Origin of the sequence: Streptomyces sp. NPDC101166 (assembly GCF_044768125.1) — a bacterium.
Lineage (GTDB): Bacteria > Actinomycetota > Actinomycetes > Streptomycetales > Streptomycetaceae > Streptomyces.
In genome coordinates, this window is record NZ_JBIWPF010000003.1 from 54484 (window position 1) to 110861 (window position 56378).

The following is a 56378-nucleotide window of genomic DNA, read 5'->3' on the forward strand; positions in this document are numbered from 1 at the left end:
GTGCACCTGGAAGGCGGCCCGGCGGACGGCCTTGGCCAGGGCCGGGTCGGGGTGCGCGGCGGCGAGCGCCACCAGCACCTGCACGGTGCGCGGGTGCCCGACGGCGCGGACCTCGGCGAGGAGCGCGGGGACCGTCGGCTGAAGCGCGGACTCCAGGTGTCTGACGAGCATCGGGGCCTCACCGTGGTCGGCGACGGCGGCGGCCGTGTCGACCCACAGCCAGGTGGCCTCCTCGCGGGTGAGCACCTCGTGCGCGTCCTCCGGGTCCACTCCGTCGTGCTCGGCGAGCCAGAGCAGGGCGTACGGCCTGAGGGCGGGCTCGTCCTCCACGGCGCGGACGTCGTGCTCGGCGGGGGCGCCGACCACGCGCAGCGCCTCGAAGGCGAGGCCGCGCAGCAGGGCGTCCTCGCCGCGGGCGGCGGCCAGCAGCTCGGTGACGGCGCTGCCGACGGGGCGGGCGGCGAGCCAGGCGCGGTACTCGGCGCGGGCGGCGTTGGGGCGGAGCTGGGCGCAGCCTCGGAGCATGTCCTCGGCGGACTGCTCGATGTGGCCGGCGGGGCTCTGCGCGGCGACGCAGATCTGCTCCAGCTTGACCCAGACCGCCCAGTTGCCGAGCGGCGTGAGGGTGGCGTGTCCGTCGCCGAAGGTGAGGGCGCCGACCGAGGCGAGGGCGCGCAGGGCCCAGTCGAGCAGGGGGGCGAGCTCGGCGTCCTGGGCGGGCTCCGCCTGGCCGGCGACGGCGGCGGGGCGCGGGGCCTTGGGGGACGCGGTGACGGCTTCGGGGCCGTAGGAGACCTCGCAGCGTTCGGTGCGCAGTTCCGTGACGCGCTGGCAGAGGAGGTCGAGGAGCTGGTCCACGGGGACGGGGCCGGCGGACAGCTGGAGGAAGGAGAGCACCTGGGGCATCGCCGAGACGACCTCGGCGACGGCGGCGGACCCCAGGTCCCGGGGTTCGGGCAGGGCGAGGGACCAGGCGTCGAAGAGGGCGACCCAGCCGCGCAGTACGGCGCTGTCGTCGCGGTCCCAGGCGCGCAGGCGCCAGCCGGGGCGGGCGCTGTCGCCGTGCACCTCGACGAGGCCGGCGAGGCGGGCGGTGTCCCAGTCGGCGCGGACCTGAGACAGGCTCAGGCCGAGGTCGCTCGCCGCCCGTTCGGCCGTGGCGTCGGAGAGGGTGGCCTTGCCGTCGGTCGCCGCGTCCCGGCCGGGGCCCAGGGCGTTGTCGGCCCAGCGGGCGACGCGGGCGGCGGCGGCCAGACCCGAGCGCGCCATTCTGGCCAGCTCCGCCGGGGCGGGGGTGCCCTCCGGCGGGCGGGGCGCGGGGCGGCGCGGGCGCCGCTGGTTCACTGCTGAGGGGGCGGCGGCCAGGGGTCGTGGGCGGACGAGTCGAAGCCTGGAGTCGCGCGGGATACGGGACGTCACGGGTGCAGTCTTCCGGTTGACGGTCCGAAAACCCAAACGGAATGCCACGAGGGGCTATGGGGCCGGTCAACGGGCGGGGGCGGGAGGGGCGCCGGGAGGGAGGGGGAGGGCGGCGGCGCGGCGGGCCGCGAGCCGGGGGGTCGGGGCGTGGGGGTCACATCAAGGGCGTGAGGAAGCGGCGGAGGGATTCTTCGTAGGGGGTGGGGTCCGTGTTCCACATGGCTGCGTGGGGGGCCTCGGGGACCGGGTGGAGGGTGACCAGGTCGGGGCGTCGGGCGGCCAGGGCTCGGGAGGGGGCCCAGGGGGCGACCCGGTCATCGGGGCCGTGGAAGACCAGGGTGGGGGCGGCGAGGAGGGTGGGGTCCGACGCGGGGTCGGCGTGCAGTCCGGTGCGGCCCTGGGCGGCGCGGACCGCCAGCGGCAGCAGCGGGCCGGGGGTGTGGCGGGCGGCGGCGAGGGCGCGCAGGGTCGCCTGCCAGTCGAGGACCGGGGAGTCGAGCACCAGCCCGGAGATCAGATGCCGCAGGCCCGAGCGGGTGGCGGCGCGCAGGGCCATGGTCGCGCCGGTGGACCAGCCGAGCAGGATGAGGCGTTCGGCGCCGTAGCGGACGGCGTATCGCATCGCCGCGTCCACGTCGCGCCACTCGGTCTCGCCGAAATGGTTCAGCCCGTCCCGGGGGCGGGGCGCTCCGAGGTCGCCGCGGTAGGCGAGGGCGAGGACCGGGAAGCGACGGCTGTGCAGGAAGCCGGTCAGGTTGAGGGCGTGCTCCCGGGTGGCGCCCAGGCCGTGCACGGCGATGACCCAGGTGCGGCGCGCCCCGGGGACGAACCAGGCGGGCAGCGCTCCGAGTTCGCCGGGCACGTCGACGTCGGCGTGGTCGAGGCCGAGTGCGCTGCCGGGGTTGCCGACGTACAGGTTCGGCGTGAGCCAGACGGCGTCTTTGGCGCTCAGGCTGCCGTGGGTGACGCGTTCGAGGCGGCGCACGACGCTGTCGGCGGAGTGCGGGGCGTCGGTCAGGACGGGGCCGACGACCGCGTGGGAGCTGTCGCCGGCCAGGCCGTACGTTCCGGGGCGCAGGCTGGCGAGGTCGCGGGTGAGGGTGATCCGGCCGGGGGCCGTGCCGTGCACGGTGAGCCGGGGTTCGGTGGGCAGGGGCCGGCCGGGCGGCGCCTTGAGCGCGGCGTCGCTGGCGAGTCTGCCGGCGGCGACACTGGCGGCGCCGGCGGCCAGGGCTGCGGTGACGGCGGCGGCCGTCGCGGTGACAGTGCGCACCCGTCCAGTGTCCCGGCGGATTCCCGTACCGGCCAGTGCTGGGACCCGGCGGACGCTCTCACGCCGGTGCCCGCGGCGCACTGACGCCGGTTCACGCGCCCCCGGAGCCCACCTCGCCCGAGCCGCCGCCCGCCCCTCGCCGGCCGTACCCCCGCAGCCGCTCCCCCGCCTCGGTCATCTGCTCGGCGGTGAGGAGGCTCGGGGTCAGGCCCGGGACGCTGGACGCGGTCAGCCACAGGCGGCACATCCACTCCAGTTGGGCCGTGCGGTCGTAGGCCTGGTCGAGGGTGGCGCCGTAGGTGAGGGCGCCGTGGTTGCGCAGGAGGCAGCCGGTGCGGTCGGCGAGGGCGTGCAGCGCGTTCGCGGCCAGCTCGTCGGTGCCGTACGCGGCGTAGGGGGCGACCCGTACGGGGCCGCCGAGGGCGGCGGCCATGTAGTGGACGGTCGGGAGCTCCGTCACGAGGGTCGAGACGGCCGTGGCGTGCACGGCGTGGGTGTGGACGACGGCGCGGGCGTCGGTGGCGCCGTACACGGCCAGGTGCATGGGCAGCTCGCTCGTCGGGACGAGCGTGCCGAGCACCTGCCGTCCGTCGAGGTCGACGCCGGTGACGTCGTGCGGCGTCAGCCGGTCGTAGGGCACGGCCGAGGGGGTGACCAGGACGGTGTCGCCGACGCGGACGGAGACGTTGCCGGAGGTGCCGACGACCAGGCCGTCGGCGACCGTGCGGCGGGCCGTCGCCACGAGCGCCTCCCAGGCGGCCGCCACCTGACCGTCGTCATGTCCGGTGCCGGGGGCGGCGCGCTGCTCGATCTCCCGTTCGTGGTGCATACCGTGATCCATGCCGTGATCCTCCCAGCCGCCGCGTCCCCCCGGGCCTGCGGACGCATAAGCGGAATGCGTTCCGCCGTGTGCTGACACCACGACGCCCGCCTCAGTTCACCTTCCGTTCACCCTGGTTACTTACGTTCTTCGAGCCAATGACGCTCGAACGATTGCCTGGGTAAATGGAAAGCTTCTCGCTGATCCTCGCGATTGTGGTCGTAACCGCGCTCGCGTTCGATTTCACGAACGGTTTCCACGACACCGCCAACGCGATGGCCACCACCATCTCGACCGGTGCGCTCAAGCCCAAGGTCGCGGTGGCCATGTCCGCCGTGCTCAACCTTGTGGGTGCTTTCCTCTCCGTGGAGGTCGCCAACACGATCTCCAAGGGGCTCGTCGACGAGACCGGTATCCGTCCTGAGGTCATCTTCGCGGCCCTGGTCGGCGCGATCCTGTGGAACCTGCTGACCTGGCTGGTCGGACTGCCCTCCAGCTCCTCACACGCCCTCATGGGCGGCCTGATCGGCGCCACCATCGCCTCCGCGGGCGTCGGCGCCGTCCACGGTGACGTGCTCGTCACCAAGGTGCTCCTGCCCGCCGTCGCGGCCCCGATCGTCGCCGGCATCGCCGCGATGTTCGCCACCCGCCTGTCGTACACGATGGGCAGGAAGGCCGACGGCAAGGCCGCCGAGAAGGGCTACCGGGTCGGCCAGATCGCCTCCGCGGGCCTGGTCTCCCTCGCCCACGGCACCAACGACGCCCAGAAGACGATGGGCATCATCACCCTCGCCCTGGTCGCCGGCGGCACCGTCGCGCCCGACTCCGACCCGCCCCTGTGGGTCATCCTGTCCGCCGGCCTCGCGATCGCGCTCGGCACCTACCTCGGCGGCTGGCGCATCATCCGCACCATGGGCAAGGGCCTGACCGACCTCCAGCCGCAGCAGGGCTTCGCCGCCCAGACCAGCGCGGCCACGGTCATCCTGGCCTCCTCCCACCTCGGCTTCTCCCTCTCCACCACCCACTCGGTCTCCGGCGCGGTGATGGGCGCGGGCCTGGGCCGCAAGGGCGGCGTCGTCCGCTGGTCGACCGCCACCCGCATGTTCGTCGCCTGGGGTCTGACGCTCCCGGCCGCGGCCCTGGTCGGCGCCCTCGCCGAGTACGTCACGGGCCTCGGCGACTGGGGCACGGCGGTCGTCGCGATCTTCCTGATCGGCTCCAGCGCCGCCATCTGGAAGATCTCCCGCCGCGAGGTCGTCGACCACACCAACGTCAACGAGCCCGAGGAGCCGGCCGGCGTCGTCACCCAGGCGATCGCCGCGGTGACCCCGCCCCCGACCGGCACGGTCGCCGAGGGTCTGACGGCCACCATCCCGGCCCCCGCCGCCGAGTCGGCCCCGCCGGCCGCGACCACCACCGTCTGAGCCCCGCCCACCCCGGTACGAAGGAAGAAACCGTATGAAGATCGACTGGGCGGCTCTCGGCTCCGTCTTCGGCGTCAGCCTGGTGGTCACCGTGGCTCTCGTCGGCCTGTTCACCCTCGGCATCATGGGCCTCTCCCGCCGCGAGCGGGCCGTGGCCCAGGGCGACTCGGCCGGCCTCGCGGTCACCGGCGCGTACGCGTGCTTCGCGGCGTGCGCGGCGGCGGTGGCGTACGGCATCTCGCTGATCGTCGCCTAGGACCCCGAGGGACGCGACGCACACGGCGTGTGGGGCGCGGGACGGACCTCCGTCCCGCGCCCCACGCGTGCGTACAGGCCGCGCACGCAGGGCGCGCGGAGGCGTGTGGGCTTCTGCACACGCCCCCGTCGCAGGTCAACAGCAAGTTGACGGCCCTTCCGCGCCCGTGGTGGACTGCCCACGCCATGTACGGCGGCAGGAGAGGAAGCCGGTGCGAATCCGGCGCGGTCCCGCCACTGTCACCGGGGGCGGCCATGATCCCCGGGAGCCAGGAACTCTCGCCGTCGGTCTCGTCGAACCAGGGCGCGGACACCCTGAGTGAGGACATAACGCCATGCCCGGCTGCCGTTCGAGGACCACCACCAGGCCGCTCCCCGCCCCCGCGGCCGGCTGAGCCCATGGGTGCCGATCGCGTCCACGCGTACGGCGCCGCCGCCGGCCTCCTGGGGGACCTGCTCCTCGGCGATCCGCGCCGCGGGCATCCGGTGGCCGTGTTCGGCCGGGCCGCCGCCGGTGTGGAGCGGGCGCTGTACCGGGACCACCGCGGCTGGGGCGCACTGCACACCGCCGTGTGCGCCGGGAGCGCCGTGGCGCTCGGAGCGCTCGCCTCCCGGGCCGCACGCCCCTCCCCCGCCGTCTCCGTCGCGCTGACCGGGGCCGCCACCTGGGCCGTCGTCGGGGGGACCTCCCTCGTGCGCGAGGCGCGGGCCATCGGGCGGGCCCTCGAGGCGGGCGACGTCGAAGCCGCGCGCGAGCGGCTGCCCCATCTGTGCGGGCGGGACCCGCAGTCGCTGGACGCCGACGGGATCGCCCGCGCGGTGGTGGAGTCGGTCGCCGAGAACACTTCCGACGCCGTCGTCGGGGCGCTGGTGTGGGGGGCCGTCGGCGGCGTGCCGGGACTGCTCGGCTTCCGGGCCGTCAACACGCTGGACGCCATGGTCGGGCACCGATCGCCCCGCTACCGGCGCTTCGGGTGGGCCTCGGCCCGCCTCGACGACGTCGCCGGCTGGCCGGGGGCGCGGCTGACCGCCGCCCTGGCGGCCCTCGCCGGGGACGACCGGCGGGGCGCGGTGAAGGCCTGGCGCGCCGACGCCGGCAAGCATCCGAGTCCCAACGCCGGGCCGGTGGAGGCCTCCTTCGCGGGCGCCCTCGGGGTGCGGCTGGGCGGGACGCTCTCCTACGGCGGCCGCATCGAGCACCGGCCCGTGCTCAACGGGGCGGCCGGACGGGCCGTCGTGCCCGGGGACATCGAACGTGCCGCGCGGCTGTCCCGCCGCGTCGGCCTGCTCGCGCTCGGCGTCACGGTCGCCGCGCGCGCCGTCGCGGCGAGGGCGAAAGCCACGAGCGCAAGCACAGCCACAGCCACAGCCACTGCGGGATCGAAAGGGCGTGCGTCATGAGCGGGGGGCTCCTCGTCGCCGGCACCACCTCCGACGCCGGCAAGAGCGTCGTGACCGCCGGGATCTGCCGGTGGCTGGTGCGGCAGGGCGTGAAGGTGGCGCCGTTCAAGGCGCAGAACATGTCGCTGAACTCGTTCGTGACACGTGAGGGAGCCGAGATCGGACGGGCCCAGGCCATGCAGGCCCAGGCCTGCCGCATCGAGCCGACCGCGCTGATGAACCCCGTGCTGCTCAAGCCGGGCGGCGAGCAGAGCAGCCAGGTCGTGCTGCTCGGCAAGCCCGTCGGCGAGATGAGCGCCCGCGGCTACCACGGCGGGCGGCGGCAGCGGCTGCTGGAGACGGTGCTGGACTGCCTGGCCGAGCTGCGGGGCACGTATGACGCCGTGATCTGCGAGGGGGCGGGCAGTCCCGCCGAGATCAATCTGCGGCGGACCGACATCGTGAACATGGGGCTCGCGCGCAACGCGCGGCTGCCGGTGCTCGTGGTGGGTGACATCGACCGAGGGGGCGTCTTCGCCTCCTTCTTCGGGACCGTGGCCCTGCTCTCCCCCGAGGACCAGGAACTCGTCGCCGGGTTCCTGGTGAACAAGTTCCGCGGTGACGTCTCGCTGCTGGAGCCGGGCCTGGACATGCTGCACGGGCTCACCGGACGGCCGTCGTACGGGGTGCTGCCGTTCCGGCACGGGCTCGGGATCGACGAGGAGGACGGGATGGGGGTGTCGTCGCGCGGGGCCGTCCGGGAGTCGGCGGTCGCCCCGCCCGTCGGCGAGGACGTGCTGCGCGTCGCCGTGTGCGCCGTCCCGCTGATGTCCAACTTCACCGACGTGGACGCGCTGGCCGCCGAACCCGGGGTCGTGGTGCGGTTCGTGGACCGGCCGGAGGAGCTCGCCGACGCCGACCTGGTGGTGATTCCCGGGACCAGGGGGACCGTGCGGGCGCTGGAGTGGCTGCGCGAGCGGGGGCTCGCGGACGCCGTGCGGCGCAGGGCCGCCGAGGGGCGGCCGGTGCTCGGCGTCTGCGGCGGTTTCCAGGTGCTCGGCGAGCACATCGACGACGAGGTCGAGAGCCGGCGCGGACAGGTGGACGGGCTCGGCCTGCTGCCGGTGCGGGTGCGGTTCGCCCGCGAGAAGACCCTCACCCGGCCGGTGGGCGAGGCCCTCGGCGAGCGGGTCGAGGGGTACGAGATCCATCACGGCGTGGCCGCCGTCGAGGGCGGTGAGCCGTTCCTGGACGGCTGCCGCGTCGGGCAGACCTGGGGCACCCACTGGCACGGCTCGCTGGAGGCGGACGGCTTCCGGCGGGCGTTCCTGCGCGAGGTGGCCGCCGCTGCCGGCCGCCGGTTCGTGCCGGCCACCGACACCTCGTTCGCCGCGCTGCGCGAGGAGCAGCTCGACCGGCTCGGCGACCTGATCGAGGAGCACGCGGACACCGACGCGCTGTGGCGGCTCATCGAGTCGGGCGCGCCGCCGGGACTGCCGTTCGTCCCGCCGGGGGCGCCCGTATGAGCCCGCAGCGCGTGTCCTTGTCTTTGCCGACCGCCGACGCCGCCCCGGCGTCCGAAGGAGTGATCGTCACGTGACCGCCCCCTTTCCGTTCACGGCCGTCGTCGGACAGGACGACCTCCGGCTCGCGCTGCTCCTGAACGCGGTGAGTCCGGCGGTCGGCGGGGTCCTGGTGCGCGGCGAGAAGGGCACCGCCAAGTCGACGGCGGTGCGGGCGCTTTCGGTGCTGCTGCCGGAGGTGTCGGTGGTGCCCGGGTGCCGTTTCTCCTGCGACCCGGCGGCGCCGGACCCGCGCTGTCCGGACGGGCCGCACGAGACGGCGGCGGGCGCGACGCGCCCCGCGCGCATGGTGGAGCTGCCCGTCGGCGCGTCCGAGGACCGGCTCGTGGGCGCGCTGGACATCGAGCGGGCGCTCGCGGAGGGCGTGAAGGCGTTCGAGCCGGGTCTCCTCGCGGACGCGCACCGCGGCATCCTCTACGTCGACGAGGTCAACCTCCTGCACGACCATCTCGTCGACCTGCTGCTGGACGCGGCGGCGATGGGCGCCTCGTACGTCGAGCGTGAGGGCGTGTCGGTGCGGCACGCCGCCCGCTTCCTGCTCGTCGGGACCATGAACCCCGAAGAGGGCGAGCTGCGGCCGCAGTTGCTGGACCGGTTCGGGCTGACCGTCGAGGTGGCCGCGTCGCGCGAGCCCGAGCAGCGGGTGGAGGTCGTGCGGCGGCGGCTCGCCTACGACGACGACCCGTCGGGATTCGCCGCGGGCTGGGCTCGGGAGGAGGCCGACGTGCGGGCGCGGGTCGTGGCGGCGCGGGAGCTGCTGCCGCGGGTGCGGCTCGGCGACGGTGCGCTGCTGCGGATCGCTGCGACCTGCGCCGCGTTCGAGGTGGACGGCATGCGCGCCGACATCGTGATGGCGCGGACGGCGACGGCGCTGGCGGCGTGGGCCGGGCGGACCGACGTGCTCGCGGAGGACGTACGGCAGGCGGCGCTGCTCGCGCTGCCGCACCGCCGTCGCCGCAACCCTTTCGACGCGCCGGGCCTGGACGAGGACAAGCTCGACGAGACGCTGGACCGGTTCCCCGACGACGACCTCGACGAGCGTTCCGGCCGGAACGACCGGGACGACCGGGACGACCGCGAAGAGGGCGACGACGAGGACCCCGACCCCGACGGACCGGGCGGTCCGGGCGGGGGCGGCGGGCTGCCGCCGCAGGACGGGCCCGAGGGCGTCGAGCCGCCGTCCGGTGAGGCGCCCGCGCCGGCGGACCCCGACGAGAGCAACGGCGAGGGCGGACGGCCGGCCGGCGCCGGTGAGCAGTCCGCCGTGCGGGCCGCCGAACCCTTCCGTACGAAGGTGCTGAGCGTGCCCGGCCTCGGGGAGGGCGCCGCCGGGCGGCGCTCGCGGGCCCGGACCGAGCACGGGCGTACGACGGGGGCCCGGCGTCCCCGGGGAGCGCTCACCAAGCTGCACCTGGCGGCGACCGTGCAGGCCGCCGCGCCTCATCAGCACGCGCGGTCGCGGTCGGGGCCGGGGCTGGTGGTGCGGCGGGACGATCTGCGGCAGGCGACCCGCGAGGGGCGTGAGGGGAACCTCGTGCTGTTCGTGGTCGACGCCTCCGGGTCGATGGCGGCGCGGCAGCGGATGAGCGCCGTGAAGGGCGCCGTGCTGTCGCTGCTGCTGGACGCCTACCAGCGGCGGGACAAGGTGGGGCTGGTGACCTTCCGGGGCACGGGCGCCGAGGTGGCGCTGCCGCCCACCTCGTCGGTGGACGCGGCGGCGGCCCGGCTGGAGGCGCTGCCGACCGGCGGGCGCACTCCGCTCGGCGCCGGGCTGCTCAAGGCGCACGACGTGCTGCGGGTGGAGCGGTTGCGGGATCCCGCGCGGCGGCCGCTGGTCGTGGTGGTCACCGACGGGCGGGCGACGAGTGGAGGGGCGGCGCGAAGCGCCTCCGGCCGGGGCGGTGGTCGGGCGACGGATGGGACCGAGCCGGTGGCGCTCGCGGGGCGGGCGGCCCGGCTGTTCGCCGCCGAGGGCGTCGCGTCGGTGGTCGTGGACTGCGAGACGGGACCGGTGCGGCTGGGGCTCGCCGGGCGGCTCGCGGGTGAGCTGGGAGGTACGGCGGTGACGCTCGACGAACTGCGGGCGGACTCGATCGCCGGGCTGGTCAGGGAAGTTCAAGGCGACAGGAGGGCCGCGTAAATGCCGCAGGGACAGCCGAGCGTCGTACCGGACGACGGACTGACGACCCGTCAGCGTCGTAACCGGGCGCTCGTGATGGTGCACACCGGTGTCGGGAAGGGCAAGTCGACCGCCGCTTTCGGGCTGGCGCTGCGGGCCTGGAACCAGGGCTGGCCGATCGGGGTGTTCCAGTTCGTCAAGTCGGCGAAGTGGAAGGTCGGCGAGGAGAACGCGCTGCGGGTGCTGGGCGCCAGCGGTGAGGGCGGCTCGGTCGACTGGCACAAGATGGGCGAGGGCTGGTCGTGGATCCAGCGCGACCCCGACGGCGACAACGCCAGCAACGAGGAGAAGGCCCGGGAGGGCTGGGAACAGGTCAAGCGCGACCTGGCCGCCGAGCGCTACAAGCTGTACGTGCTGGACGAGTTCGCCTACCCGCTGCACTGGGGGTGGATCGACACCGACGAGGTGATCTCCGTGCTGCGGGACCGGCCCGGGACCCAGCACGTGATCGTCACCGGGCGCAACGCGCCCGAGAAGCTGGTCGACTTCGCCGACCTCGTCACCGACATGTCCAAGGTCAAGCACCCGATGGACGCGGGGCAGAAGGGGCAGCGGGGTATCGAGTGGTGACGTCCGCCTCGTTGTCCTCCCTGGTGTCCTCCTCGGTGTCCGTGCCCCGGCTGGTCGTCGCCGCGCCGTCCTCCGGCAGCGGCAAGACCACCGTCGCGACGGGGCTGATGGCCGCGTTCGCCGCGCGGGGACTCGCCGTGTCCCCGCACAAGGTGGGCCCGGACTACATCGATCCCGGGTATCACGCGCTCGCCACCGGGCGGGTGGGGCGCAACCTCGACGCGTACATGTGCGGGCCGGCGTCGGTCGGGCCGCTGTTCGCGCATGGGGCGCGCGGCTGCGACCTGGCGGTCGTCGAGGGCGTGATGGGGATGTTCGACGGGGCTGCCGGCGAAGGGGAGCTGGCGTCCACGGCACATGTGGCGAAGCTGCTGCGGGCGCCGGTGGTCCTGGTGGTGGACGCCTCGTCGCAGTCGCGGTCGGTGGCGGCGCTGGTGCACGGGTTCGTGTCGTGGGACCCGGAGGTGCGGGTCGGGGGCGTGATCCTGAACAAGGTGGCCTCCGACCGGCACGAGGCGTTGCTGCGGGAGGCGATGGAGTCGGCGGGGGTGCCGGTGCTGGGGGTGCTGCGGCGGACGGCGCAGGTGGACACCCCGTCACGGCATCTGGGGCTGGTGCCGGCGGCGGAGCGGCGGGCCGCGGCGCTGGACGCCGTGGCGGCGATGGGGGCGCAGGTCGCCGACGGGTGTGATCTGGACGCGGTGATGGCACTGGCGCGCGGTGCGGGGGTGCTGTCCTGTGCGGCGTGGGACGCGGCCGGGGCTCTCGGTGAGCCGTCCGGGCCGGGTGCGCCGCGCCGGGATGACAGGCCGGTCGTCGCCCTCGCCGGGGGGCCCGCGTTCACCTTCTCCTACGCCGAGCACGCCGAACTGCTCGCCGCCGCCGGGGCCGAGGTCGTGACCTTCGATCCGCTGCGGGACGAGGGACTGCCCGACGGGAGTGCCGGGCTGGTCGTCGGGGGCGGGTTCCCCGAGATGTACGCCGCCGAGCTGTCCGCCAACGAGCCGTTGCGCAAAGCCGTCGCCGAACTGGCCCTCAGCGGCGCCCCGATCGCCGCGGAGTGCGCCGGACTGCTCTACCTGTGCCGGGAGTTGGACGGGCAACCCATGTGCGGGGTGCTCGACGCCTCGGCGCGGATGTCCGGGCGGCTCACCCTCGGCTACCGGGACGCGGTGGCCGTGAGCGACAGCGCGCTGGCCGCGGCCGGGACGCGGATGCGGGGCCACGAGTTCCACCGGACGGTCGTCGAACCGGGAGCGGGGGCGGCTCCGGCCTGGGGGATGCGGAGCCCGCAGCGACGGGTCGAGGGCTTCGTCCAGGGCGGCGTGCACGCGAGCTACCTGCACACGCACTGGGCGGCCGAGCCGGGAGTGGCCCGGCGCTTCGTGGAGAGGTGCCGTACGCCGTGAACGGCGGCGGCTCAGCCCGACAGGCCCACCACCAGCCAGATGAAGGCCGCGCCCGCGATCGTGCACAGCACGGTGGAGCGGGCGGGGTGATCGTGGTGGGCCTCGGGCAGGATCTCCGCCGCCGCCAGGTACAGCAGCGCGCCGCCGAAGAGAGCGAGATAGCCGCCGAGCAGGTGCTCGGGAATGGTGATGAACGTGGTCGAGGCCGCGCCGAGAACCGGCGCCGCCGCGTCGGCGAACAGCATGATCACGGCCTTGCGGCGGGCGTTCCCGTACAGGCTCGTGATCGTGTAGGTGTTGAAGCCGTCCGCGAAGTCGTGGGCCACCACCGCCAGCGCGACCGCCGTGCCCATGCCGCCCCCGACCTGGAAGGCCGCGCCGATCGCCACGCCGTCCATGGCGCTGTGGCCGACCATCGCCGCGGCCGCCGTCAGCCCCACCTCGGGCGTGCGGCCGGCGTGCTCCCCCGCGCCGTGGGCCGCCCGGCGCAGGGCCAGCAGCCGTTCCACCAGATGGGCCAGCAGGAAGCCGGCCACGAACAGCAGCAGCGCGGCCGGGACGCCGAACACCTCGGTGTCGGCCGCCTCCAGGGCCTCCGGCAGCAGATCCAGGCCGACCACGCCCAGCATCAGGCCGCCGGCCAGGCCCAGCACCAGGTGGCGGCGGTCGGTCACGCGTTGTGCCGTCCAGCCGCCGGCCAACGTCATCAGGAACGCGCCGAGCGCGACGAACACCGCCATGCCCCCTTCGTATCCGATCGGAGCCCGACCGCGCACCTCCGTACCCCGGGCAGCGGGGAGGAGGACCGGTGAGCCTCGTGGTGGGCGTCGGCGCGTCCCGGGGCGCGCCGGTCGAGGAGGTGCTCGGCGTGATCGAGGACGCGCTGCGGGAGGCGGGGCTGTCCGCGCGCGGTGTCGCCGAGCTCGCCACCGTGGACGCCAGGGGCGACGAACCCGGCGTCGTCGGGGCGGCCGAGCGGCTCGGGGTGCCCCTGGTGACGTACTCCGCCGCGGAGTTGGCCGCCGTGCCGGTGCCGAACCCGTCGGCCGCGCCGGCCGCCGCACTGGGCACGCCGTCCGTCGCGGAAGCCGCGGCGCTCGCGGGCGGGGGCGAACTACTCGTACCCAAACGGAAGTCGGCGCGAAGGGACGGGCGGCCGGGCAGGGCGACCTGTGCGGTGGTCCGACGCGACGGCTCCGGGAGCATCAGCACGAAGGGCATGTGGACTGCCATGCACACTGACGGACACGACCTGCGCCACCACGGGGACGCCGAGGTGCGGGACGACGGCGCCGCCCTGGTCGATCTCGCCGTGAACGTCCGCGCGCACACCCCGCCGGACTGGCTGCGCGAGCACATCGCCGCGTCCCTGACCGGTCTCGCCGCCTACCCCGACGGGCGGCAGGCGCGGGACGCGGTGGCGGCGCGGCACGGGCTGCCGCCGGAGCGGGTGCTGCTGACGGCGGGCGCGGCGGAGGCGTTCGTGCTGCTCGCCCGCGCCCTGAAGGTGCGCCGGCCGGTGGTGGTGCACCCGCAGTTCACGGAGCCGGAGGCGGCGCTGCGGGACGCCGGGCACAGCGTGGACCGGGTGCTGCTGCGGGAGGAGGACGGCTTCCGCCTCGATGCGGGGGCCGTTCCCGAGGACGCAGACCTCGTGGTGGTCGGCAACCCCACGAACCCGACGTCGGTGCTGCATCCCGCGCGGGACGTCACGCGCCTGGCCCGGACCGGGCGGACGCTCGTCGTCGACGAGGCGTTCATGGACGCGGTGCCGGGTGAACGGGAGTCGCTGGCCGGGCGGACGGACGTGCCCGGACTGGTCGTGCTGCGCAGTCTGACGAAGACGTGGGGTCTGGCCGGGTTGCGCATCGGATATGTGCTCGGCGCGCCGGAGACGATAGGTGAGTTGGAGCGGGCGCAGCCGCTGTGGCCGGTGTCCACGCCCGCGTTGGCGGCGGCGCGGGCGTGTGTGTCGGGGCGGGCGGTCGCGGAAGCGGCGCACGCGGCGCGGCGGGGGGCCGCGGACCGGGGGTATCTCGTGGCGGGGCTGGAGCGGTTCGCGGGGCACGGGGTGCGGGTGGCGGGGCCGGCTCAGGGTCCGTTCGTGCTGGTGCGGGTGCCTGCGGCGGGGGTGGTGCGCGGGCGGCTGCGGGAGCTGGGCTACGCGGTGCGGCGGGGGGACACGTTTCCCGGGCTCGGGGAGGAATGGGTGCGGGTGGCGGTGCGGGACCGCAGGACGGTGGACGGGTTCCTGGAGGCGCTGGGACGGGCGCTGGCCTCCGGCTGAGCCCGGCCCGGTCCGGGAAGCCCGAGGCCCGCCTACTGTCGCGGGGTCAGCCCACCACGCGCCCGTTCAGCACGACGCGTCGCGGGGCCGCGAGCACGCGTACGTCGGTGCGCGGGTCCTGTTCGTAGACCACGAGGTCGGCCGGGGCGCCCTCGTCCAGGCCCGGCCGGCCCAGCCACGCGCGCGCCGCCCATGTGGTCGCCGACAGGGCCCGCACCGGGGGGATGCCGGCCGTGACGAGTTCCGCGACCTCCCCCGCGACCAGCCCGTGGGGCAGGCTGCCGCCGGCGTCGGTGCCGACGTAGACCGGGATGCCGGCGTCGTAGGCGTTGCGGACGGTGTCGTAGCGGCGGGCGTGGAGGCGGCGCATATGGGCGGACCAGGCGGGGAACCTCGCCTCACCGCCGGCGGCCAGGTCGGGGAAGGTCGCGATGTTCACCAGGGTGGGGACGATGGCGACGCCGCGCGAGGCGAACAGGGGGATCAGCTCGTCGGTGAGGCCCGTCGCGTGTTCGACGCAGTCGATGCCGGATTCGACCAGGTCCTTCAGCGAGTCCTCGGCGAAGCAGTGGGCCGTGACCCGTGCGCCGAGGCGGTGGGCCTCCTTGATCGCCGCCTCGACGGCCTCCCTGGGCCAGCAGGCGGACAGGTCGCCGAGTTCGCGGTCGATCCAGTCGCCGACCAGCTTCACCCAGCCGTCGCCGCGCCGGGCCTCCTGGGCGACGTAGGCGACGAGGTCCTCCGGTTCGATCTCGTGGGCGTAGCCGCGGAGGTAGCGGCGGGTGCGGGCGATGTGCCGGCCCGCCCGGACGATCTTCGGCAGGTCCGGGCGGTCGTCGGTCCAGCGGGTGTCGGAGGGCGAGCCGGCGTCGCGGATCAGGAGGGTTCCGGCGTCCCGGTCGGTGAGCGCCTGCCGTTCCGCCGTGTCGCGGTCGACCGGGCCGTGCGCGCCCAGGCCCACGTGGCAGTGGGCGTCGACCAGGCCGGGCAGGGCCCAGCCGGTCACCGTGCGCACGTCACGGGCGCCGGCGGGGCGGTCGTAGGAGATCCGCCCGTCGACGACCCACACCTCGTCGTGGACCCGGTCGTCGTCCGGTCCGGCGAGGACCCTGCCCTTCACGTGCAGCACCGTGCGATCGCTCATGTACCGCACCCTAAGGGCTGTCCCGTAGTGCCGCGGCAGGCGACGTTTGCCCGGCGAGGAGCGGCGTCCGGTGCGTGTTCCCGGTGTGCCGGCCGGAAGTCCTCGTACTGGATGTACTCGGGCTTTCGGCCGGTGCGGCGAGAGGGCGTGCCGGGCGTCGCGACGGGGCGAACGTCGCCTGCCGGGGCATTGGCTACTCCGGCTTCGTCGCCCCGTCCGGTGTCCCCTCCTCCACCTCGGCCATCGCCGGGTCGAGGATGCGGGAGAGGAAGTGGCGGGTGCGTTCGTGGGCGGGGGCGCCGATGACCCGGTCGGGGGTGCCGTCCTCGACGATCACTCCGCCGTCCATGAAGACGACCCGGTCGGCGACCTCGCGGGCGAAGGTCATCTCATGGGTGACGACCATCATCGTCATGCCCTCCCGCGCGAGGCCGCGCATCACCGCGAGGACGTCGCCCACGAGTTCGGGGTCCAGGGCCGAGGTCGGCTCGTCGAACAGCATCACCTCGGGGCCCATGGCGAGGGCGCGGGCGATGGCCACCCGCTGCTGCTGTCCGCCGGAGAGGGAGGAGGGGTAGGCGTCCGCCTTGTCGGCGAGCCCCACCCGCTCCAGGTTGGCCGCGGCCACCTTCGCGGCCGCCGCCTTGTCACGCCGCAGCACCCGGCGCTGCGGCAGGGTGAGGTTCTCGGTCACCGTCAGGTGCGGGAAGAGGTTGAACTGCTGGAAGACCATGCCGATCCGGCGGCGCGCGGCGTCGATGTCGACGTCCGGGTCGGTGAGTTCGGCGCCGCCGACGAAGACCTGGCCCCCGGTCGGCTCCTCCAGCAGGTTCACGCAGCGCAGCAGCGTCGACTTGCCCGAGCCGGACGGGCCGATGACGCAGACGACCTCACCGCGCCGGATCTCCAGGTCGATGCCGCGCAGGACCTCGTTGTCGCCGAACGACTTGCGCAGGCCGCGTACTTCGATCTCCGGTCGGCTCATTTCACGGCCTCCTGGGCCTTGGCCTCCATACGGCGCACGACGAAGCCGAGCGGGATCGTGACCAGCAGGTAGCACAGGCCGGCGACGAGGATGGGCGTGGAGTTGGCGGTCGTACTGGCCAGGTCACGGCCGTACTTGGACAGTTCGCGTTCCTCCAGGGTGACGCCGAGGAACAGCACCAGCGAGGAGTCCTTGAAGAGCAGGACCAGTTCGTTGGTGAGCGGCGGGAGGATGACGCGGAACGCCTGCGGGATGATGATCGAGACCATCGCGCGGGCCGGGGAGAAGCCCAGCGAACGGGCCGCCTCCATCTGACCCTTGGGGACGGCCTGGATGCCGGCGCGGATCGTCTCCGCCATGTAGGCGGCGGCGACCAGGCCGAGGGCGAGGGCGACCTTGCCGTAGGTGCCGCCGATGATCTCCGTGCCGGGGAAGGCCAGCGGCACGGCCACCCCGATGAAGATGAAGATCAGCAGGGCGGGCAGGCCGCGGAAGATCTCGATGTAGATCCCGGCGAGCCAGCGGTAGGGACCGACGGACGACAGCCGCATCAGGGCGATGACCATGCCGAGGGCCAGCCCGACCAGGAACCCGGACACCGTGTAGAGCACGGTGTTCTTCAGCGCCAGCGTGATGACCTCGGGGAACATCTGCTCGGCGATGTCGGCCTGGGCGAACTGGTTCTGGAGCCGGCCCCAGTCCGCCGAGAGGGCGAAGGCGATCACGGCGGCGACGAAGACGACGTACTGGACGCCGCGAGAGACGCCGCGCTTCTGCCGCCGGGTCAGGCCCTTGCGGCGGGGTGTCGCGTCGGGTTCGGCGGCCGCCGCGGGTTCGGTGTCGCTCATGAGGCGGCGGGGGCGGACGGGGAGGCCACGGCCGGGTCGTACGGGCCGATCCACTGCTCGTAGAGCTTCTTGTACGTGCCGTCGGCCTTGGCGTCGGCGATCGCCTTGTTGATGGCCGCGACCAGCTTGGCGTTGCCCTTCTTCACCGTGAAGCCGTACTGCTCGCCGGTGTTGAGGTTTCCGACCACCTTGAAGGCGTCGGCGTTGGCCTTGTCCTTCAGCCAGCCCTGGACGACGGGGTAGTCGATGACGACGGCCTTGACCTGTCCGGTGCGCAAGCCGTTGAGGACGGCGTCGGAGGACTCGAAGGAGACCGGGTCGAAGCCCTGCTTCTTGACGTAGTCCTCGCCGGTGGTCTGCGCCTGGGCGCCGAGCTTGACCTTCTTGGCCTTGATGTCGGCGAGGGATCCGACGCCGGCGCTCTTGTCGACGAGGACGGCCTGGGTGGCGTCGAAGTAGGGGTCGGAGAAGTCGACGTTCTTCTTGCGCTCCTCGGTGATGGTCATGCCGGCGGCGGCGAGGTCGCACTCGCCGGAGTTGAGGAACGCGCCGGTCTTGAAGTTCTCGAACGGGGTGTCGAGGATGGCCTGCTTCACGCCCAGGTCCTTGGCGACCAGGTCGATGAGGGAGACGTCGAAGCCCTGCACCTTACCGTCGATCTCCGACTGGAACGGCGGGTACGGCAGGTGGGTGCAGGTGGTGAGCTGCCCGGCCTTGGCGAGCTGGACGCCGCCGGCGGTCTTGGCGCCGCCCGAGTCGTCGGTCTTGGTGCAGGCGGTCATGAGCAGCAGCCCGGCCGTCACGGTGGCGGCGGCCAGGATGCGGGGGGTCCGGCGCCCGGGGAGCGTGGTCACGGCGGGCCTTCCTGTGTGAGAAGTGGTGAGGGGTGGTGCGGAGTCATGCGCGGTCGTGGTTCAGATTATAAGGATGGGTTTGAGGTACTCAAACCAAACCCATGGTTACAGGGCCGCGCGACCTGCGAAGTCGCCGCTCGGGGTGGGCCGATGGGCGTTTCGCGGGGGTGGGGCGGCTGCCGGTTACTCTCGTCACCTCTACCCCCGTGAGTCGAAAGAGCACCGCTGTGACACACCCGTTCCTGGACCTTGCCCCGCTGAGTGCCGCCCGCTTCGCGTCGATCGAGGACCGGGTGGCGCGGCTGCTGAACACCCGGCAGGACGTCGTGATCATGCAGGGCGAGGCGCTGCTTCCGCTGGAGGGCGCGATCCGCGGCACGGCGGGGCCCGGCACCACCGCGCTGAACATCGTCACCGGACCGTACGGGCAGACGTTCGGGGACTGGCTGAGGGACTGCGGCGCCACGGTGATCGACCTCGCGGTGCCCTTCCACACGGCGGTCACGGCCGAGCAGGTCCGGACGGCGTTCGCCGAGCACCCTCAGATCGACTTCGTCTCGCTGGTGCACGCCGAGGCCGCCACCGGCAACACCAACCCGGTCGCGGAGATCGGCGAGGTGGTGCGCGAGCACGGCGCGCTGTTCTATCTGGACGCTGTCGCCTCCGTGGCGGCGGAGCCGGTGCTGCCGGACGCGTGGGGCGTGGACCTGTGCGTGATCGGGGCGCAGAAGGCGATGGGCGGGCCCGCGGGTGTGTCGGCGGTGTCGGTGAGCGAGCGGGCGTGGGCGCTGATGGCGGCGAACCCGAGGGCGCCGCGCCGCTCGTACCTGTCTCTGCTCGACTGGAAGGAGCGCTGGGTGGACGGCGGCCGCAAGACGCTGCTGCACGCGCCGGCGCAGCTGGAGATGCTGGCGCTGGAAGCGTGCGTGGAGCGGATCGAGGCGGAGGGCCTGGAGACGGTGATGGCCCGCCACGCGTCGGCCGCCGCGGCGACCCGCGCGGGTGCGGCGGCGCTGGGCGGCGGTCTGGAGCCGTACGTGCACGAGGCCTGGGAGGCCGCGCCGGTCGCCACGACCCTGCGCGCGCCGTCGGACACGGCGGCCTCGGAGCTGGTGGCCCGCGCCCTGGCGAGCGACCCGACACTGCCGCTGGCGGCGGGCGGCGGTGCGCTGGCGGGCGAGATGATCCGCGTCAACCACTACGGCCCGGCGGCGACCCCGGGGACGGTCCGGGGCGCCTTGACGGCCCTGGCCTCCGCCCTCGGCGCGCACGGCCACGACGTGGACCTCGCGTCGGCCCTCCGGTCGGCGGACGAGGTCTGGATCTGACGCCTGGTGTCCGCGATCGCGAGAGCGAGATGACCGGAGTCTGAATTCAGGGTGATTAAAAGAATTTATTGATTCCTCATGCGGATAGCTTTCCCAGGTTCTTCTGCCCCGGTTTTCCAGGTCTAAACACAGGCAAATTTCGGGCCGATTACCCGCGGGTGACGCATTGCACAGAGGTTTACCTTTGTCCCGATTTGCACGGTGCAAATCGGGACACAGTCACCTTCGACCACGAGTGCATCACCAAACCGACGCCGCCCCTCCACGCATCTTTTGATTTCGCTCGGTAAATTCAATCCGCATGACTGCCACGCAAGCAGACCTGCAGATCGACCGCCCCACGGTGGCGGACGGGGCCGCGCTCTGGCGTATCGCCAAGGATTCCGGAACCCTCGACCTGAACTCGTCCTACAGCTACCTGCTGTGGTGCCGTGACTTCGCCGGCACCTCGGCGGTGGCGCGTGCCGAGGACGGCACACCCGTCGGGTTCATCACCGGGTACGCACGGCCCGAGGACCCGCACACCCTGCTGGTCTGGCAGGTGGCGGTCGACGCCGCGTACCGCGGCCGCGGACTGGCCGCGGCCCTGCTCGACGGACTGATCGCACGGGTCACCGCCGAACGCCCGGTCACCGCCGTGGAGACGACGATCTCTCCCGGCAACACCGCCTCCGAGCGGCTGTTCACGTCCTTCGCCGCCCGGCACGGGGCGGACCTCACCCGCGAGGTGCTGTTCGGCGCGGACCAGTTCCCCGACGGCCCGCACGACCCGGAGGTCCTGTACCGGATCGGCCCCCTCGCCGCCCGGCCCTGACGCCCGGCCCTCCCCAGACCTCCGCCCCGCCCCGGGCACATCCCCCACACCCCGCAACGAGGAGCGTTTCGCCGTGACCATCACTCAGCCCGACCTCAGCGTCTTCGAGACCGTCGAATCCGAGGTACGCAGCTACTGCCGTGGCTGGCCCGTCGTCTTCGACCGGGCGCAGGGCAGCCGCATGTTCGACGAGGACGGCCACCAGTACCTCGACTTCTTCGCCGGCGCCGGCTCACTCAACTACGGCCACAACAACCCGGTGCTGAAACGGGCGCTGATCGACTACCTGTCGCGTGACGGCGTCACCCACGGCCTCGACATGTCCACCACCGCCAAGCGGTCCTTCCTCCAGACCTTCCAGGACCTGGTCCTGCGGCCGCGCGACCTGCCGTACAAGGTCATGTTCCCGGGCCCGACGGGCACCAACGCCGTCGAGTCCGCGCTGAAGCTGGCCCGAAAGGTGAAGGGGCGCGAGGCGATCGTGTCGTTCACCAACGCCTTCCACGGCATGTCGCTGGGCTCGCTCGCCGTCACCGGCAACGCCTTCAAGCGGGCCGGCGCCGGCATCCCGCTGGTGCACGGCACGCCGATGCCGTTCGACAACTACTTCGACGGCACGGTCCAGGACTTCCTGTGGTTCGAGCGGCTCCTGGAGGACCAGGGCTCGGGCCTCAACAAGCCCGCCGCCGTGATCGTCGAGACCGTGCAGGGCGAGGGCGGCATCAACGTCGCCCGCGCCGAGTGGCTGCGCGCCCTCAGCGAGCTGTGCAAGCGCCAGGACATGCTGCTGATCGTCGACGACATCCAGATGGGCTGCGGGCGCACCGGCGCGTTCTTCTCCTTCGAGGAGGCGGGCGTCACGCCGGACATCGTCACCGTGTCCAAGTCCATCAGCGGCTACGGCCTGCCGATGTCGCTGTGCCTGTTCAAGCCCGAGCTGGACGTGTGGGAGCCGGGCGAGCACAACGGCACCTTCCGCGGCAACAACCCGGCCTTCGTCACCGCCACCGCCGCGCTGGAGACGTACTGGGCCGACGGGTCGGCCATGGAGAAGCAGACCCGCAAGCGCGGCGAGCAGGTCGAGCAGGCGCTGATCTCGATCACCGAGGAGAACCTCGCCGACATACGCGAGTACCGCGGCCGCGGCCTGGTCTGGGGCCTGGAGTTCCACGACAAGGAGCGCGCGGGCAAGGTCGCGAAGCGCGCCTTCGAGCTCGGGCTGCTCATCGAGACGTCCGGTCCCGAGAGCGAGGTCGTCAAGCTGCTGCCCGCCCTCACCATCACACCGGAGGAGCTGGACGAGGGCATGCGCATCCTCGCCCGCGCCGTCCGGGAGACCGTCTGACATCCCGGCCACCGGGCACCGCGGCCGTCCGGCTCCCCCGCCGGCCGGCCGACCGCCCGAGCGGCCCGCGGCGTCAGAGACACCATCCACCTAGGAGGCATCGCACCACCGTGATCGTCCGTTCGTTCAAGGACATCGAAGGCACCGACCGGCACGTCAAGGCGGCGTCCGGGACGTGGGAGAGCAAACGCATCGTGCTGGCCAAGGAAAAGGTCGGCTTCTCCCTCCACGAGACGGTCCTGTACGCCGGCACCGAGACGTCGATGTGGTACGCGAACCACATCGAGGCCGTCGTCTGCGTCGAGGGCGAGGCCGAGCTGACCGACCACGAGACCGGCCGGACGCACTCGATCACGCCCGGGACCATGTACCTCCTCGACGGCCACGAGCGGCACACGCTGCGCGTCAAGGAGGACTTCCGCTGCCTCTGCGTGTTCAACCCGCCCGTGACGGGCCGGGAGGACCACGACGAGAACGGCGTCTACCCGCTGCTCACCGAGCCCGAGGAGGTGTGAGACCCCATGACCACTCACCTGACCAGCCCGGCCCAGACCCCGGCCGCCACCATCCCCGACCTCTACCCGAGCCGTGGCACGACCGAGGTGAGCACGCCGCGCCAGGACCCGGTCCTCTGGGGCGCTCCGGACGCGCCCGGCCCGTTCGAGCCGCTGGACCTCCAGTCGTTCGAACGTGACGGCTTCTTCGCCGTCGACCAGCTGCTCGCCGACGACGAGGTGTCCGTCTACCGGCAGGAGCTGGACCGGCTGGTGAGCGACCCGACGATCCGGGCCGACGAGCGGTCCATCGTCGAGCCGCAGTCGCAGGAGATCCGCACCGTCTTCGAGGTGCACCGGATCAGCGAGGTCTTCGCCCGGCTCGTGCGCGACGAGCGGATCGTCGGCCGGGCCCGCCAGATCCTCGGTTCCGACGTGTACGTCCACCAGTCGCGGATCAACGTCAAGCCGGGCTTCGGCGCCTCCGGCTTCTACTGGCACTCCGACTTCGAGACCTGGCACGCCGAGGACGGTCTGCCCCGGATGCGGACGGTGTCCGTCTCGGTCGCGCTGACCGAGAACTACGACACCAACGGCGGCCTGATGATCATGCCGGGCTCGCACAAGACGTTCCTGGGCTGCGCCGGCGCCACGCCCAAGGACAACTACAAGAAGTCGCTGCAGATGCAGGACGCGGGCACCCCGTCCGACGAGGCGCTGACCGCGATGGCCTCCGAGTACGGCATCAAGCTGTTCACGGGCCGCGCCGGTTCGGCGACCTGGTTCGACTGCAACGCCATGCACGGCTCCGGCGACAACATCACGCCGTTCCCGCGCAGCAACGTCTTCATCGTGTTCAACAGCGTGGAGAACGAGGCCGTCGAGCCGTTCTCGGCGCCCGTCAGGCGGCCCGAGTTCATCGGCGCCCGCGACTTCACCCCGGTGAGGTAGGCGCCGCCCTCAGGGACACCGGGCCGGGCCCCCTCGTGTGGGACGGGGGACCCGGCCCGGTCCTGTGTGCTCAGCCGGCCAGGACGTCGAGCAGACGGTCCACGTCGGCGGGGGTGTTGTGGAGGTGGAAGCTCGCGCGCAGGTTGCCGGCGCGGTCGGAGACCTCGACTCCCGCGCGGCTCAGCTCCGGCTGCCGGGCGCCCAGGCCGGGCACCGAGACGATCGCCGAGCCGGGGGCGGCCACCGGCTCGTGGCCGAGCCGTGCGAGCCCGCCCCGGAACCGGTCGGCGAGCGCGATGTCGTGGGCGTGCACGGCGGCCACGCCGAGTTCCTCGATCAGGTCGAGCGAGGGCCGCAGTCCCGCGAGCGCGAACAGGGCTGGGCTCAGGTCGAACCGCCGGGCCGAGTGGGCGAGTTCGGCCACCGGGCCGTAGCAGCTGTCCCAGGGCCGCTCGGCGGCCACCCAGCCGGCGAGCACCGGCGTCAGATCGCCGAAGTCCTCCGGGACGGTGAAGAAGGCGGACCCGTGCGGGCCGAGGAGCCACTTGTAGGAGACGGCGGCGGTGAAGTCGTAGGCGCCGGCGTCCATCGCCAGCCAGCCCGCCGACTGGGAGAAGTCGACGTAGGTGCGGGCGTCGTGGGCGCGCGCGGCCTCGCGCAGGGCGGGCAGGTCGGCGATCCGCCCGTCCGCCGACTGGACCGCGCTGACCGCGACGAGCGCGGTGTCCGGGCGGACCGACTCCGCGAGCCGCTCCAGCGGCACCGTGCGGACCTTGAGGTCCCCCCGCACGTGGAACGGGTTCAGCACGGAGGTGAAGTCGCCCTCGGCGGTGAGGACCTCGGCCCCGGCGGGCAGCGAGGCGGCGACCACCCCGGTGTGCGCGGTGACGGTCGCGCCGACGGCCACCCGGGTGACCGGGACGCCGGCGAGCCGGGCGTACGCGGCCCGGCAGGCCTCGACGTCCTCGTACAGCGGGGTGGTGGGCCGGCCCTCGGCCCGCAACAGCGCCGCCTCGTGCAGGGCGGCGACCGTACGGGCCGGAAGCACACCGTTGCTCGCGGTGTTGAGGTAGACGCCCTTCGGGGCGAACTCGGAGCGGACGAGGGCTTGGAAGGTCTCCGTGGTCTCCATGACTCCACTGTGGGGCCAGGGGAAGTCCGCGTCCATTGCGCGTTTCTACGCGGTTGTGCCAAGCACCGCTTATAGATCGCCCCGGGGACGGCGCCGCCGGTCGTCTCAGTTCTGGGGGACCGCGCATCCGTCGGGGCCGCAGGCCTCGGCTCCACCCTCGTCGATCAGCGTGAGCGGGGAGCGGTCGCCCCACGCCCGGGTCAGCGCCTGGGCGAAGACCTCGGCGGGCTGGGCGCCCGAGACGCCGTAGGCGCGGTCGAGGACGAAGAACGGCACGCCGTTCGCGCCGAGTTCGGCCGCCTCGCGTTCGTCGGCGCGGACCTCGTCGGCGTAGGCGGCCGGGTCGGCGAGCACCTCGCGGACGGCGCCGGCGTCGAGACCGGCCTCCACGGCCAGCTCCACGAGCCGATGGTCGCCCTCGCTGAACAGGGAGCGATCCTCGGCGAAGTTCGCCCGGTACAGGATCTGGATCAGTTCGTCCTGCCGGCCCCGCTCCTTGGCGAGGTGCAGCAGACGGTGCAGGTCGAAGGTGTTGCCGTGGTCGCGGTCGCGGGTGCGGTAGTCGAGGCCCTCGGCGGCGGCCTGCGCGCCGAGGTTGTCCTCGCCGGCCTGGGCCTGCGCCTCGCTCATGCCGTACTTCTCGGTCAGCATCGTGAGCACGGGCTGGACGTCGCCCTTGGCGCGGCCGGGGTCCAGCTCGAAGGAGCGGTGCACCACCTCGACCTGGTCGCGGTGCGGGAAGGCCGCGAGCGCCTTCTCGAAGCGGGCCTTGCCCACGTAGCACCAGGGGCAGGCGATGTCGCTCCAGATCTCGACGCGCATGTCTCGGCTCTCTCCAGGTCGTCGTGTCGGCTGCGGAGACGTTCTCCGGCCGATACGTGAACGTTCAAGCGCCGTGGCGCATTCCCGCCCCCGTCAGTCCCCTTTCACGAAGAAGCGCAGGTAGAGGTGATGGTCGTCCTCGGCGGGCGGGTTCTCGGGGTCCGGCACCCAGCCCCGGCGGGCGTAGAAGGCCTGGGCGCGCCGGTTGTCGACGTGCACGTCGAGGACGGCGGCGGTCCTGCCGTCGGCTCGCCACCGCTCAACGCACTCCGTGTGCAGGGCCGTGCCGATGCCGCCGCGCCAGCGGTCGGGGTCGACGTGGAACTGGAACAGCTTGACCGTGTCGGCGGGCGCGTCCGGCGGGGTGCGGAAGGAGGCGACGGCGACGATCCGGTCCCCCTCGACGGCGCACAGCACCCGCCCGTCGGGCCGCTCGATCGCCGAGCGCCAGTTGGCGAGCCAGTCGGTGCCGTCCTGCGGGACCCCGTCCGGGTAGTACGTGGCCCGTGCCCGCGCGTGCAGCGCGGCCACGGTCTCCACGTCGGCGGGTACGGCCTCCCGGATCACGCGGTTCATCCGTACGCCTCAGCTTCCGTCACGCAGGTCGTCCGGCCAGCCGGGGCGGAACTCGATGTGGTCGTAGGTGACCACGCACCCCTCCCCCATCGGCGCCTGCGCCAGGAAGCCGACCAGGGCCGCGCCGGTCTCCTTCTCGCCGCCGAGCGTGAACAGCCGGACGAAGGTCCAGTGCTCGCCGTCCCGGGAGGCGTGGAAGGCGAAGGCCCGCCCGGTCCGGCTCACCCGCAGCCAGGCCGAACTTCCCTCCACGGTGAAGGAGTTGGCGTCATCGGAATGGCCCCGGGTGACCACCGTGCAGACGGTGGGCACGTCCGGGGAGTACTCCAGGCAGAGCTTGGCCCAGGCCCGCTCGCCGACGTGGACGTACAACACCCCCGCGTCGAAGGCCCCGTTGAACCCGACGGTGACGCGGGCGATGAGCTGGAAGTCCCCCTCGGGCGCGCCGAGCAGCCGGGGCGCGTCGGAGGCGGGGTCGAGCGCCTCGCCCGTGGGCGGCACGAACCGGTCCTGCCGGGGACCGGCCCAACCGGTGAGCACTCCTTCCTCGTAGGACCAGTTCCCGTCCGGCCCGTAGGTGCGCAACGGAAAGGGAAGTGGGGGAAGTTCGACGTCCATGGCCCCATCATTCACCGCGAGGCCCTATCGTTCCAGCCGTCCGTTGAACCGCCGCGGCAGGCCGAGCGGGTTGTCGTCGCGAAGCTCCGGCGGCAGCAGCGCCTCGGGCGCGCCCTGGTAGGCGACCGGCCGCAGCCACCGCTCGATCGCGGTCCCGCCCACCGACGTCGACGTGGACGTGGTCGCCGGGTACGGCCCACCGTGGTGCTGGGCCGGCGCGACGGCGACCCCGGTGGGCCAGCCGTTCACCAGCACGCGCCCGGCGAGCGGCGTCAGCTCGGCGAGGATCTCCGCGCCGCGCCCCTGGCCGGCCGCCTCCTCGGAGGACAGCTGGACCGTCGCCGTGAGGTTGCCGGGCAGCCGGGTCAGGACGGCCTTCACCTCGTCCTCGGAGTCGTAGCGGGCCACGACGGTGACCGGCCCGAAGCACTCCTCCAGCAGCAGGTCGTGCTCGCCCTCGGCCGCCAGGCGCGCGGCGGGCACGGTCAGGAACCCGGCGCTGACGGTGTGCTCGCCGCCCGCTCCCGGCGTCACCGGGGACTCCACCTCGGGCAGAGCGGCCCGCTCGGCGATCCCGGCGAGGAAGTTGTCCCGCATCCGGTGGTCGAGGAGCACTCCGGCGTCGGTGTCGCTGACGGCGTCCGTCAGCGACTTCAGCAGGCCGTCGCCGGCCGCGCCGGACGGCACCAGCACGAGCCCGGGCTTCACGCAGAACTGGCCGACGCCCAGGGTCATGGAGCCGGCGAGCCCGGCGCCGATGGTCTCGGCGCGTTCGGCGGCCGCCGCCTCGGTCACCAGGACCGGGTTGAGCGAGCCCAGCTCGCCGTGGAAGGGAATCGGGGTGGGCCGCGCCGCCGCCGCGTCGAACAGGGCCCGGCCGCCGCGCACGGACCCGGTGAAGCCGGCCGCGGCGACCAGCGGGTGCTTGATCAGCTCGACGCCCGCCTCGAAGCCGTGGACCAGGCCCACGACGCCCCGCTCGATGCCCTGTTCGGCGGCGGCCGAGCGCAGCAGGCTGGCGACCAGCTCGGACAGCGCCGGGTGGTCGGGGTGGGACTTGACGACGACCGGGCAGCCCGCGGCGAGCGCGCTCGCGGTGTCGCCGCCGGCCACGGAGAAGGCGAAGGGGAAGTTGGAGGCCGAGTAGACGGCGACGACGCCCAGCGGCACCTTGTAGCGGCGCAGGTCCGGCACGGGCGGGGTGGCGGTGTCGTCGGGGTGGTCGACGACGACGTCGAGGAAGGCGCCCTCGCCGACGATGTCGGCGAACGCGCGCAGCTGGTAGCAGGTGCGGGCGAGTTCACCGGTCAGCCGGACCGGGCCGAGCGCGGTCTCGGCGTCGGCGACCTCGACGAGGTGGCCCTTGGCCCCCTCCAGGCGGTCGGCGGCGGCGCGCAGGAAGGCCGCGCGGACACCGCGGTCGGCGAGGGCGTCGCGAGTGGCGTGCGCGGCGCGGACTACAGCGTCCACCTCCTGGGCCGTGGCCTCCACCGCAACCTGTTCACGCTGCTTCCCGGTTCGGGGGTCGACACTCCAGACTGGTGCTGCTGCCACCGCGGGTCCTCCACGTGCTCTGTCTCGGGGGGCGTTCGATATACTGAACGTTGTCTCTGATGGTGAATGTGCTGGAGATTATTTCCCGTCGAACGAAGGGGTCAAGGGCGATGTCGGCTGGCGAGACGGGGGGCGGGGCGCAGGTCAAGTCCGCGGTGCGGACGGTTGAACTGCTGGAATACTTCGCCGGTCGCCCCGGTATGCACTCCCTCGCATCGGTCCAGGAGGCCGTCGGGTATCCCAAGTCGAGTCTCTACATGCTGCTGCGCACCCTGGTCGAGCTGGGCTGGGTGGAGACCGACGCCACCGGCACGCGCTACGGCATCGGCGTGCGGGCGCTGCTGGTCGGCACCTCCTACATCGACGGCGACGAGGTCGTGGCGGCGGCCCGACCGACGCTGGACCGGCTCTCGGACGACACCACCGAGACCATCCACCTGGCCCGCCTCGACGGCACCAACGTGGTCTACCTCGCGACCCGCCAGTCCCAGCACTATCTGCGCCCCTTCACGCGCGTGGGCCGTCGGCTGCCCGCCCACTCGACCTCGCTGGGCAAGGCGCTGCTGAGCACCTACAGCGACGAGCAGGTCCGCAAGATGCTCCCCGAGGCGCTGCCCGCGCTGACCGAACACACCATCACGGACCGCGAGCAGCTCATCGAGGAGCTGCGCCAGATCCGTGACCAGGGCTTCGCGGTGGACCGGGAGGAGAACACGCTCGGCCTGCGCTGCTTCGGCGTCGCCATCCCCTACCGCACGCCCGCGCGGGACGCGATCAGCTGCTCCGTGCCGGTGGCGAGGCTCACGCCCGCGCACGAGCAACTGGTCAAGGACGCGCTGTTCGACGCGCGGGACCGGCTGACGCTGGCGACCCGCCGGCTGTGAAGCAGGCGGAGGTAGCCTCGGGGCATGCAGATCGACCTGCGTCCCGTCCATGACAGCGATCTGCCGGTCTTCTACCGGCAGATGACCGACCCCGAGGCCCGGCGGATGGCCGCGTTCACCCCGCCGGACCCGGCCGACCGGTCCCAGTTCGAGGACCACTGGAAACGGGTGAGGTCCGGCGCCCTGGTGCGCACCGTGCTGACCGACGGGGACGTCGTCGGCCATGCGGCGGTGTACGGGGAGCCGGGCGAGCGCGAGGTGACGTACTGGGTGGACCGCTCCCACTGGGGCCGGGGCATCGCGACGGCCGCACTGCGGGCGCTCCTCGCCGAGGTCCCCGAGCGTCCGCTGTACGCCCGGGCGGCGGCCGACAACGCCGGTTCCCTGAGGGTGCTGGAGAAGTGCGGCTTCCGTGTCACCGCCCACGCCTCGGGCTTCGCCGACGCGCGCGGCGAGGAGATCCCCGAGGTCGTCCTGAGGCTGGAGGCGTGAACCAGGTGAGAAGAAGCCCGAACAGGTAAGAACATGAGCGTTCGATGAGAAAACCGGCGGAAGGGAACGATTCCCTTCCGCCGGTTCGTCTTTCCGGGTGCGATGAACAAGACGATCAGGCGCGCCTCGCTCTTCACGCTGCTGCTGGTCCTCGCCCTCTTGGTCAGGGCGACGTGGGTGCAGTTCTACGAGGGCCGGGCGCTGGCGGACGACCAGAACAACCGGCGGAACGCGATCGAGACGTACTCGGCGCCGCTGGGCAACATCGTCGTGGCCGGCAAGGCGATCACCGGCTCGGCGGCCACGGCGGGCAGCGACCTCAAGTACCGGCGCACGTACACGGACGGCGAGCTGTACGCGGCGGTGACGGGTTACGCCTCCCAGAGCTACGCCCCCACACAGCTGGAGGGCGTCTACGCCGATCTGCTCAACGGCACCGACCCGAGGCTGCGGTCCGTGATGGACGCCGTCACCGACACCCGGGCCGCTCCGGGGGACGTGGTCACCACGATCGACCCGGCCGTGCAGAAGGCCGCCTACGACGCGCTCGGCGACAAGAAGGGCGCGGCCGTCGCCATCGACCCGGCCACCGGGAGGCTGCTCGCGGTCGTGTCGACGCCGTCGTACGACCCGTCCTCGCTGACCGCCGCCGACACCGCCGGGGCCGCGTGGAAGAAGCTCACCGCCGACCCGGACAAGCCGCTGACGAACCGGGCGCTGCGGCAGCCGCTGCCGCCGGGCTCCACATTCAAGCTGGTCGTCGCGGCGGCGGCGCTGGAGAGCGGCCTGTACACGTCGGTGGACCAGTCGACGGACAGCCCGGACCCCTATCCGCTGCCGGGCACGAGGACCGTCCTGCGCAACGAGAACGCCTCCGCCCCGTGCGAGGACGCCTCGATCCGGGTGGCGCTCCAGTACTCGTGCAACAACGTCTTCGCCCACATGGCCGTCCAGTTGGGGCAGGACAAGGTGCGGGCGACGGCGGAGAAGTTCGGCTTCGACGACACGGCGCAGGACGTGCCCGTGCGCGCCTACCCGAGCGTGTACCCGTCCGGCATGAACGCGTCGTCGACCGCCCTCACCGGCATCGGCCAGTACGACGTGACGGCGACCCCGCTCCAGATGGCCATGGTGTCGGCCGCCATAGCCAACGGCGGGGTGCTCGTCTCGCCGCACATGGTCTCGGAGATCACCGACGGCGGCGGCAATGTGCTCGAGAACTACGAGGACAACGGCAAGCCCTCCACCGAGCGGGTCGTCAGTGCCCGCACCGCCGAGCAGCTGCAGTCGGCGATGCGGACGGTCGTGGAGCAGGGCACCGGCACCAACGCCCGGATCGACGGGGTCACCGTCGGCGGGAAGACGGGAACCGCCCAGCACGGCGAGAACAACAGCCAGACGCCGTACGCCTGGTTCACCTCGTACGGGAAGGCCGGCGGCAAGGCGGTCGCCGTGGCGGTGGTGGTGGAGCAGTCGAACGCGCAGCGCTCGGAGGTCAGCGGCAACGGCCTGGCCGCCCCGGTCGCGAAGGCCGCCATGCAGGCGGCCCTGGAGAACTGACGGGTCCTCGGGCGTTCATGGCGCCGGAACCCCCGAGAACGCGCCGCAGCGTTCGAGCCAACTCGAACCCCTGTACCAGGTCAAGCGGATGATCACTGCTACGCTTCCGGATCTCGTCCCGCGTCCTCCCCGGGACATCCTCATGTCATTCACATGACATGCGCGCGTCCCCTGCCGGGACGCCGGCAGTCCGCAGCGAGAAGAGGTCACCCGTGGGCACAGTCGTCGACGACGCCGCCTCGGTGGAGTTCCACGCCTTCTTCGAACGCCACTACGCCGAACTGTCCCGCCTCGCCCACCTGTTGACCGGGGAGCCCGACGCCGCCGACGATCTGGCGGCGGACGCGCTGCTGGCGCTGTGGCACCGCTGGGACCGGGTCCGCTCGGCCGACCACCCGGTGGCGTACGCGCGCGGCGTCGTCGCCAACCTCGCCCGCACCCGGATCCGCAGCGCCGTGCGCGAGCGCCGGAGGATCACCCTGTTCTGGTCGCAGCGCGAGGAGAAGACGGAGAACCCCGACGTGGCGGGCGTGGTGGACGTCCAGTCGGCGCTGCGTAGACTCCCGTTCCGCAAAAGGGCCTGTGTGGTGCTGCGGCACGCCTTCGACCTCTCGGAGAAGGACACCGCGCTCGCGCTCGGGGTCTCGGTGGGTACGGTGAAGAGCCAGACCTCCAAGGGAATGGCCGAGTTGCAGAAGCTGCTCGGCCCACAAGGCGCTCCGCCCAAGGTGCAGCACGCCGTGTTCACGGTCCGCACCGGCCAGGCCGGAGGAAGGAACCGATGACGATGCGGCGGGACGTGCACGACGAGCTGCGCGCCCGGCTGCGGGGGGCGGCCGGGGCGCACGAGCCGAACCGCGAGCGGATCCTCGCCCGGATCGAGCGCGGCATGGCCGGCGGGGAGCAGGCCGTACGCCGGGACGCCCGGCCGCCCCTGTGGAGCTGGACGCGGATCGTGGGGGCCACGGCGGCCGTCGCGGGCATGCTCGCGGTCGGCGGTTACGCGGTGGCGTCCGCCGTACGGGGCGACACCCCGCCGCAGCAGCAGACGGTGGCGGCGTCCTCGCCACCGGTCCCCTCCCCGGAGGCCACCAGCCGTCCGCCGGCCTCCCCGAAGCCGACGCCGAGTTCCGGCCATCAGAAGCGGGAGCCGGTCGAGCCGAGTTCCTCCCCGTCGCACAGCGCCCGGCCCACGCCCTCGGCCCCGGCCCCGCCCCCCGTCACCACGGCTCCGCCGCCCTCCCACGGCGTCGAGGACGGCCCGCTGTGGTCGGACGGCTCGGTCGACCCGCACAGCAACGACTTCTGGGCGCAGAGCGACATCACCCTCAAGGCCGCCGAGCAACTGACCTCGCTCACCGTGCGGCTGAAGGTGGCGCAGACCGGCGGCGTGTCCTCGGCCGGGGCCTGGCGCTCCCTGCCGGAGGGCGACTTCACGTTCACGGTCGCCGAGCGGGACGGCTACCTCGTCTACACCTGGGTGCTCAAGGAAGGCCGAACGGTCCCCAAGGGCGAGTGGGTGTTCGCGGGGCAGTACAACCACGAGCGCGGCGGCCGGGACGCCAAGGACGACAGCTACGCCGTCACCGCGAGGGCCGGCTCCGCCGACCGCTTCGTGGGCGGCGGTTTCGCGGCCCAGGGCGACGACTGACGCAGCCGGCGGCGAGGCCGCAGGAGACGGACGCGCGGGAGGGGATCGAAACTTTCGGTCCCCTCCCGCCCCATGTCCACCGATTGACGCCCCGCGCCCCGCTGGTGAGACTCCCAGGCACAGGACAACAGAATCCCCCACAGTCGCACAGGATGTGTCATGCGCCCCACTCGCACGCTCCTGCCGTCGAGGCCCCTCCCGGTCCTCCTCGTCCCCCTCGCGCTCCTCGCCCTCCTTCTGGCCCTGCTGGCCGCACCGCCCAGCACCGCGACCACCGGAGCACCGCCCGTGAACCATCCGAAGTACGCCGGCTACCTGTTCGCCTACTTCACGGGCGAGGGGACCGCGGACGGCGAGCAGATCCGCTACGCCCTCAGCCGCGGCAACGACCCGCTGCACTGGCGGGAGCTGAACGCCGGCAAACCCGTCCTCACCTCCACGATCGGCGAGAAGGGCCTGCGCGACCCGTTCGTGATCCGCTCCCCCAAGGGCGACCGGTTCTACCTCATCGCCACCGACCTGCGCATGTACCAGAACAGCAGCGGCAGTTGGGACGACGTCCAGCGGCACGGCAGCAAGTCGGTCATGGTGTGGGAGTCCACGGACCTGGTCCACTGGACCGACCAGCGCCTGGTGAAGGTCGCCCCCGACAGCGCCGGCAACACCTGGGCTCCGGAGGCCTACTGGGACGCCGGCCTCGGCGCGTACGTCGTCTTCTGGGCGTCCAAGCTCTACGCCGACGACGACCCCGGCCACACCGGCTCGACGTACAACAAGATGCTGTACGCGACCACGAAGGACTTCCGCACCTTCAGCGCGCCGAAGGTGTGGAACGACCCCGGCTACTCGGTCATCGACTCCACGGTCGTCCAGCACAAGGGCGTCTACTACCGCTACACCAAGGACGAGCGGGACCCGGCCTCCAGCTCGCCCTGCGCCAAGTTCATCACCGGGGAGAAGTCGCGGAGCCTGACCGCCACCCGGTACGACCTGGTCGCGGACTGCATCGGCAGCGGCGCGATGGAGCGCGGCGAGGGCCCGACGGTCTTCAAATCCAACACCGAGGACAAGTGGTACCTGTTCATCGACGAGTACGGCGGCCGCGGCTACGTGCCCTTCGAGACCACCGACCTCGACTCGGGCCGCTGGACCCCGTCCGTGAACTACCAGCTCCCGGCCAGCCCCCGGCACGGCACCGTGCTCCCGGTGACGCAGGCCGAGTACGACCGGCTGCTCGCCGCGTACCCGCCGGCCCCGGCCTCGCTGACGGACGCGACGGCGAAGGGCCAGAAGGGGTACGCGATCGTCACCGAGGCGTCCTCGAAGGTCGTGCTGCCGATGGCGCCGGACGCCGACCTCGCCCGGCTCGCGCCGACGCTGTGGGCGGGCGAGGGCGCTTCCGTGAGCCCCCGCTCCGGCACCCGGCGCGACTTCCGCACGCCCCAGAAGTACACCGTGACCGCGCCCGGCGGCACGCGGCGCACCTGGACGGTGGAGGCGGTGCGCACCCGCAGCCCGATCCTGCCCGGCCTCAACGCCGACCCGGACGTGCACTACCTGAACGGCGAGTACTGGATCTACCCGACGACCGACGGCTTCCAGGGCTGGAGCGGCACCCGGTTCAAGGCGTACTCGTCGAAGGACCTGGTCCACTGGAAGGACCACGGCGTCATCCTCGACCTGGGCCCCGACGTGAGCTGGGCCGACAAATACGCCTGGGCCCCGGCGATCGCCGAGCGCGACGGCAAGTACTACTTCTACTTCTGCGCCGAGCAGCAGATCGGCGTGGCGGTGGCCGACTCCCCCGCCGGCCCGTTCAAGGACGCCCTGGGCAAGCCCCTGGTGGCGAAGGGCGGTTCGCTGCAGGGGCAGATGATCGACCCGGCGGTCTTCACTGACGACGACGGCCGGGCGTACCTCTACTGGGGCAACGGCCACGGTTACGTGGTCCCGCTGAACGACGACATGGTGTCGTACGACGCCTCGAAGGTGAAGGACATCACTCCGGACAACTTCCGTGAGGGGTCCTTCGTCATCAAGCGGAACGGCACGTACTACTTCATGTGGTCCGAGGACGACACCCGCAGCGAGAACTACCACGTGGCCTACGCGACGGGGCCGTCACCGCTCGGCCCGTGGACGAAGCGGGGGACGATCCTGTCCAAGCGCCCCGAGTACGGCGTGCTCGCCACCGGCCACCACTCCGTGGTGCGGGCGCCCGGCACCGACGACTGGTACATGGTCTACCACCGGTTCGCCCTCAACGGCCCCGGCCGCCCGGGCGGCGACGGCATGCACCGCGAGACCACCGTCGACCGCATGGAGTTCGCGGCCGACGGCACGATCAAGCCGGTGCTGCCCACCCTGGAGGGCATCGGACCGGTCAGGAACCAGGTGCGGTGATCACGAGCTCCTTCCACGGGGCCCAGTCACCGAGGTAGGCCGCACGGGTCGCCGACTCACCCTGTTCCCGGGTGAGTCGGGGCCTGTTCTCGGGGACGGTGATCTCGGCGCCCGGTCCGGAGTTGCGGTACTCGGCGAACCGCATCGACTGCCAGGGGAAGGAGCTCGACATGTCGGTGTAGGGCGCGACCGCGTCGATGCCGCGCCCCAGGTGGCTGTCGCGGACGGTGAGCATGGGGCGGGCGGTGGTGTCGGAGCTGGGCACCCAGGGGCGGGCCAGCTTGTAGTAGGCGTCCGGGGCTTCGCTGGTGACGCGGCTCCTGGTGACCAGGTAGCCGCGCGGGTTGGCGCCGGCGGTGGAGGGGGCGAAGACGAACCCGTAGGGGGCGGCGGCCAGGTCGGTGCGGGTCAGGGTGCGCAAGCGGCAGTGCTCGAAGACCGCGGTGGCCCGGCCGAAGACGAAGTCGACGTCCCCCTCGGCGTAGCAGTGGGAGTAGTACTGGCGGGCGAAGACGCCGAGGGCCATGGTGTCGGCGTACAGGGTGTCCTGGTGACCGAGGAAGCGGCAGTGGTGGAAGGCCGAGCGGTCGCCCTGGACCTTGAGGGCGACGGCCTGGGTGCCGGTGACGCCGGGGTGGTCGGCGCGCAGCCAGTCGTTGGCGAAGGTGATCCAGCGGGCGGTGAAGCCGTCGGCCTGCACGGTGGTGGTCGCCGACCCGGTGGTGCCGTGGGTGCCGCCGCCGGGCTTGGGGGTGCCGGCCGCGTTGTCGTACACGATCACCACGTCGTGCGGGTTCTCCGAGGCGCCGATCCAGGTCGCCTCGGTGCGGGTGGCGTCGACGGCGACGGTCTCGCGGTAGACGCCGGGGGCGAGGACGAGGGTCCGGCCGCTGCCCGCGGCGGCGGCCACGGCGTCGCGGACCGAGGTGTGGTCGCCACGGCCCAGCGGGTCGACGTACAGGGTGGACGGGGTGAGGCGGGCGGCCGGGGAGCCGAAGCGGCCGAACGGGCGGTCCGGGCGGGTCCGTGGTCCGGCGGCGGCGTGGGCGGAGTGCGCGGCCGGCAGTCCGAGGGCGGCGGGCGCGCCGGCGGCCATCGTCAGGAAGCCCCTGCGGGACAGGAGCGGCCGGGGGTGGGGCGAGGACATGCGGGTGCTCCTTCACGTGCGGCTCGGGTTCTGAGGGCTCTCAAGGGCCCTGAAGGGAGCGGGCCGGGACCGTGGGGTCCCGGCCCGTCGGGTCGGCACGGGGTCAGCAGATCTTCCCGGCGCCGGCTCCGGCGCGGACGATCCCGGGGACGGCCCGGGGCGGGTCGACCCTGGTGCGCAGGGTCGGCGTCCAGCCCGCGCCGGAGCGGAGCGTCTCGCCGGGGATCTCGGCGTTGTGCACGGCGATCAGGTCGACGGCCTTGCCGTTGACGTAGTTGTCGTCGGCGGTGACCGGCGAGTCGTTCCAGCGCTTCAGCGCCTTGGCCGCGCTGACTCCGCCGGGCAGGGTGAACGCGTTGTGCTGGGCGACGAGTTGGGACTCCTTGCCGATGCCGAAGCTGTAGGAGTAGGAGGAGTCGGCGACGAAGTGGTTGTTGTAGGAGTCGACCTGCCCGAACCGCACCCGGGGCGCCCGCTCGACCAGGCCGGAGAACAGGTTGTGGTGGAAGGTGACCTTGAGCTTGCCCCGGTCGCCCACCGCGGTGGACTCGCTGTCGCTGTTGCCGATCAGGATCGTCTTGTCGTGCTCGGTGAAGACGTTCCAGGACGCGGTGACGTGGTTGGAGCCTCGGACGATGTCCAGCTCGCCGTCGTGCTGCTGGTAGAGCATCCCGAAGTACGTGGGCGCGGCGCTGTCGGGGTGGGCGCCGTCGGTGAAGGTGTTGTGGTCCAGCCAGACGTGGGTGGAGCCGTAGACGACGGCGGTGTCGTACTCGGAGTTCCAGTTGCCCTTGGCGCCGTCGGTGGGGTCCCACTGGGGGAAGCAGTCGACGGGGCTCTCGAAGGCGAGGTTGCGGACGATGACGTTGTCGACGGCCCTGATCTGCAGGCTGGCGCCCTTGAACCCGGCGTTCCTGCCGACGCCGATGATGGTGGTGTTGGCGGGGACGTTCACCTTGATCTGCTGGTCCTGGTTGGCGGCGGAGACGCGGCGCAGCCCTTCGGGGCTGTCGTCGGGCTCGGCGCTCAGATCGGTGTCGAGGCCCCACTTCTCCGGCGCGTACTTCGCGAGGTAGGCGTCGAAGTCGTAGCCGGGGGCGGCGAGCGAGTCGCATCCCTGCGACACGGCGTCGATCGTGCCCTTCACCTTGATGATCTTCGGCGTGTCGCCGTCGGCGGCGAGGGCGGCCTTGAACTCGGCCCAGGTGGTGACGGTGTGGACGTGCTGGGCGTCGGCGGCGGCCCCGCCGGTGGTCCCGGTGCCGTACGACGCCCATCCGTCGCCCGCCGGGAGGGTCTGCCGGGCGGGGTCGCGGAAGGGCTGTGCCTGGGCGGTGGGGGCGGTGACGGTCAGCGCGAGGGCGGTGCAGCCGACCACGGCCATGTTTACGGCATGCCCATGCCATCTCTGTGCGTTCACGGTGCGGCTCTCTTTCGGCGTCGAAGGGATGACTCTCAGGAAGCGGCCGGCGGCCAGGTGATCCAGGAGGCCGGGATCTCCGCGTCCAGCCGGCGCACGTCCCGGCGCGCGAGCACCCGGTCGCATGCCAGGCCCGCGGCGACGAGCCGGGCCAGGGCGATCGCGCCGGGCGGATTGAAGTGCGTGTTGTCCTGCTCGGTCTCGGTCCAGTTGAAGTAGGTCTTCGTCCCCTCCACCCCGAGCTCCTGCCACAGCGCGAGCGACTGCGCCTGGAGGTCGAGCAGGATGACGTCCTCCTCCCGCGCCAGCGCGCGCATCGCCGCCGGATACTCGCCGTGGCTCGGCACGGCGTCACCCGCCGCGTCGAACCGCCGCCGCTCCACGGGCGTCAGCAGCACGGGCCGCGCCCCGCGCGCACGGGCCCCGTCGACGTACATCCGTAGGAAGTCCCGGTACGTCGTCCAGGGCTCGGTGTACCGGGCGGGGTCGGTCGCCTTCTCGTCGTTGTGCGCGAACTGCACGAGCAGCACGTCACCGGGCCGGATCACGGAGAGGATCGCGTCGAGCCGCCCCTCGTCGACGAAGCTCTTCGAACTCCGGCCGTTCACCGCGTGGTTGGCGACGGCCACCGACTCGCGGAGGAAGAAGGGCAGCGCCATCCCCCACCCCGTCTCGGGCGCGGCGTCGGCGTACTTCTGGGCGGCGGTGGAGTCGCCGGCGATGTAGAGGGTTCTCTCCCGACGGGGGCCGGCGTGTGCGGCGCCGCTGCCGGCGAAGGCAAGAGGGACGGAAAGGGCGGCGGTGGCCACCTGTCTGCGCGTAAGGGACACGATGGTGCACCTTTCAACAGAGGGGGTGCAGTTCCCTCGGCGGCGCGGGGAACTGCGCGAAGAGCCGGGACGGCCCGCGGCCTGCGAGACCACAGGCCGCCCCGGACGACGTCAGCTCTTGTGCTGCTGCTTCCATTCGGCCTGAGCCTTGTTCAGCTGGTCGGCCAGCGTGTCCAGGAAGTCCTTCGCGCTCGTCTTGCCGAGCAGCACCTTCTGGAAGTTCGGCTCGTTGTCCGACTTGGAGATGGTGTTCCAGTCCGGCAGGTAGTACGGCAGCTGCACGATCGTCGTCGACCCGTCCGTCAGCGCCTGCGCGGCCAGCTTCGTCGGCTCGGCCTTGGAGATCCACGCGTCCTTGGCCGCTTCGTTGTTGGCGGGCACCTGCCCCGCCGACTCGTTGAACTTCGAGTTCTCCGCCTTGGAGGTGGCGAACTCGATGAACTTCCACGCCGCGTCCTTGTTCTTCGAGCTCTTGAACAGCCCGAGCCCGTCGACGGGGTTGGACACCTGGACCCGCTTGCCGTCGGCGCCCGCCGGCTGCGGGATGCCCCGGAACTTGTCGACGCCGAGCGCCTTCACGTGGTCCTGGTAGGAGCCGAGGTTGTGGTTCAGCATGCCGATGGTGCCGGAGTCCCACTGGGCGACCATCTTGGTGAAGTCGTTGTTCAGGTCTGCCGCGGGGGTGACCTTCTTGTAGAGCGCCGCGTACTTCTCCAGCGCCGCGACGTTCTTCGGGTCGTTGACGGTGGTCTTGTCACCGTTCCAGAACGAGGTGATCCCGCTCTGGCCGTACATCGCGTCCAGCGCCTGGGCGATGGAGCCCTTGCCGCCGCGGATGGTGTACCCGAACTTGTTCTTGCCCGTGTCCGTGAGCTTGTCCGCCGCGGCGAAGAACTTGTCCCAGGTCGTCGGCGCCTCCAGGCCCGCCGCCTTGAACAGGTCGGTGCGGTAGTAGAGGACGCCGTTGTTGGCCGAGGTCGGGACGGAGTACAGGGTGCCGTCGCCGCCGCCGGACGCCTTGAGGACCTTGACCATGTCCTCGTTGAGCTTGCCGTTGAGGGAGGACTTGCCGACCCGGTCGTCCAGCGGCTCCAGCACGTTCTGCGCGGCGAACCCGGCGAGCATCGCGGCGCCGACGCCGCCGACGTCCGGCAGACCGCCGCCCTGGATGGCGGTGTCGACCTTGGACTGGTACTCGGTGGAGGCGATGCCGACGTACTCGACCTTGATGTCCGGGTTCTGCTTCTCGAAGTCGGCGATGACCTCCTTCCAGATGTCGGTGCGGACACCGCCGTTGTTGTCCCAGAAGACGATCTTGCCCTTGCCGCTGCCGTCGGATCCCTTGTCGCCGCCGCTGCCGCTGCCGTCGTCACCGCAGGCGGTGGCGGTCAGGGCGAGGACGGATCCGAGCGCGACGGCCGCGGTGGCACGCCTGCTTCTGTGAACGCTGATCTTCATTGGTCGGCTCTCTTCTTTGAAATCCAACGAGGGTTGCTGTGAAGTTGTGGGGGTCCGTGGGGGGACGGTGCGTCAGAGGGGGCTGATCCGGAAGTGCGAGAAGGTGGCGGCCCCGGCGTGTCCCGGCCGGTCCGGGGCGGCGGCGAACAGCCCGAGCAGCGCTCCGACCCAACGCCAGGGGGTGGCGGCGAAGACGGGCCCGGAGGGGCGCATGCCGTCGCCGACGTCGCAGAAGAAGCGGCAGCGCGCGCCCTCACCGATCTCGACGCGCAGCAGGGCCTGTCCATCGGGCACCAGGCGCGGATGGTCGGCGTCCCGCTCCCGGTCGGCGACGGCCTCGGCGAACCGGTGCACGAGGTGGACCGTCCCGTCGGTCCCGCGCTGCAGTCCGATCCACGCGAAGGCGTCGCCGAGGACCGCGAGTCCGGCCCGTGCGCCGGGCTCCTCGGCGTGCAGAGTGAGGTCGACCTCCACGGCGCAGGGGGTGCCGGGCAGCCGCTGGGTGAGGACGTGCGGCAGTGTGCGCAGGTCGTGCACGGCCGGGGTGCTCACACAGGTCAGCCGCAGTCCGTCCCCTGAGTGGTGGGTGGCCCAGCCGTCACGGGGGTTGGCCGTCCAGCTCCACTGGCGGCCGAAGCGTCCGCCGGGGAAGTCGTCGTCGGCGGCGGGCGCGGCGGGCGGTTGCGGGGGCAGGTCGGGCCGCCGGTGGACGGCGACGGGGGCGCCCTCGTCGCCGATGACCGGCCAGTCTCCCCCGGGGCCCCAGCGCATCGGCTGGAGGTGGACGACCCTGCCGTACGCGCCCCGCTGCTGGAAGTGCAGGAACCAGTCCTCGCCGGTCTGGGTGCGCACCCAGCCGCCCTGGTGGGGGCCGTTGACGCCGGTGTCCTTCTGCTCCAGGACGATCCGGTGCTCGTAGGGGCCGAAGAAGTCCCGGGAGCGTAAGGCTCCCTGCCAGCCGGTCTCCACTCCCCCGGCGGGCGCGAGGATCCAGTACCAGCCGTCGCGCCGGTAGAGCTTGGGGCCTTCGAGGGTGAACCAGCCGGGGATGCGGTCCCCGTCGACGATGACCTTGCCCTCGTCGAGCAATGACGTCCCGTCGGGGTGCATCCGGTGGCCGGTGAGGCGGTTCTTCACGCCGGAGCGGGACCTGGCCCAGGCGTGCACGAGGTAGGCCTCGCCGCTCTCCTCGTCCCACAGGGGGCAGGGGTCGATCAGTCCCTTGCCCTCCTTCACCAGGTGCGGCCGGGTCCAAGGGCCCCTGATCTCGGGCGCGTTGATCTGGAAGACGCCCTGGTCCGGGTCGCCCCAGAAGATCCAGAAGCGTTCGTCGTGGTACCGCAGGGCGGGCGCCCAGACGCCGCAGTCGTGGCGCGGGGAGGTGAACTCGCGTGCCGGTTCCAGACGTTCGAGGGCGTGGCCGACCAGCGTCCAGTTGACCAGGTCGCGCGAGTGCAGCAGGGGCAGGCCGGGGGCGCGGCCGAAGCTGGAGGCGGTGAGGTAGTAGTCGTCGCCGACGCGCACGACGTCCGGGTCGGACCAGTCGGCGTTCAGCACCGGGTTGGTGTACGTCTCGCCGCTCACTGGCTGACCGCCTTCCGCACCAGCGAGGCCGCCTCGTCGCGGCCCAGCCGGCCGTCGGCGACGACGGTGACGATCCGCCGGACGGCCGTCTCGCCGGGCGCGATCGCGAGCCGTCGCTCGCAGGCCAGGGAGGAGCCGACGCCCGGGTACTCGGTGGTGCGCACGAACCAGGGGTCGCGGCGGGTGGCGTCGGTGGCGCCCGCGAAGACGAGGGTCCAGTCCGCGCCGGCCAGGGCCAGCCAGTCGGCGCGCTCACCATGGACGGCCGTCTCGCCCTCGGCCGCCGCGGTGAACACCTCCGGCGCCGTGCCCTCCTTGCGGGCGCGCCAGAAGAAGCCGCCGTAGGCGGCGCCGGGGCGTCCGTTGGTGGCGGGACTGCCGATCGTGACCGGCCCGGAGGTGACGTTGGTGAGGGAGAAGGTGAAGTCCAGCGCCCAGGCGGAATCGGTGAGTTCCCCGGCGGCGACCGTGCGGCGCTCGCGCAGCAGCTCGGCCCCGGCGGCGACCCAGCGCAGCTCCTCCACCAGCCCGTCGGGGTCGCACAGCTGGAACGCGGTGTGCCGCTGGAAGCCGTGGTTGTCGAGCTCGGTGGGGCCCTGGTCGCGGACGTAGGTGCGTCCGCCCCAGAAGTTGAACCCCTCGACGTCGGGAACGGCGACACCGACGCCGAGGTGGTGGGTGTGGTCGGCGGGGCTCGACTCGGTGACCGCCGTGCCGGCCAGGGTGGTGACGGGGTGCAGGTAGGGGCGCGGGGAGAGCCGTGCGGGCAGCTCCGGCCGGGTGACGTACCGGCCGACGGGGCGGCCCGCGACACGCAGGAGGACCGGTGCGTCGGGTGCTGTCATCAGGTGCTCACCTCTTTCGGATGCGCGGGCGGGTACGTGGTGGTGCGCGCCCAGGGGGCGCCGAGCTCGGAGAACAGGGCGAGGGTGTCGGCGGCGGCCGCGACCAGCCCGTCGACGCCGGGGACGGCCCGGCGGCCCTCGTCGGGCACCGGGCGCCAGGCGTCGTCCGGCAGCCGCACCGGGTCGGGGGCGACGCGGATCGCCTCGACGACCCGCATGAACGCCTCGGTCGCGGCCGGCGGGACGAGCAGCTCGGCGCCGTCGGTGAGGTGGTCGACGAGGTTCTCCAGCAGGTCGGTGCGGCCGTGCTCGATCTCCTCGGGGCCGTGGTCGGCGCGCTGGACCAGGACGCGGTCCTGCTTGTACCAGTAGGTGATCCGGCCGCGGGTGCCGTGGACGAGGACGTACGGGTCGTCCGGGTCCTCGGCACACAGGGTGGCGGCGATGACGAGGGGCAGGTCGCCGGCGGTGGTGACGCGGACGCAGGAGGTGTCGTCGGACTCGATGGCGTTGGCGTGCGCCAGCTCGGTCTCGATGCGGGCGACGTCCTCGGCGCGGGTGGCGCCGGCCAGTGCGAGGGCGGTGGCGACGGCGTGCGCGAGCGGGTTGGTGAGCGCGCCGTCGATCACGTCGACGCCGTTCAGCCGCCGTTTGCCGGCCCAGGGCGCGCGCCGGAAGTAGGTCTCCGCGCGGGCCCAGGCGCCGGCCCCGCCGAACCCGACGACCTCGCCGATCGCCCCCTCGTCGAGGAGCCGCCGGATCGCGGGCACGGCGTGCGAGCCGAGGGACTGGAAGCCGATCTGGCAGGCCACGCCCGCCGCGGCGACCCCGTCCGCCATCCGCCGGAACTCGGCGTACGACGGCGCCGGGGGCTTCTCCAGCAGCAGGTGCACACCCTTGGCCGCCGCGGTCAGGGCCAGGTCGGTGTGGGTGGGGATCGGTGTGCAGATCACGGCGATCCGCGCACCGGTGGAGTCGAGCAGGGCGCCGAAGTCGGCGGACTGCTCGGGCGTGCCGAGGCCCTCGGGGATCTCGTCCGGGGTGAGCGGGGTCAGCTCGCACACGCCCGCCAGGCGGACGACGCCCTTGTCCTGGAGCCGGCGGATGTTGTCCAAGTGCCAGCGGCCGTGGCCGCGCGCGCCCGCGAGGACGATGGGGACTGCGGTGTTCATGGGATCCTCCCTGCGCCCGCGCCGGGCGCCGCCTCATGGGCGGCCGCCGCGGCGCCGTCGATCTTTCGGTGCAGGGTAGGCGTCCGGCCGGGGTGTGCCGTGAGGGCGCTCATCCCTTGACCGCCCCCGCGCTGAAGCCCGTGATCAGCCACTTCTGGATGAAGGCGAAGACGATCACCACGGGGACGGCGGCGATGATGCCGCCCGCGGCGAGCGCGCCCAGGTCGACGCTGTCGGCGCTCATCAGGGTGTTGAGGCCGACCGGGATGGTCTGCTTGTCCTGGTTGTTGAGGAACATCAGGGCGAACAGGAAGTGGTTCCAGGAGTGCACGAAGGCGAAGGAGCCGACGGCGATCAGACCGGGCCGCAGCAGCGGCAGCACGACGATCCGGAACGCCGTCAGACGGTTGCAGCCGTCCACCCAGGCCGCCTCCTCCAGCGAGTACGGCACGTTCTTGATGAAGTTGCTGATCAGGATGATCGACAGCGGCAGCTGGAAGACGGTCTCGGCGAGGATGACGCTGCCCAGCGAGTTGATCATCTTCAGTTCGGCGAAGATCTCGAACAGCGGGACCAGCAGCAGCGCGCCCGGCACGAACTGGGAGCAGAGCAGGGCCAGCATGAAGCCCTGCTTGATCTTGAAGTCGAAGCGGGCGAGGGCGTAGCCGCCGGCCAGCGCGACCACCGTCGTCATCACCAGGGTGGCGACGCCGACGAGCAGGCTGTTCTGGAAGTAGGTGCCGAAGCTGCGCTGCGTCCAGACCTTGTCGAAGTGGTCGAAGGTCATCGGCCAGGGCACGAGCGAGGTCGAGCCGGCCGGGCGGAGCGCGAAGAGCAGGATCCAGTAGAAGGGGATCAGGGTGAAGACGAGGTAGACCGACAGGGGCAGATAGATCTGCCAGCGCGGGACCTCGTCCCAGGAGCGGTTGCTGCCGCGCGGCCGCTGCTCGGGCGCGGCGGGCGCGCTCACGGGCGTGGGCGCCGGCACGGTGGCCTCCTTGGTGATCACTTGGCCTCCCTTCCGAACTTGCTCAGCCGCAGGTAGACCATGGAGCAGAAGAGCAGGATGACGAACGCGACCGTCGTCAGCGCGGACGCGTAACCGAAGTTGTGGGCGTCGACGCTGGTGTCGGCGATGTAGAGCGGGAGGGTGGTGGTCTCGCCCGCGGGGCCGCCGCCGGTCAGGGTGTAGAGCAGGTCGACGTTGTTGAACTCCCACACCGCGCGCAGCAGCGTGGACAGGACGATGGCGTCCTTCAGGTGCGGCAGCGTGATGTGCCAGAACTGCTTGAGCCGGGACGCCCCGTCGACCTCGGCGGCCTCGTACAGGTCCTTGGAGACGGACTGGAGGTCGGCGAGGATGAGGATCGCGAAGAAGGGCACTCCGCGCCACAGGTCGGCGACGATCGCCGCCGGGAAGACGGTGGAGGTGTCCGACAGCCAGCTGGTCCCGTAGGAGCCGATGCCGACGTCGGCGAGGTAACGGGTGATGCCCGTCTGGGAGTTGTAGAGCAGCACCCAGATCGCGGAGGTCAGCACGCCGGAGACGGCCCAGGGGGAGAACACCAGGGCGCGTCCCAGGGAGCGGCCCACGAAGGTCTGGTTGACGATGAGGGCCAGGGCGAGGCCGAACATCAGCTGGAGTCCCACCTCGACGAAGACCCACTTGGCGCTGAAGGTCAGCGTGTCCCAGAAGACGGGGTCCTCGGTGAAGGCGTGGACGAAGTTGTCGAAGCCCGCGTAGCCGTTGCGCCACGGTTTGGTGGGGTTGTAGTTCTGCAGGCTGTAGTAGAAGACGCTGATGACCGGGTAGGCGATGAACCCCAGCATGAGCAGGGCCGCCGGTGCGATCAGCAGGTACGGCAGTCTGCGGGGCGTGGCGGAGGCCCGACGCCGCCTCGGTGGCGCGGGCGGCTTCGCCACGGCTGCGGCTTGGGCCATGACTGTTCTCCGTTCTGGTACGTGGTGCGTGCGCGTGCTTGGTGCGTCCGCGTGCGTGGTGCGTGGTGCGTGTGTCACGCGTGGCGCAGGAAGCGCTTTCTCCCTGCGCATGGGTGTGCCTGGTCGTGCGGGTGCTGCGGCGGTTCAGCCCGCGTACGGGTCCTGCACCTTGCCCGGGCGGGCCAGGAACTCGAAGTCGCAGCCGGTGTCGGCCTGGGTGATCTGCTCGTTGTAGAGCGCGCCGTAACCGCGCTCGTAGCGCACGGGCGGCGGCGTCCACCGCGCCCGGCGGCGCTGAAGTTCCTCGTCGTCGACGTTGAGTTGCAGTGAGCGCGCCTCGACGTCCAGGGTGATCGAGTCACCGGTGCGCACGAGGGCGAGGGGTCCGCCGACGTACGACTCGGGCGCCACGTGCAGGACGCAGGCGCCGTAACTCGTGCCGCTCATACGGGCGTCGGAGATGCGGACCATGTCCCGCACGCCCTGCTTGAGCAGGTGGTCGGGGATGGGGAGCATGCCGTACTCGGGCATGCCCGGGCCGCCCTTGGGGCCGGCGTTGCGCAGGACGAGCACGCTGTCGGCGGTGATGTCCAGTGCGGGGTCGTTGATGGTGCGCTGCATCGTCCGGTAGTCGTCGAAGACGACCGCGGGGCCGGTGTGCTTGAGCAGGTGCGGCTCGGCGGCGATGTGCTTGATGACGGCGCCGTCCGGGCAGAGGTTGCCGCGCAGGACGGCGACCCCGCCCTCGCTCGCGACCGGGTTGTCCCGGGGGCGGATCACGTCGTCGTCGTGCACCAGGGCGCCGGCGATCTGCTCGCGCAGGGTGTCGTGGGCGACGGTCGGGCGGTCCAGGTGGAGCAGGTCCGGGATCCGGGAAAGGAAGCCGGGCAGGCCGCCCGCGAAGTGGAAGTCCTCCATCAGGTACTTCTGGCCGCCGGGGCGCACATCGGCGAGTACGGGCACCGTGCGGGCGATGCGGTCGAAGTCGTCGAGGGTGAGCGCGACGCCGGCCCGGCCCGCCATGGCGATGAGGTGGATCACCGCGTTGGTGGAGCCGCCGAGACCGAGGACGGTGGTGACGGCGTCGGTGAAGGCGTCCTGGGTGAGGATGTCGTTCAACGTCCTCCCCTTGTGGACCAGTTCGACGATGCGCAGGCCCGCCGCGGCGGCCATCCGGTCGTGTCCGGAGTCCACGGCGGGGATGCTCGACGCGCCCGGGACCGTCACTCCGAGCACCTCGGCCGCGGCGGTCAGCGTGGACGCCGTGCCCATCGTCATGCAGTGGCCGGGCGACCGGGCGAGGCCGTTCTCCAGCTCGGCCATCTCGCAGTCGCCGATGAGGCCGGCCCGTTTGTCGTCCCAGTACTTCCACATGTCGGTGCCGGAGCCGAGGACCTCGCTGCGCCAGTGGCCCGGCAGCATCGGTCCGGCGGGCACGAACACGGTCGGCAGGTCGACGCTCGCCGCCCCCATCAGCAGGGCCGGGGTCGTCTTGTCGCAGCCGCCCATCAGCACCGCCCCGTCGACCGGGTAGGAGCGCAGCAGCTCCTCGGTCTCCATGGCGAGGAGGTTGCGGTAGAGCATGGGAGTCGGCTTCTGGAAGGTCTCGGAGAGCGTCGAGACCGGGAACTCCAGCGGGAATCCGCCCGCCTGCCACACGCCCCGCTTGACCGCCTGCGCCCGGTCACGGAGGTGCACATGACAGGGGTTGATGTCCGACCAGGTGTTGAGGATCGCGATGACCGGCTTGCCGAGGTGCTCCTCGGGGAGGTAGCCGAGCTGGCGGGTGCGGGCGCGGTGACTGAAGGAACGCAGGCCGTCGGTGCCGTACCACTGGTGGCTGCGCAGTTCCTCGGGGCGCTTCCTGACGTCGTCGCTCATATGGACCACCCGGCGGCGATGGCGGCGACCTCGGCGCGCTCGTCCTCGGGCAGCGGCCGGCTCGGCGGGCGGACCTCACGGCGGCACAGCCCGAGGGAGGCGAGGGCCTCCTTGACGACGGTGACGTTGTTGGCGGAGCCGTCGGCGGCGCGCAGCTCCTCGAAGCGGCGGATCTGCTCCCAGACCTTCATGGCGGCCGGGTAGTCGCCGGAGCGCAGCGCCTCGATCATGTTGAGCGAGACGGCCGGGGCCACGTTCACCAGGCCCGAGGTGAAACCGGTGGCGCCCGCGGAGAAGTAGGAGGGGGCGTAGGGCTCGGCCAGGCCGGCGACCCAGACGAACCGCTCCAGTCCGGCGTCCCGCGCGAAGGCGGCGAAGCGCGCGGCGTCCGGCACCGCGTACTTGACGCCGATCACGTTCGGGCAGGCGTCGGCGAGTTCGGCGAGCCGAAGGCCCGCGAGCTGCGCGTTGCGGATGTACGGCACGACGCCCAGCTCGGGCACCGCCTCGGCGACGGCGCGGTGGTAGTCGACCCAGCCGCTCTGCGACACGTAGGGGTGGACGGGCTGGTGGACCATCACCATGGCCGCGCCCAGCTCGCGGGCGTGGCGGGCGGAGGCGACGGCGGTGGGGACGTCGTGGCCGACGCCGACCAGGACGACGGCCCGCTCGCCGGCCTCCTCGACGGTCAGCTCGGTGACCAGGCGGCGCTCCTCGGGAGTGAGGGCGTAGAACTCCCCGGTGTTGCCGTTGGGGGTGAGGGTGGTGATCCCGCCGTCGAGCAGCCTGCGCAGCAGGGCCCGGTGGGTGTCCCGGTCGACGGAGCCGTCCTCGGCGAAGGGGGTCACCGGGATGGCCACCACGTCGGCCAGGGCCGCCCGTTGGGTCTCGAACGCCACGCTGCTCATTGCTGACCTTCCTGTCCCTGGGCTTCCCCGGCCTCGGGGAACGCCCGCCGTACGAACGACGCGATATGGGCGTGCAGAGCCCTCGCCGCACCGTCGGCGTCGCCCGCCAGCGCGAGCCGCAGGATCTCGCGGTGCTCGCCGGCCTCCCGCTCCCAGGAGGGCGAGGCGGCCCAGGCGACGGCGGAGACCAGGGCGGCCTGGTCGCGGACCTCGTCGAGCATCCGGCCGAGCAGCGGGTTGCCGCAGGGCAGGTAGAGGGCGCGGTGGAAGTCCCGGTTGGCCAGGGAGCGTTCGGCCGTGTCGGCGGCCTCGTCGGCCCTGGTCAGCGCCGAGCGGGCGGCGTCCAGGGACGCCCCGCGCCGGACGGCCCGCTTCAGCGCCTCGGGTTCGAGGAGGAGCCGTACGTCGTAGACCTCGCGCGCCATGTCCGCGTCCACCATGCGCACCGTGACGCCCTTGTACTGGCTCATGACGACCAGGCCGGTGCCGGCGAGCGTCTTGAGCGCCTCCCGCACGGGCGTCTTGGAGACCCCGAAATGGGCGGCGAGCTCGGTCTCGACCAGTGCCTGACCCGGCGTCAACTGCCCGGTGAGGATGCGGCGTTTGATCTCCTCCAGCACGTACTGCGTGCGGGAGGGGATCGGCGTGGGCACAGAGGTCATGCGCGCCTCTCGGTGTCTGACGTGCTGTGTGACTGACGTGCTGCGTGGCTGATGTGCTGCGTGGCTGATCTGCTGCTGCGTCTGATCTCGTGTATCGCGTCTCATATATGACGTACGAAGTACGACGCGTTGAAGGTAGGAGGGGGCCGGGGTTTCGTCAATGCTTCCGGCAAAGGAAGTTGCGGAAGGGGCTGAGGCGCCGGGTGTGGTCAGAGGGGCACGGTGTCGCCCTCGTGCGCGGTGCGGGTGGGGCCGCCGTACGCGGCGGCGGCCCGCGCGGCGGCGCTCTCACGGGTCAGCGTGGGCCCGACATGGGTGACGACGAGTTCGCGCACACCGGCCTGCCGGGCGGTGTCCCCCGCGTCCTCGGGGGTCAGATGGACCTGTTCGCCCTCGCGATGCCGATCGATGTCCGCCTCGCACAGGAACAGGTCGGCCCCGGAGGCGAGTTCGAAGAGCGCGGGGCACGGCCCGCTGTCCCCCGAGTACGCGAGGACGCTCCCCTGGCACTCGGCGCGCAGCCCGTACGCCTCGGTGTCGTGGGCCACCGCGCGGGAGGTGAGCCTGAGGTTCCAGTGCCGTACCGAGTGGCCGTCGTGCAGGGCCCTGAAGTCGAGGATGCCGGTCAGGAACCGGGCGTCCGGCTGCCCGAAGAAGGCGGCCAGCCGCCGCGCGCAGTCCCTCGGCGCGTACACCGGTACCGGCGCCGGAGGGGTGAGGCCGCCGAACGCGAACGCGTAGACGGCCGGGAGAAGGTCGGCGCAGTGGTCGGCGTGCAGATGGGAGATCCAGATCGCGGTGAGCCGCCGCGGGTCCGTGTGCCGCTGCAACTCGGCGAACGTGCCCGTGCCCGCGTCCACCCACACCTCGGCGCCACCGCCGCGCAGGAGATACCCGGAGCAGGGGTGGCCAGGCCCCGGATGCGGAGAGGCGGTGCCGAGGACGGTGAGGCTGAGGGGCATGGTGGGGAGCGTACGTTTCACCACCGCCGCCCGCGCCGCGATTACGTCCGTCTACGCCGTGCTCAGGGGTGCGTCTACGCGTTGCGTCTACGCGTACGACGCCGGTGCGCTCACGGCGTCCAGCCCGGGTCGCGGCCGCTCAGGCCGACGGTGCGGGCGAGCAGCGGGGCCTCCTGCGGGACGGGGACGACGGGGCCGAAGATCCCGCTGCCGCCGTCGCCGGCCTCCTCGGCGGCGGCCCGCAGGAACGCGTGGGAGGCCCGCAGCGCCGCCGGGTCGGGCGCGTACCGCTGCCCGGTGGCCCGGGCGAGATCCCAGCCGTGGACGACCAGTTCGTCGGCGGCGACGGCGCCGGCGACCTCGCCGGGCAGGTCGATGCCGCCCGCGCGGGTCATGCCGGTCCAGGCGGCGGGGTCCCGCCAGGCCTCGGCGAGCGCGTCGAGCGCCGCCGGCAACTCCTCCCGCCAACCGGAAGGGAGGTCCGGCAGGGTCGTGCCGGGGTCCGTGTCGGTCGTGTCGCCCAGGTCCTTGCGTCCGGCGTCCCGGAAGGCGACGGCGAGCTGCGCGATATGGCCGAGCAGGTTCCGCACGGCGTACCGCGGGCAGGGCGTGCGCCCGGCGAGCTGCTCGTCCCGGACGCCGGCGGCGAGCCGCGCGACGATCCGGACCTGAGGTGCGAGATCGAAAGTGGTGGCGATGTCGGTCATATGGGGTGGACCGCGCGGAGCGGGGAAACTCATCGCTCCGCGCGGACCTGCGTGGCCCCGGGCCGCCGGGCCCTCGTACGGAGGGAGCGCGGGCTTCAGAGCGCGCTGAGGGCCTTGCGGGTCGCTTCCAGGTCGGCGTCGGACGCCAGGCCCGCGTGGTAGAGGCGGAGTTCGGTGGCTCCGAGGTCGCGCGCACGGGCCGCGCCGGCCGCGAGGGCGCCGGGGTCGCCGCCCATGCCGGAGACGATCGGGAAGTTGGCGGCGAGCACCGCCCCTTCGCGGCCCTGCTCGGCGAAGGGCGTGAGCAGGCCGGGGCCGTCCGCGCAGGGGACGACCACGCCGTCGGCGACGGACAGGATGCGCGCGGGGTCCACGCCCGGGTTGGCGCCGACGTGGTACGTCACCGGGTCGGCGTGCAGCAGCACCTGGAAGCCCTCGGGGGCCTCGGCGCGGACGGCGGCCACCGCCGCCTCCTGGAGCGTGCGGGCGCTCTCCTCGCGCCACGCGCGTGTGGCCCTCGACGTCTCCTGCCCGAGGAGCTTCTCGACGCCCGCCCAGCCGGCGTCGTCGGGCGCCCCCTGCCACAGCGGCTCCAGCGCGGTGCGCACCGAGTCCGCCAGCAGGTCGGGGTCCAGGCCGCGGCCGGCGTAGCCCTCCCGACAGGACGGGCAGAAGCAGAGCGCCATCAGGTACATGCCGGCATCACCGAGGGCGACGCCGGACGTCTTGTCGTGGGCGTGCAGATGCTGGAGGCCGTACCAGCCGAGGGACTCCAGCTCGGTGCCCGCCGCGCCGGGCCGTACAGCGGCCTCGGCCGCCAGGTCGACGAGGTACGCGCGCGTGGCGGGCTGCGCGATGCACGGAGCCCACGGGTAGCGGTCGCCGTAGGCGTTGACGACCGAGGTGCCGGGGTGCTCGGCGCCGAGGCGGGAGTTGTGCGCGAGGACCACCCAGGTGTGCACCTCCAGGCCGGCCCGCTCCAGCGCGGCGGCGGCCTCGCCGTAGGCGTCGCCCGGGGCCCAGTCGCCGGCCGGGTGGGGCCGCAGGGCGCGGCCCGTCCAGCGCGGGCCCGCCGGGTCCGTCGGGTACAGCACGGCGGCGTGCTCGGCGGTGACGATGCGGTGGCGGGGGTGGCGCGGGGTGAGGGCGCGGGTGGAGTGGTAGGCGGCGGCGAGCGTCGCCTGCCGTACGCCGAGCGCGGCGATGCGCTCGGGCGCCTCCGGGTCCCCGTTGACGTCCCAGGGGTAGACGAATGTCGACGCCTTCACCGGTCCTCCTCCAGCAGCGCGTACCCGCGCTCGATCACTTCGGCGAGCTGTTTCACATGGTCCTCGTTCGGTTCGTGCAGCGGCGGGCGCACCTCGCCGACGTCGAGGCCGCGCAACCGCACACCGGCCTTGACCAGGGAGACGGCGTAGCCGCGGCCGCGGGCGCGCAGTTCGACGAGGGGGCGGTAGAAGCCGTCCAGCAGGCGGTGGGCGGCGGCCCGGTCGCCCGCGGTGAGCGCCCGGTGGAAGGCCAGGGCGATCTCGGGGGCGAAGCAGAACACGGCCGAGGAGTAGAGGGTGACGCCGATGCCGTGGTAGGCGAGCTGGGTCTGTTCCGCGGTGGGCAGGCCGTTGAAGTAGAGGAAGTCACCGGGGACCTCGCTGCGGACGGCGCTGACGACGCGCTGCATGAGGTCGAGGTCGCCGATGCCGTCCTTGAGGCCGATGATCCCCTCGGTGCGGGCGAGTTCGACGGCGGTCTCGGGGGTGAGGACGGCGTTGTCGCGCTGGTAGACGATGACGGGGAGTTCGGTGGCGGCGGCGAGTTCGCGGTAGTGGCGCAGCAGCCCTTCCTGGGCGGCCACGACGAGGTAGGGCGGCATCGCGAGCAGCCCGTCGGCGCCGGCGTCCCGTGCGAGCCGTGCGTAGCGGACGGCGAGCGCGGTCCCGTACCCGGCGCCCGCGACGACGGGCACCCGCCCGCCGGTCTCCTCCACGGCCGCCCGGACGCACGTCTGGAACTCCTCCGGGGTGAGCGCGTGGAACTCCCCGGTGCCGCAGCAGGCGAAGACGGCCGCCGCGCCGGCCTCCACCCCGCGGCGCACGTGCTCCCGGTAGACGTCGAGGTCGACGGAGCCGTCCGGGCCGAAGGCGGTGACGGGGAAGAACAGCGGTCCGCTGGGGACGCGAAGGCGTGCGGCGAGCGGAGCTGACGTCACGGACTCTCCCTGAGGCGACGCGTGCATTGTTATGACCGGCATCCACATTTCTGAACGCACTTCACCCTAGGGAGCCGATCAGGCCCGGTCAAGCGCACGGACGGCGGCGCGAGAGGAGACTTGTCGACTCGGAGCGCCCCTTGACGGAGGCCGGGCGAGATCCTTAGCGTGTCCACGCATGTGAATGACATCCACACACTCGGCCGTGAGATCCAAGGAGACCCGAGGATGCCCGCTCCGCGCACCGTCCTGCTCACCGGCGCCGCCGGTGGCCTCGGCACCCTCATGCGGGAACTGCTCCCCGCCTACGGCTACGAGCTGCGCCTGCTCGACGTGCGGCCCGTCGAGGGCGCGCCGGACGCGATCACCGCGGACCTCGCCGACCGGGACGCGCTGCGTGAGGCCGTGCGGGGCGTCGACGCGATCATCCACCTCGCGGGCATCTCCCTGGAAGCCCCCTTCGAGAAGATCCTCAAGGCCAACATCGAGGGGACGTACCACCTGTACGAGGCCGCCCGCGAGGAGGGCGTCGGGCGCGTGGTGTTCGCCTCCTCCAACCACGCGGTCGGCTTCACCCCCCGGCCCGAGGGGGCCGCCCCGGTCGCGCCGGAGTCGCTGATCCCGGTCCACACCCCGCGCCGCCCGGACACCTTCTACGGCCTGTCCAAGTCCTTCGGCGAGGACCTCGCCCAGTTCTACTGGGACAAGCACGGCCTGGAGACGGTGTCGGTGCGGATCGGCTCCTGCTTCGCCGAGCCGACCAACGTGCGCATGCTGTCGGTGTGGATGAGCCCGGCCGACGGCGCCCGCCTCTTCCACGCCGCCCTCACCGCCCGGGGCGTGGGCCACACGGTGGTCTACGGTTCCTCCGCCAACACCCGTCTGTGGTGGGATCTCACCAGCGCGCGGGCCCTCGGCTACGAGCCGCAGGACGACTCCGAGCCGTACGCCGAGAAGCTGATCGCCGAGCAGGGCGAACTGGACCCGGCCAACCCCGCCCACACCCACCTGGGCGGCCCGTTCGTGAACGACCCTCCGATCTGGCCGTACTGACCGCGGGCGCGGCGCTGTCCGGAGCGATGGGGGCGGCCCCCTCTCGGGGAGGGGCGCCCTCTCGGGTGGGGGGACGCCCCCTCCGCGAGGGCGACACCCCCTCGCGGACGGCTTCCTCCACCGAACGAGGACGGTAAGGGAACGGTAAAACGCCCTCGCTCGTTCTCGTGGCATGACAGCTATGACCCCCGGCTCGAACATCCCCCTCACCGCCCCCCGCGTGGCGGTCGACGTCACCGCCCCCGTGCGCCTCGACGTCTCGGGCCTGCTGCTCACCGCCGACGGCAAGGTGCGCTCCGACGACGACTTCATCTTCTACAACCAGCCGAGCGGCCCCGGCGTGACCTACCGCTCCGGCGGCGGCGCGGCCCCCGACGCGATCACGGTCGACACCTCCGCGATCCCCCCGGGCATCGAGAAGATCGTCGTCACCGCGAGCCCCGACGCCGCCGGACAGACGTTCCGGGGCATCGAACCGACGGCCACCCTCCGCAACGCCGACGACCACAGCGTCCTGGCGACGTTCACGCCCCCGCAGCTCGGCGACGAGACGGCGCTGCTGGTCGTGGAGATCTACCTGCGCAACGGCGCGTGGAAGGCCCGCGCGGTGGGCCAGGGCTACGCCGACGGTCTGGCCGGCATCGCCACCGACTTCGGCGTCACGGTGGAGGAACCGGCGACGCCGTCCCAGCCGGCGGCGCCCCCCGTCCCCGCGGCGCCCGCTGCCCCGGCCGCCTCCGCCGTCACCCCGCCCCCGATGCCCCAGGCCCCGCCCCCGGCGCCCCCCGCGCCGCCGGCGGCGGCCGGCACCGGCAAGATCAACCTCGACAAGGGCCGGGTGAGCCTCCAGAAGAACCAGACCGTCTCCCTGATGAAGGGCGGCCTGCCGCTGCTGTCGCAGGTCAGGATGGGCCTCGGCTGGGAGCCGGCGTACCGGGGCCGGGACATCGACCTGGACGCCTCGGTCATCGCGTACGGCCCGCAGCGCAACCACATCGACAGCTGCTACTTCGGCAAGCTGAGCATCGTCAACGGCGCGATCAAGCACTCCGGGGACAACCTCACCGGCGAGGGCGGCGGGGACGACGAGGTGATCGCCGTCGACCTCGGCCGGCTCCCGCAGGAGGTGACGGGCCTGGTCTTCACCGTCAACTCGTTCTCCGGGCAGAAGTTCACCGAGGTGGCCAAGGCCTACTGCCGCCTGCTGGACGCCACGACCGGCGAGGAACTGGTCCGCTTCGACCTCACCGGAGCCGAGCCGCAGACGGGCGTGCTGATGGCGAAGCTGATCCGCCAGTTCTCCGGTGAGTGGGAGATGACGGCGATGGGCGAGTTCGTGAAGGCCAGGACGGTACGGAACATGGTGAAGCCGGCCGCCCAGGCACTCTGAACGCGGGCGCTGACCGACCACACCGGCGCGGCCGCCCCCGCCCGAGCAACCCCGCGCGACCGCACGGCAGCCGCGGGCGCCCTCTCCGGAGGCGCGCCCGCCGCCCCGTGCCCGGGCCCCCGCGCGCTCGGGCCCCTCGGCGCGGGGGCATCGGGGCACGCCCCGCCTCAGCGCCCCGGGCGCAACCCCTCGGTCAGCAGGGTGACGTACCGCCGGATGCTGTCGCCGCCCCCGTCGGTCAGCTCCGCCGCCGTCGCCAGGCCGTGCGCCAGCCGCAGCAGTTCCATGGGGTCGACGTCCGCCCGCAGGGCGCCCTCCCGCTGCGCGGCCTCCACCAGCCGGGTCGCCGCCCCCTTCACGCTCGTCGCGCAGGCCGGGACCGCCCGGTCCCCGCCGTCCGTGACGGCCGAGCCCAACAGCGCCTTCATGCCGCGTACCTGGAGCGTGCCGGCGCACAGGTCGATCAGCCACGCCACCAGCGCCTCCCCCGGCGGGAGCCGCGCGCCGAGTTCGTCCGCGCGGACCGCGAACGCCTCGATCCGGTCGACGTAGGCGGCCTCCAGCAGCGCCTGACGCGTCGGGAAGTGCCGGTACAGCGTGCCGGAGCCGACGCCCGCGCGCTTGGCGATGTCGTCGAGAGACGCGCCCTCCCCGTGTTCGGCGAAGGCCTGGGCGGCCGCCTCCAGCAACCGCTCGTAGTTGCGACGGGCGTCCGCGCGCATGGGTCGGGCCCGCGTCATACGACGCCTCCTCTGCCGGCCCTCGTCAGCCGCCCTGCTGGGAGCGGGCCTTGAAAGCGGCCTTGCGGGCCTCCTTGGCGATGCGCTTGTCGGGGTGGAGGCGGCCCATCGCCTCCAGCACGTCCGGTGTGGCCGGGTGCTCGACCCGCCAGGCGGCGGCGAAGAACCCGCTGTGCTGCTGGGCCAACCCCTCGACCAGCGCCTGGAGCTCCTCGGAGTTGCCCTCGGCGGCGAGCTGGGCGGCCAGGGTGTCGATGGTGAGCCAGAAGATCATCGCCTCCGACGGCGGCGGCACGTCGGTGGCGCCCAGCTCGGTCAGCCAGACCCGGGCCAGACCGCCGAGTTCGGCGTCGTCCAGGACCTCCCGCACGGCCGGTTCGGCCTGGTCCCCGACCAGGGAGAGGGCCTGCTGGCAGCG

52 protein-coding genes and 1 riboswitch (2 of these 53 only partly in view) are annotated in these 56378 nt (G+C 72.7%); of the genes, 21 read left to right on the forward strand and 31 right to left on the reverse strand.

The features are described 5' to 3' along the window. From ACIRS4_RS07100 to ACIRS4_RS07110, 3 genes are all read right to left on the reverse strand, one after another. Positions 1-1419 carry the 5' portion of a hypothetical protein gene (locus tag ACIRS4_RS07100; RefSeq protein ID WP_404191232.1) on the reverse strand. It extends 15 nt beyond the left edge of the window, so 1419 of the gene's 1434 nt are visible here — the first part of the coding sequence; its start codon is at positions 1417-1419; the stop codon falls past the left edge of the window. Between the two features lie 154 nt (positions 1420-1573). Next, positions 1574-2692 (reverse strand): alpha/beta hydrolase, encoded by a 1119-nt coding sequence (locus ACIRS4_RS07105; protein WP_404191235.1) that lies wholly within the window; start codon positions 2690-2692, stop codon positions 1574-1576. A gap of 91 nt (positions 2693-2783) precedes the next feature. Further along, positions 2784-3533 carry a class II aldolase/adducin family protein gene (locus ACIRS4_RS07110; protein WP_404191238.1) on the reverse strand — a complete coding sequence of 250 codons (750 nt, stop codon included), beginning with the start codon at positions 3531-3533 and terminating at the stop codon, positions 2784-2786. Between the two features lie 164 nt (positions 3534-3697). Between ACIRS4_RS07110 and ACIRS4_RS07115 the strand changes: the two genes are divergently transcribed. The 7 genes from ACIRS4_RS07115 to ACIRS4_RS07145 all read left to right on the forward strand — a co-directional run bounded on the left by ACIRS4_RS07115 (position 3698) and on the right by ACIRS4_RS07145 (position 12312). After that, complete coding sequence (locus ACIRS4_RS07115; RefSeq protein WP_404191241.1) at positions 3698-4936, forward strand: anion permease; 1239 nt, start codon at positions 3698-3700, stop codon at positions 4934-4936. Between the two features lie 34 nt (positions 4937-4970). Continuing rightward, complete coding sequence (locus ACIRS4_RS07120; RefSeq protein ID WP_404191244.1) at positions 4971-5192, forward strand: hypothetical protein; 222 nt, start codon at positions 4971-4973, stop codon at positions 5190-5192. A 200-nt stretch (positions 5193-5392) separates the two neighbouring features. After that, positions 5393-5470: riboswitch (cobalamin riboswitch) on the forward strand. Positions 5471-5590: 120 nt separating this feature from the next. Further along, on the forward strand, positions 5591-6592 hold the full coding sequence (locus ACIRS4_RS07125) for a cobalamin biosynthesis protein (RefSeq protein WP_404191246.1): 1002 nt from the start codon (positions 5591-5593) through the stop codon (positions 6590-6592). Then, on the forward strand, positions 6589-8097 hold the full coding sequence (locus tag ACIRS4_RS07130; protein ID WP_404191248.1) for a cobyric acid synthase: 1509 nt from the start codon (positions 6589-6591) through the stop codon (positions 8095-8097). The genes ACIRS4_RS07125 and ACIRS4_RS07130 overlap by 4 nt, the downstream gene beginning before the upstream one ends. A 70-nt stretch (positions 8098-8167) precedes the next feature. Next, positions 8168-10294 (forward strand): putative cobaltochelatase, encoded by a 2127-nt coding sequence (locus tag ACIRS4_RS07135; protein ID WP_404191250.1) that lies wholly within the window; start codon positions 8168-8170, stop codon positions 10292-10294. Next, positions 10295-10903: a cob(I)yrinic acid a,c-diamide adenosyltransferase gene (cobO, locus tag ACIRS4_RS07140; RefSeq protein WP_404191252.1), complete on the forward strand. Its 609-nt coding sequence runs from the start codon at positions 10295-10297 to the stop codon at positions 10901-10903. A 23-nt stretch (positions 10904-10926) separates the two neighbouring features. Continuing rightward, positions 10927-12312, forward strand: coding sequence for a cobyrinate a,c-diamide synthase (locus ACIRS4_RS07145; protein ID WP_404192079.1), 1386 nt, complete (start codon positions 10927-10929; stop codon positions 12310-12312). An 11-nt stretch (positions 12313-12323) separates the two neighbouring features. Here ACIRS4_RS07145 and ACIRS4_RS07150 read toward each other — a convergent pair whose 3' ends face one another. Further along, positions 12324-13052, reverse strand: a complete 729-nt coding sequence (locus ACIRS4_RS07150; RefSeq protein WP_404191253.1) for a ZIP family metal transporter — start codon at positions 13050-13052, stop codon at positions 12324-12326. A gap of 77 nt (positions 13053-13129) precedes the next feature. On the opposite strand from ACIRS4_RS07150, the gene cobC reads away from it, so the two are divergent. Then, the gene (cobC, locus tag ACIRS4_RS07155) at positions 13130-14599 is read left to right on the forward strand and encodes an Rv2231c family pyridoxal phosphate-dependent protein CobC (protein ID WP_404192082.1); all 1470 of its coding nucleotides are present in this window, start codon (positions 13130-13132) and stop codon (positions 14597-14599) included. 46 nt (positions 14600-14645) lie between these two features. Here the strand turns inward: cobC and ACIRS4_RS07160 are convergent, their stop codons facing one another. The 4 genes from ACIRS4_RS07160 to ACIRS4_RS07175 form a co-directional block, all read right to left on the reverse strand. Next, positions 14646-15743, reverse strand: coding sequence for an amidohydrolase family protein (locus tag ACIRS4_RS07160; protein ID WP_404191256.1), 1098 nt, complete (start codon positions 15741-15743; stop codon positions 14646-14648). 193 nt (positions 15744-15936) lie between these two features. Beyond that, complete coding sequence (locus ACIRS4_RS07165; RefSeq protein ID WP_404191258.1) at positions 15937-16728, reverse strand: amino acid ABC transporter ATP-binding protein; 792 nt, start codon at positions 16726-16728, stop codon at positions 15937-15939. After that, the gene (locus ACIRS4_RS07170) at positions 16725-17576 is read right to left on the reverse strand and encodes an amino acid ABC transporter permease (RefSeq protein WP_404191260.1); all 852 of its coding nucleotides are present in this window, start codon (positions 17574-17576) and stop codon (positions 16725-16727) included. Before ACIRS4_RS07170 ends, ACIRS4_RS07165 begins: the two co-directional genes overlap by 4 nt. Continuing rightward, positions 17573-18430: a transporter substrate-binding domain-containing protein gene (locus tag ACIRS4_RS07175; RefSeq protein WP_404191262.1), complete on the reverse strand. Its 858-nt coding sequence runs from the start codon at positions 18428-18430 to the stop codon at positions 17573-17575. Before ACIRS4_RS07175 ends, ACIRS4_RS07170 begins: the two co-directional genes overlap by 4 nt. Positions 18431-18657: 227 nt before the next feature. On the opposite strand from ACIRS4_RS07175, the gene ACIRS4_RS07180 reads away from it, so the two are divergent. From ACIRS4_RS07180 to thpD, 5 genes are all read left to right on the forward strand, one after another. Next, positions 18658-19758 carry a pyridoxal-phosphate-dependent aminotransferase family protein gene (locus ACIRS4_RS07180; RefSeq protein ID WP_404191264.1) on the forward strand — a complete coding sequence of 367 codons (1101 nt, stop codon included), beginning with the start codon at positions 18658-18660 and terminating at the stop codon, positions 19756-19758. 301 nt (positions 19759-20059) lie between these two features. Continuing rightward, positions 20060-20572 (forward strand): diaminobutyrate acetyltransferase, encoded by a 513-nt coding sequence (ectA, locus tag ACIRS4_RS07185; RefSeq protein ID WP_404191267.1) that lies wholly within the window; start codon positions 20060-20062, stop codon positions 20570-20572. A gap of 73 nt (positions 20573-20645) precedes the next feature. Further along, positions 20646-21917, forward strand: coding sequence for a diaminobutyrate--2-oxoglutarate transaminase (gene ectB, locus ACIRS4_RS07190; protein ID WP_404191270.1), 1272 nt, complete (start codon positions 20646-20648; stop codon positions 21915-21917). Positions 21918-22027: 110 nt separating this feature from the next. Next, the gene (locus tag ACIRS4_RS07195) at positions 22028-22432 is read left to right on the forward strand and encodes an ectoine synthase (protein ID WP_404191272.1); all 405 of its coding nucleotides are present in this window, start codon (positions 22028-22030) and stop codon (positions 22430-22432) included. Between the two features lie 6 nt (positions 22433-22438). Continuing rightward, on the forward strand, positions 22439-23362 hold the full coding sequence (thpD, locus tag ACIRS4_RS07200) for an ectoine hydroxylase (RefSeq protein ID WP_404191275.1): 924 nt from the start codon (positions 22439-22441) through the stop codon (positions 23360-23362). Between the two features lie 70 nt (positions 23363-23432). Here thpD and ACIRS4_RS07205 read toward each other — a convergent pair whose 3' ends face one another. The 5 genes from ACIRS4_RS07205 to ACIRS4_RS07225 all read right to left on the reverse strand — a co-directional run bounded on the left by ACIRS4_RS07205 (position 23433) and on the right by ACIRS4_RS07225 (position 28064). Further along, positions 23433-24494, reverse strand: a complete 1062-nt coding sequence (locus tag ACIRS4_RS07205; RefSeq protein ID WP_404191278.1) for an aminotransferase class V-fold PLP-dependent enzyme — start codon at positions 24492-24494, stop codon at positions 23433-23435. Between the two features lie 105 nt (positions 24495-24599). After that, positions 24600-25316 carry a DsbA family oxidoreductase gene (locus ACIRS4_RS07210; RefSeq protein WP_404191280.1) on the reverse strand — a complete coding sequence of 239 codons (717 nt, stop codon included), beginning with the start codon at positions 25314-25316 and terminating at the stop codon, positions 24600-24602. 93 nt (positions 25317-25409) lie between these two features. Next, positions 25410-25892 (reverse strand): GNAT family N-acetyltransferase, encoded by a 483-nt coding sequence (locus tag ACIRS4_RS07215; protein ID WP_404191282.1) that lies wholly within the window; start codon positions 25890-25892, stop codon positions 25410-25412. Between the two features lie 9 nt (positions 25893-25901). After that, positions 25902-26510, reverse strand: a complete 609-nt coding sequence (locus tag ACIRS4_RS07220; protein WP_404191285.1) for a DUF1349 domain-containing protein — start codon at positions 26508-26510, stop codon at positions 25902-25904. 24 nt (positions 26511-26534) lie between these two features. Continuing rightward, positions 26535-28064 carry an aldehyde dehydrogenase (NADP(+)) gene (locus ACIRS4_RS07225; RefSeq protein WP_404191288.1) on the reverse strand — a complete coding sequence of 510 codons (1530 nt, stop codon included), beginning with the start codon at positions 28062-28064 and terminating at the stop codon, positions 26535-26537. Between the two features lie 110 nt (positions 28065-28174). On the opposite strand from ACIRS4_RS07225, the gene ACIRS4_RS07230 reads away from it, so the two are divergent. From ACIRS4_RS07230 to ACIRS4_RS07255, 6 genes are all read left to right on the forward strand, one after another. After that, positions 28175-28948: an IclR family transcriptional regulator gene (locus ACIRS4_RS07230; protein WP_404191290.1), complete on the forward strand. Its 774-nt coding sequence runs from the start codon at positions 28175-28177 to the stop codon at positions 28946-28948. 24 nt (positions 28949-28972) lie between these two features. Further along, a complete protein-coding gene (locus ACIRS4_RS07235) occupies positions 28973-29440 on the forward strand; it encodes a GNAT family N-acetyltransferase (RefSeq protein ID WP_404191293.1) in 468 nt (155 codons plus the stop codon). A gap of 102 nt (positions 29441-29542) precedes the next feature. Beyond that, positions 29543-31000, forward strand: a complete 1458-nt coding sequence (locus ACIRS4_RS07240) for a peptidoglycan D,D-transpeptidase FtsI family protein (protein WP_404191296.1) — start codon at positions 29543-29545, stop codon at positions 30998-31000. A 212-nt stretch (positions 31001-31212) separates the two neighbouring features. After that, on the forward strand, positions 31213-31785 hold the full coding sequence (locus ACIRS4_RS07245; RefSeq protein WP_404191298.1) for a SigE family RNA polymerase sigma factor: 573 nt from the start codon (positions 31213-31215) through the stop codon (positions 31783-31785). Then, positions 31782-32651 carry a hypothetical protein gene (locus ACIRS4_RS07250; RefSeq protein WP_404191300.1) on the forward strand — a complete coding sequence of 290 codons (870 nt, stop codon included), beginning with the start codon at positions 31782-31784 and terminating at the stop codon, positions 32649-32651. Before ACIRS4_RS07245 ends, ACIRS4_RS07250 begins: the two co-directional genes overlap by 4 nt. A gap of 159 nt (positions 32652-32810) precedes the next feature. Then, on the forward strand, positions 32811-35054 hold the full coding sequence (locus ACIRS4_RS07255; RefSeq protein ID WP_404191303.1) for a family 43 glycosylhydrolase: 2244 nt from the start codon (positions 32811-32813) through the stop codon (positions 35052-35054). On the opposite strand, the gene ACIRS4_RS07260 is transcribed toward ACIRS4_RS07255, so the two are convergent. The 16 genes from ACIRS4_RS07260 to ACIRS4_RS07335 form a co-directional block, all read right to left on the reverse strand. Further along, positions 35035-36201 carry a pectinesterase family protein gene (locus ACIRS4_RS07260; protein ID WP_404191306.1) on the reverse strand — a complete coding sequence of 389 codons (1167 nt, stop codon included), beginning with the start codon at positions 36199-36201 and terminating at the stop codon, positions 35035-35037. The genes ACIRS4_RS07255 and ACIRS4_RS07260 overlap by 20 nt on opposite strands. 103 nt (positions 36202-36304) lie before the next feature. After that, positions 36305-37621, reverse strand: a complete 1317-nt coding sequence (locus ACIRS4_RS07265; protein WP_404191309.1) for a polysaccharide lyase family 1 protein — start codon at positions 37619-37621, stop codon at positions 36305-36307. A gap of 35 nt (positions 37622-37656) precedes the next feature. Beyond that, the gene (locus ACIRS4_RS07270; RefSeq protein WP_404191311.1) at positions 37657-38451 is read right to left on the reverse strand and encodes a rhamnogalacturonan acetylesterase; all 795 of its coding nucleotides are present in this window, start codon (positions 38449-38451) and stop codon (positions 37657-37659) included. Between the two features lie 111 nt (positions 38452-38562). Next, positions 38563-39909 (reverse strand): ABC transporter substrate-binding protein, encoded by a 1347-nt coding sequence (locus ACIRS4_RS07275; protein WP_404191314.1) that lies wholly within the window; start codon positions 39907-39909, stop codon positions 38563-38565. 72 nt (positions 39910-39981) lie between these two features. Continuing rightward, entirely contained in the window at positions 39982-41493 is a 1512-nt protein-coding gene (locus ACIRS4_RS07280; protein WP_404191317.1) for a family 43 glycosylhydrolase, read from the reverse strand. After that, on the reverse strand, positions 41490-42338 hold the full coding sequence (locus ACIRS4_RS07285) for a PmoA family protein (RefSeq protein WP_404191319.1): 849 nt from the start codon (positions 42336-42338) through the stop codon (positions 41490-41492). Before ACIRS4_RS07285 ends, ACIRS4_RS07280 begins: the two co-directional genes overlap by 4 nt. Further along, positions 42338-43510 (reverse strand): Gfo/Idh/MocA family protein, encoded by a 1173-nt coding sequence (locus ACIRS4_RS07290; protein WP_404191322.1) that lies wholly within the window; start codon positions 43508-43510, stop codon positions 42338-42340. Before ACIRS4_RS07290 ends, ACIRS4_RS07285 begins: the two co-directional genes overlap by 1 nt. Positions 43511-43619: 109 nt before the next feature. Next, a complete protein-coding gene (locus ACIRS4_RS07295; RefSeq protein WP_404191324.1) occupies positions 43620-44519 on the reverse strand; it encodes a carbohydrate ABC transporter permease in 900 nt (299 codons plus the stop codon). Then, positions 44516-45451 (reverse strand): carbohydrate ABC transporter permease, encoded by a 936-nt coding sequence (locus tag ACIRS4_RS07300; RefSeq protein ID WP_404191327.1) that lies wholly within the window; start codon positions 45449-45451, stop codon positions 44516-44518. The genes ACIRS4_RS07295 and ACIRS4_RS07300 overlap by 4 nt, the downstream gene beginning before the upstream one ends. A 144-nt stretch (positions 45452-45595) precedes the next feature. Next, the gene (araD, locus tag ACIRS4_RS07305; RefSeq protein WP_404191329.1) at positions 45596-47332 is read right to left on the reverse strand and encodes an L-arabinonate dehydratase; all 1737 of its coding nucleotides are present in this window, start codon (positions 47330-47332) and stop codon (positions 45596-45598) included. Continuing rightward, entirely contained in the window at positions 47329-48240 is a 912-nt protein-coding gene (locus ACIRS4_RS07310) for a dihydrodipicolinate synthase family protein (RefSeq protein WP_404191332.1), read from the reverse strand. Before ACIRS4_RS07310 ends, araD begins: the two co-directional genes overlap by 4 nt. Then, entirely contained in the window at positions 48237-48902 is a 666-nt protein-coding gene (locus ACIRS4_RS07315) for a GntR family transcriptional regulator (RefSeq protein WP_404191334.1), read from the reverse strand. Before ACIRS4_RS07315 ends, ACIRS4_RS07310 begins: the two co-directional genes overlap by 4 nt. A 209-nt stretch (positions 48903-49111) precedes the next feature. Next, on the reverse strand, positions 49112-49864 hold the full coding sequence (locus ACIRS4_RS07320; protein WP_404191337.1) for an MBL fold metallo-hydrolase: 753 nt from the start codon (positions 49862-49864) through the stop codon (positions 49112-49114). A gap of 110 nt (positions 49865-49974) precedes the next feature. Next, positions 49975-50571, reverse strand: coding sequence for a TIGR03086 family metal-binding protein (locus ACIRS4_RS07325; RefSeq protein WP_404191339.1), 597 nt, complete (start codon positions 50569-50571; stop codon positions 49975-49977). A gap of 95 nt (positions 50572-50666) precedes the next feature. Then, entirely contained in the window at positions 50667-51839 is a 1173-nt protein-coding gene (locus tag ACIRS4_RS07330) for a hypothetical protein (protein ID WP_404191341.1), read from the reverse strand. After that, the gene (locus ACIRS4_RS07335; RefSeq protein WP_404191344.1) at positions 51836-52777 is read right to left on the reverse strand and encodes a 5-dehydro-4-deoxyglucarate dehydratase; all 942 of its coding nucleotides are present in this window, start codon (positions 52775-52777) and stop codon (positions 51836-51838) included. Before ACIRS4_RS07335 ends, ACIRS4_RS07330 begins: the two co-directional genes overlap by 4 nt. Positions 52778-53005: 228 nt before the next feature. Here ACIRS4_RS07335 and ACIRS4_RS07340 point away from each other — a divergent pair, with 228 nt between their 5' ends. Continuing rightward, positions 53006-53830, forward strand: coding sequence for an NAD-dependent epimerase/dehydratase family protein (locus ACIRS4_RS07340; RefSeq protein WP_404191346.1), 825 nt, complete (start codon positions 53006-53008; stop codon positions 53828-53830). 181 nt (positions 53831-54011) lie between these two features. Next, positions 54012-55220, forward strand: a complete 1209-nt coding sequence (locus tag ACIRS4_RS07345) for a TerD family protein (protein WP_404192084.1) — start codon at positions 54012-54014, stop codon at positions 55218-55220. Positions 55221-55387: 167 nt separating this feature from the next. On the opposite strand, the gene ACIRS4_RS07350 is transcribed toward ACIRS4_RS07345, so the two are convergent. Both ACIRS4_RS07350 and ACIRS4_RS07355 read right to left on the reverse strand, forming a co-directional pair. Next, positions 55388-55960 (reverse strand): TetR/AcrR family transcriptional regulator, encoded by a 573-nt coding sequence (locus ACIRS4_RS07350; protein WP_404191348.1) that lies wholly within the window; start codon positions 55958-55960, stop codon positions 55388-55390. A gap of 25 nt (positions 55961-55985) precedes the next feature. Continuing rightward, positions 55986-56378, reverse strand: the 3' end of a protein-coding gene (locus ACIRS4_RS07355) for a hypothetical protein (RefSeq protein ID WP_404191350.1). It continues 1080 nt past the right edge of the window; only the last 393 of its 1473 coding nucleotides appear in the window; its start codon lies beyond the right edge, outside the window — the gene reads right to left on this strand; it ends in the stop codon at positions 55986-55988.

Coding starts and splice junctions, on each gene's coding strand:
- ACIRS4_RS07205 (WP_404191278.1), bottom strand. CDS start 24,494: ATGGAGACCACGGAGACCTTCCAAGCCCTCGTCCGCTCCGAGTTCGCC.
- ACIRS4_RS07275 (WP_404191314.1), bottom strand. CDS start 39,909: ATGAAGATCAGCGTTCACAGAAGCAGGCGTGCCACCGCGGCCGTCGCG.
- ACIRS4_RS07230 (WP_404191290.1), top strand. CDS start 28,175: ATGTCGGCTGGCGAGACGGGGGGCGGGGCGCAGGTCAAGTCCGCGGTG.
- ACIRS4_RS07120 (WP_404191244.1), top strand. CDS start 4,971: ATGAAGATCGACTGGGCGGCTCTCGGCTCCGTCTTCGGCGTCAGCCTG.
- ACIRS4_RS07170 (WP_404191260.1), bottom strand. CDS start 17,576: ATGAGCGACACCGAACCCGCGGCGGCCGCCGAACCCGACGCGACACCC.
- ACIRS4_RS07130 (WP_404191248.1), top strand. CDS start 6,589: ATGAGCGGGGGGCTCCTCGTCGCCGGCACCACCTCCGACGCCGGCAAG.
- ACIRS4_RS07320 (WP_404191337.1), bottom strand. CDS start 49,864: ATGCCCCTCAGCCTCACCGTCCTCGGCACCGCCTCTCCGCATCCGGGG.
- ectA (WP_404191267.1), top strand. CDS start 20,060: ATGACTGCCACGCAAGCAGACCTGCAGATCGACCGCCCCACGGTGGCG.
- ACIRS4_RS07125 (WP_404191246.1), top strand. CDS start 5,591: ATGGGTGCCGATCGCGTCCACGCGTACGGCGCCGCCGCCGGCCTCCTG.
- ACIRS4_RS07285 (WP_404191319.1), bottom strand. CDS start 42,338: ATGACAGCACCCGACGCACCGGTCCTCCTGCGTGTCGCGGGCCGCCCC.
- ACIRS4_RS07215 (WP_404191282.1), bottom strand. CDS start 25,892: ATGAACCGCGTGATCCGGGAGGCCGTACCCGCCGACGTGGAGACCGTG.
- ACIRS4_RS07340 (WP_404191346.1), top strand. CDS start 53,006: ATGCCCGCTCCGCGCACCGTCCTGCTCACCGGCGCCGCCGGTGGCCTC.
- ACIRS4_RS07115 (WP_404191241.1), top strand. CDS start 3,698: ATGGAAAGCTTCTCGCTGATCCTCGCGATTGTGGTCGTAACCGCGCTC.
- ACIRS4_RS07210 (WP_404191280.1), bottom strand. CDS start 25,316: ATGCGCGTCGAGATCTGGAGCGACATCGCCTGCCCCTGGTGCTACGTG.
- ACIRS4_RS07165 (WP_404191258.1), bottom strand. CDS start 16,728: ATGAGCCGACCGGAGATCGAAGTACGCGGCCTGCGCAAGTCGTTCGGC.
- ACIRS4_RS07315 (WP_404191334.1), bottom strand. CDS start 48,902: ATGACCTCTGTGCCCACGCCGATCCCCTCCCGCACGCAGTACGTGCTG.
- ACIRS4_RS07235 (WP_404191293.1), top strand. CDS start 28,973: ATGCAGATCGACCTGCGTCCCGTCCATGACAGCGATCTGCCGGTCTTC.
- ACIRS4_RS07345 (WP_404192084.1), top strand. CDS start 54,012: ATGACCCCCGGCTCGAACATCCCCCTCACCGCCCCCCGCGTGGCGGTC.
- ACIRS4_RS07220 (WP_404191285.1), bottom strand. CDS start 26,510: ATGGACGTCGAACTTCCCCCACTTCCCTTTCCGTTGCGCACCTACGGG.
- ACIRS4_RS07310 (WP_404191332.1), bottom strand. CDS start 48,240: ATGAGCAGCGTGGCGTTCGAGACCCAACGGGCGGCCCTGGCCGACGTG.
- ACIRS4_RS07240 (WP_404191296.1), top strand. CDS start 29,543: ATGAACAAGACGATCAGGCGCGCCTCGCTCTTCACGCTGCTGCTGGTC.
- ACIRS4_RS07290 (WP_404191322.1), bottom strand. CDS start 43,510: ATGAACACCGCAGTCCCCATCGTCCTCGCGGGCGCGCGCGGCCACGGC.
- cobO (WP_404191252.1), top strand. CDS start 10,295: ATGCCGCAGGGACAGCCGAGCGTCGTACCGGACGACGGACTGACGACC.
- ACIRS4_RS07300 (WP_404191327.1), bottom strand. CDS start 45,451: ATGGCCCAAGCCGCAGCCGTGGCGAAGCCGCCCGCGCCACCGAGGCGG.
- ACIRS4_RS07250 (WP_404191300.1), top strand. CDS start 31,782: ATGACGATGCGGCGGGACGTGCACGACGAGCTGCGCGCCCGGCTGCGG.
- ACIRS4_RS07260 (WP_404191306.1), bottom strand. CDS start 36,201: ATGTCCTCGCCCCACCCCCGGCCGCTCCTGTCCCGCAGGGGCTTCCTG.
- ACIRS4_RS07110 (WP_404191238.1), bottom strand. CDS start 3,533: ATGGATCACGGTATGCACCACGAACGGGAGATCGAGCAGCGCGCCGCC.
- ACIRS4_RS07150 (WP_404191253.1), bottom strand. CDS start 13,052: ATGGCGGTGTTCGTCGCGCTCGGCGCGTTCCTGATGACGTTGGCCGGC.
- thpD (WP_404191275.1), top strand. CDS start 22,439: ATGACCACTCACCTGACCAGCCCGGCCCAGACCCCGGCCGCCACCATC.
- araD (WP_404191329.1), bottom strand. CDS start 47,332: ATGAGCGACGACGTCAGGAAGCGCCCCGAGGAACTGCGCAGCCACCAG.
- ACIRS4_RS07255 (WP_404191303.1), top strand. CDS start 32,811: ATGCGCCCCACTCGCACGCTCCTGCCGTCGAGGCCCCTCCCGGTCCTC.
- ACIRS4_RS07325 (WP_404191339.1), bottom strand. CDS start 50,571: ATGACCGACATCGCCACCACTTTCGATCTCGCACCTCAGGTCCGGATC.
- ACIRS4_RS07350 (WP_404191348.1), bottom strand. CDS start 55,960: ATGACGCGGGCCCGACCCATGCGCGCGGACGCCCGTCGCAACTACGAG.
- ACIRS4_RS07160 (WP_404191256.1), bottom strand. CDS start 15,743: ATGAGCGATCGCACGGTGCTGCACGTGAAGGGCAGGGTCCTCGCCGGA.